54 protein-coding genes, 1 tRNA gene and 1 pseudogene (2 of these 56 only partly in view) are annotated in these 55,748 nt (G+C 69.1%); 30 read left to right on the top strand and 26 right to left on the bottom strand.

Annotated elements, in window-relative coordinates; genetic code table 11:
* On the bottom strand, positions 1-1,086 hold the 5' portion of the coding sequence (locus PSC72_RS19330) for a putative ATP-dependent zinc protease (RefSeq protein WP_274323059.1). Its footprint begins 258 nt before the window's first position; only the first 1,086 of its 1,344 coding nucleotides appear in the window; its start codon is at positions 1,084-1,086; its stop codon lies beyond the left edge, outside the window.
* A 162-nt stretch (positions 1,087-1,248) separates the two neighbouring features.
* Between PSC72_RS19330 and PSC72_RS19325 the strand changes: the two genes are divergently transcribed.
* From PSC72_RS19325 to PSC72_RS19305, 5 genes are all read left to right on the top strand, one after another.
* The gene (locus PSC72_RS19325; RefSeq protein ID WP_274323058.1) at positions 1,249-2,307 is read left to right on the top strand and encodes a succinylglutamate desuccinylase/aspartoacylase family protein; all 1,059 of its coding nucleotides are present in this window, start codon (positions 1,249-1,251) and stop codon (positions 2,305-2,307) included.
* Between the two features lie 259 nt (positions 2,308-2,566).
* The gene (gene sdhC, locus PSC72_RS19320; protein ID WP_274323057.1) at positions 2,567-2,959 is read left to right on the top strand and encodes a succinate dehydrogenase, cytochrome b556 subunit; all 393 of its coding nucleotides are present in this window, start codon (positions 2,567-2,569) and stop codon (positions 2,957-2,959) included.
* A 3-nt stretch (positions 2,960-2,962) separates the two neighbouring features.
* Positions 2,963-3,328 (top strand): succinate dehydrogenase hydrophobic membrane anchor subunit, encoded by a 366-nt coding sequence (locus PSC72_RS19315; RefSeq protein ID WP_274323056.1) that lies wholly within the window; start codon positions 2,963-2,965, stop codon positions 3,326-3,328.
* Positions 3,325-4,215, top strand: a complete 891-nt coding sequence (locus PSC72_RS19310) for a succinate dehydrogenase/fumarate reductase iron-sulfur subunit (RefSeq protein WP_274323055.1) — start codon at positions 3,325-3,327, stop codon at positions 4,213-4,215. Before PSC72_RS19315 ends, PSC72_RS19310 begins: the two co-directional genes overlap by 4 nt.
* 2 nt (positions 4,216-4,217) lie before the next feature.
* Entirely contained in the window at positions 4,218-6,041 is a 1,824-nt protein-coding gene (locus tag PSC72_RS19305) for an FAD-binding protein (protein ID WP_274323054.1), read from the top strand.
* A gap of 273 nt (positions 6,042-6,314) precedes the next feature.
* On the opposite strand, the gene PSC72_RS19300 is transcribed toward PSC72_RS19305, so the two are convergent.
* Positions 6,315-6,905 (bottom strand): hypothetical protein, encoded by a 591-nt coding sequence (locus tag PSC72_RS19300; protein ID WP_274323053.1) that lies wholly within the window; start codon positions 6,903-6,905, stop codon positions 6,315-6,317.
* A 215-nt stretch (positions 6,906-7,120) separates the two neighbouring features.
* Between PSC72_RS19300 and PSC72_RS19295 the strand changes: the two genes are divergently transcribed.
* Both PSC72_RS19295 and PSC72_RS19290 read left to right on the top strand, forming a co-directional pair.
* Positions 7,121-8,227, top strand: coding sequence for a Gfo/Idh/MocA family protein (locus PSC72_RS19295; RefSeq protein ID WP_274323052.1), 1,107 nt, complete (start codon positions 7,121-7,123; stop codon positions 8,225-8,227).
* A gap of 110 nt (positions 8,228-8,337) precedes the next feature.
* Positions 8,338-9,060 carry an alpha/beta fold hydrolase domain-containing protein gene (locus PSC72_RS19290; protein ID WP_274323051.1) on the top strand — a complete coding sequence of 241 codons (723 nt, stop codon included), beginning with the start codon at positions 8,338-8,340 and terminating at the stop codon, positions 9,058-9,060.
* A gap of 9 nt (positions 9,061-9,069) precedes the next feature.
* On the opposite strand, the gene PSC72_RS19285 is transcribed toward PSC72_RS19290, so the two are convergent.
* The 3 genes from PSC72_RS19285 to PSC72_RS19275 all read right to left on the bottom strand — a co-directional run bounded on the left by PSC72_RS19285 (position 9,070) and on the right by PSC72_RS19275 (position 12,265).
* Entirely contained in the window at positions 9,070-9,624 is a 555-nt protein-coding gene (locus PSC72_RS19285; RefSeq protein ID WP_274323050.1) for a DUF420 domain-containing protein, read from the bottom strand.
* 149 nt (positions 9,625-9,773) lie between these two features.
* On the bottom strand, positions 9,774-12,041 hold the full coding sequence (locus PSC72_RS19280) for a CDC48 family AAA ATPase (protein ID WP_274323049.1): 2,268 nt from the start codon (positions 12,039-12,041) through the stop codon (positions 9,774-9,776).
* Positions 12,038-12,265 (bottom strand): DUF7127 family protein, encoded by a 228-nt coding sequence (locus tag PSC72_RS19275; RefSeq protein ID WP_274323048.1) that lies wholly within the window; start codon positions 12,263-12,265, stop codon positions 12,038-12,040. The genes PSC72_RS19280 and PSC72_RS19275 overlap by 4 nt, the downstream gene beginning before the upstream one ends.
* A 187-nt stretch (positions 12,266-12,452) precedes the next feature.
* Here PSC72_RS19275 and PSC72_RS19270 point away from each other — a divergent pair, with 187 nt between their 5' ends.
* Both PSC72_RS19270 and PSC72_RS19265 read left to right on the top strand, forming a co-directional pair.
* Positions 12,453-13,250, top strand: a complete 798-nt coding sequence (locus PSC72_RS19270; RefSeq protein WP_274323047.1) for an alpha/beta fold hydrolase — start codon at positions 12,453-12,455, stop codon at positions 13,248-13,250.
* 75 nt (positions 13,251-13,325) lie between these two features.
* Positions 13,326-13,559, top strand: a complete 234-nt coding sequence (locus PSC72_RS19265) for a DUF5822 domain-containing protein (RefSeq protein ID WP_274323046.1) — start codon at positions 13,326-13,328, stop codon at positions 13,557-13,559.
* Between the two features lie 34 nt (positions 13,560-13,593).
* Here the strand turns inward: PSC72_RS19265 and PSC72_RS19260 are convergent, their stop codons facing one another.
* From PSC72_RS19260 to PSC72_RS19250, 3 genes are all read right to left on the bottom strand, one after another.
* Positions 13,594-14,121, bottom strand: a complete 528-nt coding sequence (locus tag PSC72_RS19260) for an HAD family hydrolase (RefSeq protein ID WP_274323045.1) — start codon at positions 14,119-14,121, stop codon at positions 13,594-13,596.
* Positions 14,122-14,182: 61 nt separating this feature from the next.
* The gene (locus PSC72_RS19255; protein WP_274323044.1) at positions 14,183-15,319 is read right to left on the bottom strand and encodes an acyl-CoA dehydrogenase family protein; all 1,137 of its coding nucleotides are present in this window, start codon (positions 15,317-15,319) and stop codon (positions 14,183-14,185) included.
* Positions 15,320-15,513: 194 nt separating this feature from the next.
* Positions 15,514-16,008 (bottom strand): helix-turn-helix domain-containing protein, encoded by a 495-nt coding sequence (locus tag PSC72_RS19250; protein WP_274323043.1) that lies wholly within the window; start codon positions 16,006-16,008, stop codon positions 15,514-15,516.
* 148 nt (positions 16,009-16,156) lie between these two features.
* Between PSC72_RS19250 and PSC72_RS19245 the strand changes: the two genes are divergently transcribed.
* A tRNA-Leu gene (locus PSC72_RS19245) sits at positions 16,157-16,241 on the top strand.
* Between the two features lie 260 nt (positions 16,242-16,501).
* Here the strand turns inward: PSC72_RS19245 and PSC72_RS19240 are convergent.
* Positions 16,502-17,086 (bottom strand): response regulator transcription factor, encoded by a 585-nt coding sequence (locus PSC72_RS19240; RefSeq protein WP_274323042.1) that lies wholly within the window; start codon positions 17,084-17,086, stop codon positions 16,502-16,504.
* A gap of 403 nt (positions 17,087-17,489) precedes the next feature.
* On the opposite strand from PSC72_RS19240, the gene PSC72_RS19235 reads away from it, so the two are divergent.
* Positions 17,490-17,681 carry a XapX domain-containing protein gene (locus tag PSC72_RS19235; RefSeq protein ID WP_274323041.1) on the top strand — a complete coding sequence of 64 codons (192 nt, stop codon included), beginning with the start codon at positions 17,490-17,492 and terminating at the stop codon, positions 17,679-17,681.
* Between the two features lie 51 nt (positions 17,682-17,732).
* Here PSC72_RS19235 and purF read toward each other — a convergent pair whose 3' ends face one another.
* The 5 genes and pseudogenes from purF to PSC72_RS19210 all read right to left on the bottom strand — a co-directional run bounded on the left by purF (position 17,733) and on the right by PSC72_RS19210 (position 21,891).
* Positions 17,733-19,160: an amidophosphoribosyltransferase gene (gene purF / locus PSC72_RS19230; protein ID WP_274323040.1), complete on the bottom strand. Its 1,428-nt coding sequence runs from the start codon at positions 19,158-19,160 to the stop codon at positions 17,733-17,735.
* Between the two features lie 4 nt (positions 19,161-19,164).
* Complete coding sequence (locus PSC72_RS19225) at positions 19,165-19,338, bottom strand: 50S ribosomal protein L37e (RefSeq protein WP_135363063.1); 174 nt, start codon at positions 19,336-19,338, stop codon at positions 19,165-19,167.
* Positions 19,335-19,520: an LSM domain-containing protein gene (locus PSC72_RS19220; RefSeq protein WP_274323039.1), complete on the bottom strand. Its 186-nt coding sequence runs from the start codon at positions 19,518-19,520 to the stop codon at positions 19,335-19,337. The genes PSC72_RS19225 and PSC72_RS19220 overlap by 4 nt, the downstream gene beginning before the upstream one ends.
* 117 nt (positions 19,521-19,637) lie before the next feature.
* Positions 19,638-20,705: a M20/M25/M40 family metallo-hydrolase gene (locus PSC72_RS19215; RefSeq protein ID WP_274323038.1), complete on the bottom strand. Its 1,068-nt coding sequence runs from the start codon at positions 20,703-20,705 to the stop codon at positions 19,638-19,640.
* A gap of 75 nt (positions 20,706-20,780) precedes the next feature.
* Positions 20,781-21,891 (bottom strand): annotated as a pseudogene (locus PSC72_RS19210) (Gfo/Idh/MocA family protein).
* Positions 21,892-22,241: 350 nt separating this feature from the next.
* Between PSC72_RS19210 and PSC72_RS19205 the strand changes: the two are divergent.
* Positions 22,242-22,640 (top strand): type II toxin-antitoxin system VapC family toxin, encoded by a 399-nt coding sequence (locus PSC72_RS19205; protein ID WP_274323037.1) that lies wholly within the window; start codon positions 22,242-22,244, stop codon positions 22,638-22,640.
* Between the two features lie 52 nt (positions 22,641-22,692).
* Here the strand turns inward: PSC72_RS19205 and PSC72_RS19200 are convergent, their stop codons facing one another.
* The gene (locus PSC72_RS19200) at positions 22,693-23,868 is read right to left on the bottom strand and encodes an enolase C-terminal domain-like protein (protein WP_274323036.1); all 1,176 of its coding nucleotides are present in this window, start codon (positions 23,866-23,868) and stop codon (positions 22,693-22,695) included.
* A 148-nt stretch (positions 23,869-24,016) separates the two neighbouring features.
* On the opposite strand from PSC72_RS19200, the gene PSC72_RS19195 reads away from it, so the two are divergent.
* Together PSC72_RS19195 and PSC72_RS19190 are read left to right on the top strand one after the other, a co-directional pair.
* Entirely contained in the window at positions 24,017-24,262 is a 246-nt protein-coding gene (locus PSC72_RS19195; protein WP_274323035.1) for a hypothetical protein, read from the top strand.
* A 77-nt stretch (positions 24,263-24,339) separates the two neighbouring features.
* Entirely contained in the window at positions 24,340-25,290 is a 951-nt protein-coding gene (locus PSC72_RS19190) for a zinc-dependent metalloprotease (RefSeq protein WP_274323034.1), read from the top strand.
* A 39-nt stretch (positions 25,291-25,329) separates the two neighbouring features.
* Here PSC72_RS19190 and PSC72_RS19185 read toward each other — a convergent pair whose 3' ends face one another.
* From PSC72_RS19185 to PSC72_RS19175, 3 genes are read right to left on the bottom strand one after another with little or no spacing between them, the layout of a single operon-like run.
* On the bottom strand, positions 25,330-25,689 hold the full coding sequence (locus tag PSC72_RS19185; protein ID WP_274323033.1) for a hypothetical protein: 360 nt from the start codon (positions 25,687-25,689) through the stop codon (positions 25,330-25,332).
* Between the two features lie 31 nt (positions 25,690-25,720).
* On the bottom strand, positions 25,721-26,155 hold the full coding sequence (locus tag PSC72_RS19180) for a nuclear transport factor 2 family protein (RefSeq protein WP_274323032.1): 435 nt from the start codon (positions 26,153-26,155) through the stop codon (positions 25,721-25,723).
* Positions 26,155-26,706 (bottom strand): hypothetical protein, encoded by a 552-nt coding sequence (locus PSC72_RS19175; RefSeq protein WP_274323031.1) that lies wholly within the window; start codon positions 26,704-26,706, stop codon positions 26,155-26,157. Before PSC72_RS19175 ends, PSC72_RS19180 begins: the two co-directional genes overlap by 1 nt.
* A 265-nt stretch (positions 26,707-26,971) precedes the next feature.
* On the opposite strand from PSC72_RS19175, the gene PSC72_RS19170 reads away from it, so the two are divergent.
* The 9 genes from PSC72_RS19170 to PSC72_RS19130 all read left to right on the top strand — a co-directional run bounded on the left by PSC72_RS19170 (position 26,972) and on the right by PSC72_RS19130 (position 39,973).
* Positions 26,972-29,248, top strand: a complete 2,277-nt coding sequence (locus tag PSC72_RS19170) for a DUF4129 domain-containing protein (protein ID WP_274323030.1) — start codon at positions 26,972-26,974, stop codon at positions 29,246-29,248.
* Entirely contained in the window at positions 29,245-30,123 is an 879-nt protein-coding gene (locus PSC72_RS19165; protein ID WP_274323029.1) for a DUF7269 family protein, read from the top strand. The genes PSC72_RS19170 and PSC72_RS19165 overlap by 4 nt, the downstream gene beginning before the upstream one ends.
* Positions 30,116-31,423 (top strand): DUF7507 domain-containing protein, encoded by a 1,308-nt coding sequence (locus PSC72_RS19160; RefSeq protein ID WP_274323028.1) that lies wholly within the window; start codon positions 30,116-30,118, stop codon positions 31,421-31,423. Before PSC72_RS19165 ends, PSC72_RS19160 begins: the two co-directional genes overlap by 8 nt.
* Entirely contained in the window at positions 31,423-32,853 is a 1,431-nt protein-coding gene (locus PSC72_RS19155) for a DUF7519 family protein (RefSeq protein ID WP_274323027.1), read from the top strand. The genes PSC72_RS19160 and PSC72_RS19155 overlap by 1 nt, the downstream gene beginning before the upstream one ends.
* Positions 32,854-32,925: 72 nt before the next feature.
* Entirely contained in the window at positions 32,926-34,104 is a 1,179-nt protein-coding gene (locus PSC72_RS19150) for an AAA family ATPase (protein WP_274323026.1), read from the top strand.
* A gap of 39 nt (positions 34,105-34,143) precedes the next feature.
* Entirely contained in the window at positions 34,144-36,900 is a 2,757-nt protein-coding gene (locus tag PSC72_RS19145) for an AAA domain-containing protein (RefSeq protein WP_382261814.1), read from the top strand.
* Between the two features lie 326 nt (positions 36,901-37,226).
* Positions 37,227-38,075, top strand: a complete 849-nt coding sequence (locus PSC72_RS19140; RefSeq protein ID WP_274323025.1) for a phosphatase PAP2 family protein — start codon at positions 37,227-37,229, stop codon at positions 38,073-38,075.
* A gap of 68 nt (positions 38,076-38,143) precedes the next feature.
* Positions 38,144-39,367: a lactate racemase domain-containing protein gene (locus PSC72_RS19135; protein ID WP_274323024.1), complete on the top strand. Its 1,224-nt coding sequence runs from the start codon at positions 38,144-38,146 to the stop codon at positions 39,365-39,367.
* A gap of 165 nt (positions 39,368-39,532) precedes the next feature.
* A complete protein-coding gene (locus tag PSC72_RS19130; RefSeq protein WP_274323023.1) occupies positions 39,533-39,973 on the top strand; it encodes a hypothetical protein in 441 nt (146 codons plus the stop codon).
* A gap of 45 nt (positions 39,974-40,018) precedes the next feature.
* Here PSC72_RS19130 and PSC72_RS19125 read toward each other — a convergent pair whose 3' ends face one another.
* Entirely contained in the window at positions 40,019-42,766 is a 2,748-nt protein-coding gene (locus tag PSC72_RS19125) for an ATP-dependent helicase (protein ID WP_274323022.1), read from the bottom strand.
* Between the two features lie 107 nt (positions 42,767-42,873).
* Positions 42,874-43,080 carry a hypothetical protein gene (locus tag PSC72_RS19120; RefSeq protein ID WP_274323021.1) on the bottom strand — a complete coding sequence of 69 codons (207 nt, stop codon included), beginning with the start codon at positions 43,078-43,080 and terminating at the stop codon, positions 42,874-42,876.
* A 120-nt stretch (positions 43,081-43,200) separates the two neighbouring features.
* On the opposite strand from PSC72_RS19120, the gene PSC72_RS19115 reads away from it, so the two are divergent.
* The 3 genes from PSC72_RS19115 to PSC72_RS19105 all read left to right on the top strand — a co-directional run bounded on the left by PSC72_RS19115 (position 43,201) and on the right by PSC72_RS19105 (position 45,524).
* Entirely contained in the window at positions 43,201-44,100 is a 900-nt protein-coding gene (locus tag PSC72_RS19115) for a dihydrodipicolinate synthase family protein (RefSeq protein ID WP_274323020.1), read from the top strand.
* A gap of 75 nt (positions 44,101-44,175) precedes the next feature.
* A complete protein-coding gene (locus PSC72_RS19110; protein WP_274323019.1) occupies positions 44,176-44,958 on the top strand; it encodes an MBL fold metallo-hydrolase in 783 nt (260 codons plus the stop codon).
* Between the two features lie 131 nt (positions 44,959-45,089).
* Positions 45,090-45,524 carry a hypothetical protein gene (locus tag PSC72_RS19105; protein ID WP_274323018.1) on the top strand — a complete coding sequence of 145 codons (435 nt, stop codon included), beginning with the start codon at positions 45,090-45,092 and terminating at the stop codon, positions 45,522-45,524.
* A gap of 38 nt (positions 45,525-45,562) precedes the next feature.
* Here PSC72_RS19105 and PSC72_RS19100 read toward each other — a convergent pair whose 3' ends face one another.
* The 3 genes from PSC72_RS19100 to PSC72_RS19090 all read right to left on the bottom strand — a co-directional run bounded on the left by PSC72_RS19100 (position 45,563) and on the right by PSC72_RS19090 (position 48,484).
* The gene (locus tag PSC72_RS19100; protein ID WP_274323017.1) at positions 45,563-46,015 is read right to left on the bottom strand and encodes a pyridoxamine 5'-phosphate oxidase family protein; all 453 of its coding nucleotides are present in this window, start codon (positions 46,013-46,015) and stop codon (positions 45,563-45,565) included.
* Positions 46,016-46,095: 80 nt separating this feature from the next.
* Entirely contained in the window at positions 46,096-47,271 is a 1,176-nt protein-coding gene (locus tag PSC72_RS19095) for a sensor histidine kinase (protein WP_274323016.1), read from the bottom strand.
* Between the two features lie 112 nt (positions 47,272-47,383).
* Positions 47,384-48,484: an mRNA surveillance protein pelota gene (locus tag PSC72_RS19090; RefSeq protein WP_274323015.1), complete on the bottom strand. Its 1,101-nt coding sequence runs from the start codon at positions 48,482-48,484 to the stop codon at positions 47,384-47,386.
* 339 nt (positions 48,485-48,823) lie between these two features.
* On the opposite strand from PSC72_RS19090, the gene PSC72_RS19085 reads away from it, so the two are divergent.
* Together PSC72_RS19085 and folD are read left to right on the top strand one after the other, a co-directional pair.
* Positions 48,824-50,716, top strand: a complete 1,893-nt coding sequence (locus PSC72_RS19085; RefSeq protein WP_274323014.1) for a HAMP domain-containing protein — start codon at positions 48,824-48,826, stop codon at positions 50,714-50,716.
* Between the two features lie 152 nt (positions 50,717-50,868).
* The gene (folD, locus tag PSC72_RS19080; RefSeq protein ID WP_274323013.1) at positions 50,869-51,759 is read left to right on the top strand and encodes a bifunctional methylenetetrahydrofolate dehydrogenase/methenyltetrahydrofolate cyclohydrolase FolD; all 891 of its coding nucleotides are present in this window, start codon (positions 50,869-50,871) and stop codon (positions 51,757-51,759) included.
* 48 nt (positions 51,760-51,807) lie between these two features.
* On the opposite strand, the gene PSC72_RS19075 is transcribed toward folD, so the two are convergent.
* Together PSC72_RS19075 and PSC72_RS19070 are read right to left on the bottom strand one after the other, a co-directional pair.
* The gene (locus PSC72_RS19075) at positions 51,808-52,527 is read right to left on the bottom strand and encodes a DUF7117 family protein (protein WP_274323012.1); all 720 of its coding nucleotides are present in this window, start codon (positions 52,525-52,527) and stop codon (positions 51,808-51,810) included.
* Positions 52,528-52,928: 401 nt separating this feature from the next.
* Complete coding sequence (locus PSC72_RS19070; protein ID WP_274323011.1) at positions 52,929-53,201, bottom strand: amphi-Trp domain-containing protein; 273 nt, start codon at positions 53,199-53,201, stop codon at positions 52,929-52,931.
* A gap of 259 nt (positions 53,202-53,460) precedes the next feature.
* On the opposite strand from PSC72_RS19070, the gene PSC72_RS19065 reads away from it, so the two are divergent.
* On the top strand, positions 53,461-53,736 hold the full coding sequence (locus PSC72_RS19065; protein WP_274323010.1) for a PadR family transcriptional regulator: 276 nt from the start codon (positions 53,461-53,463) through the stop codon (positions 53,734-53,736).
* A gap of 123 nt (positions 53,737-53,859) precedes the next feature.
* Here PSC72_RS19065 and PSC72_RS19060 read toward each other — a convergent pair whose 3' ends face one another.
* The gene (locus tag PSC72_RS19060; RefSeq protein ID WP_274323009.1) at positions 53,860-55,155 is read right to left on the bottom strand and encodes an AI-2E family transporter; all 1,296 of its coding nucleotides are present in this window, start codon (positions 55,153-55,155) and stop codon (positions 53,860-53,862) included.
* A 120-nt stretch (positions 55,156-55,275) separates the two neighbouring features.
* Between PSC72_RS19060 and PSC72_RS19055 the strand changes: the two genes are divergently transcribed.
* Positions 55,276-55,748, top strand: the beginning of a protein-coding gene (locus PSC72_RS19055) for an MgtC/SapB family protein (protein WP_274323008.1). The gene runs 799 nt beyond the window's last position; only the first 473 of its 1,272 coding nucleotides appear in the window; its start codon is at positions 55,276-55,278; its stop codon lies off the right edge, out of view.

The following is a 55,748-nucleotide window of genomic DNA, read 5'->3' as shown; positions in this document are numbered from 1 at the left end:
GGCGAGTTGCGTGTCGATGCTCGTCCGGGTGGCGCCGGTGTCGGACTTCGCGACTACCGACTCCGAGCCCTTCGTCCCGCTGATGAGTACCTCCTCGGTGTAGCCGATGACGAGCGGATCGGCCGAGCCCGAGGAGACCGCCGGCGGCTTGCACGCTGGCACCGAATCGTCGAGGAATCCCGCGAGCTCTTCGACGCGCTCGTCGTCCACCTCGCCGCCGACGCGTTCGATCGCGACCTTCGCGATGTAGGGCGCCGGGCTGGTCCCCGTGGCCTCGTAGAGGCCCTTGAACCCGGCCGTCGGGTTCACTTCGAGGACGTACCAGCCGTCGTCGCCCTCCATGAGGTCGACGCCGGCGTAGTCGAGCCCGACAGCCTCGACGGCCGTCTTCGCGGTCGCGACGACCTCGTCTGGCACGTCGCCGGTGGCGTCCTCGACGCGGCCGCCGAGCGCGACGTTGGTCCGCCACTCGTTCTCGGGCGCGTAGCGGAACATCGATCCGACGACCTCGCCGTCGACGACGTAGACGCGCAGGTCGCGGGTCGGCACGTCGCCCCGCTCCAGGAGCTTCTGGAGGAACGCGTAGCGGTTGCCGACGCGGGCGTTGACGCGCTCGGTCGCGTCGACCTTCCACGTGCCGCCGCCGTTGGTCCCGATGGCCGTCTTGTAGACCGCCTCCTCGCCGAAGGACTCGCGCTCGAAGTTGAGCCGCTCCGAGGAGAGCGCCAGCAGCGCGTCCGGCACCCGCACGTCGGCGTCAGAGAGCGCGACGGCCGAGGCCACCTTGTGCATCGACGTGAGCGTCTTCGCGGGCTCGTTGAGCATCGGACAGAGCTGTTCGAGCGTGTTCGCCAGCCCCATCTCCTCGCAGGGCTCGGTCGACTTCGAGAGCAGGAGTCGGTTCGCGATCACGTCCACCGCGGGTTCGAGCGTCGGCTCGGAGTCCTCGATCCTGAGCGTCGTGTTCTCGCGGCGGAGCCACTCGGGATCGTGGCCCAGGTCCTCGACGGCGTTCAGGATCGACTTGGTCTCCTTGCTGTTGTGGAGACTCAACACCCCCACCGAGACGGAGTCAGAAGTCGCCATGCCGAAACCACTCGACCGCGGCCGAAAGAACTGACGGTCGCCCTCCGGGCGTCACGGCCCCGATCTGACGGTCAGCCGACGAGAACGGCGTCGCCCTCACCCCGCTATCAGTTCGGCGAACGGGGTCGCCACACGTTTCAACCCCCGGCCGTAGTGGCAGGTATGGACGAGGCCGAGCCGTTCACCTACGACGGCGGTCGCGTTGACCCGGGTGCGACGGCCAACGTGCGGTACTCCGTCAGCGAGACGTATCTCGGCGATCCCGTCAAGATCCCCGTCACGATCGTCAACGGCGACGCTCCCGGACCGACGGCGTTTCTCAGCGCCGCCTCCCACGGCGACGAACTCAACGGGGTCGAAGTCGTCCGCGAGGTCGCCCACGAGTGGAACCTCGACGACCTCCGCGGGACGCTCATCTGTCTCCCCGTGCTGAACGTCCCCGGATTCATCGCCCAGGAGCGGTACCTCCCGGTCTACGACCGCGACCTCAACCGGTCGTTCCCCGGCAAGAAGGGGTCGACCAGCGCCAAGCGGATGGCCCAGCGGATCTTCGACAACTTCGTCAGGCCCTGCGACCTGGGCATCGACTTCCACACCTCCACCCGCGGGCGGACGAACATGCTCCACGTCCGCGCCGACATGGAGGACCCGGCCGTCGAGCGCGTGGCGCGGGCGTTCGCCTCGAACGTCATCATCGACAACGAGGGGTCCGAGGGGACGCTCCGCCGCGAGGCCAGCGAGCGCGACACCCCGACGATCACCGTCGAGATGGGCGAGGCACACCGCTTCCAGCGGTCGCTCATCGACCGCGCCCTCGTCGGGGCCGAGAGCGTCCTCGCGGAGTTCGGCCTCCTGCCCACCGAGCGCGTCCGCTGGCCCGGCTGGCGAACCGTCATCGAGGGCTCCGGCGAGAAGACCTGGCTCCGGGCCGACGCCGGCGGCCTCGTCGACATGCACGAGGAACGCGGCGGCGTCGTCCGCGAGGGCGAGACCATCTGCACCATCGCCAACCCCTTCAAGACCGACTCGGTGCGCGTCGAGGCGCCGTTCACCGGCCTCCTCGTCGGCGTGCTGGAGAACCCGGTGGTCTACCCGGGTAACCCGCTCTGTCACCTCGTCAAACTCGACGACAAGACCCTCGAAGCCATCGAGCGCAACGGCGGCGTCGGGGCGACCGCCGAACGCCGAGACTCGCACGACGACGTGACCGCCGCGGAGTGACCGACGTGCGTCGCCAGGCCGCCCGTGGCAGCACCGCGGACGTTCCGCGTCTGCCCGCGGTGCGGTTCGCGCCTGCCGCGTGCTCACCACGTTCCGACCGGCTGTGACAACGCGATTTCACGACGGCCGCGATCGATCCCGGAAAATCGGGAAATACCGACCGAAATCGGCCAATCGTGGACGCCTCTGAACGTGTTCGGCGGCCGAAACGGGTCGGTGTAGAAACTACTATACCCCCCGCCGCCTTTGCGCCCGGTGTATGAGCGAGACGTACGACCGCGGGGCGGTCGAGGACTTCGGCCGGTGGCAGGAGTTCCAGCCGGGCATGTGGGCCTGGATCTTCCACAAGTTCACCGGCTGGGTGCTCGTCGGCTATCTCTTTACGCACATTGCCGTGTTGAGCACGGCGACCGCCAACGACCCGACCGTGTACACGAACACGCTCCAGGGACTCGAGGAACTGCTCGTCGTCCGCGTCCTGGAGGTCGGCCTGCTGTCGGTGGCCGTCTTCCACATCCTCAACGGCGTGCGACTGCTGTTCGTCGACCTCGGGTTCGGACTGGAGAACCAGGACAAGAGCTTCTACGCGTCGCTCGTCGTGACGGCCGCCATCGTCGTCGCGAGCGTGCCGACGTTCCTCGCGGGGGTGTGACCGATGGCGGAACACTACTCCTCCTTCGAGCGCGGCGGCACCAAGTGGCTCCTCCAGCGGCTGACAGCCGTCTTCCTGATCGGCGTTCTCGCCTTCCACTTCTTCCTCCTGCACTTCGTCAACCACGCCGCGGAGATCACCTTCGCCGGCACCCAGACGCGGATGAGTCAGGTCGGCTACTTCGCGACGATGTGGCTGTTCCTCGTCACCGCGACCTTCCACGGCGTCAACGGCGTCTACAACGCCCTGATCAACCAGGGCCTGACCGGCGCCCGCAAGAAGGCAGTCGGGGCCGTTTTGGCGCTGGCCAGCCTAGCACTGATCGTTCAGGGAACCCGCGTGGCGCTCGCGATGACTGATCTACTATGAGCACGCAAATCGAACAAGACCAGACCGAAGACGAGTCCGAGGCCGACGCGGCCGCGGAGACCGAACAGCCCCAGCAGGAGCGTCGCCTCTCCGAGAAGCGCGCTCGCGCCGAGGCGCGCGAGCGCGAGGAACAGGCCCGCGAGGAAGTCCGGGACGCGGAGAACACCGTCCAGATCAAAGTGTTCCGCTACGACCCCGAGGTCGAGGGCAAGGAAGAGCCCCGGTTCGACGACTTCGCCGTCCCCTTCTTCAAGGGGATGACCGTCCTCGACGCGCTCATCTACGCGCGGGACCACTACGACTCCTCGCTCACCTTCCGCCACTCCTGCCGACAGGCCGTCTGCGGTTCCGACGCCCTGTTCGTCAACGGCCAGCAGCGGCTCGGGTGCAAGACCCAGATCGCGGACCTCGACGACCCGGTGCGCATCGAGCCGCTCCCCCACCAGGACGTGGTCAAGGACCTCGTCGTGGACATGGAGCACTTCTACGAGCAGATGCACGCCGTCGAGCCGTACTTCCAGCCCGACGAGCTGCCGGAGGGCGAGCGCGAGGAACAGCGCCAGTCCCCCGAGAACCGCGAGAAGGTCAAGATGTCCACGCGCTGTATCTGGTGCGGCGCCTGCATGTCCTCGTGTAACATCGCCGCGGGCGACAACGAGTACCTCGGCCCGGCGGCCATCAACAAGGCCTACCGGTTCGCGATGGACGAGCGCGAGGGCGAGATCCAGAAGGAGGACCGCCTGGAGATCATCGAGCAGGAACACGGCGTCTGGCGCTGTCAGACCCAGTTCTCCTGCACCGAGGTGTGCCCGAAGGACATCCCGCTCACCGAGCACATCCAGGAACTGAAACGCGAAGCAGTCAAGTCGAACCTCAAATTCTGGTAACTATGCACGAACACGACGTACTCGTCGTCGGCGCCGGCGGCGCCGGCCTGCGAGCAGCGATCGAGGCCCACGAGGAGGGAGCCGACGTGGCCATGGTCACGAAGCTCCACCCCGTCCGGTCCCACACGGGGGCCGCGGAGGGCGGCATCAACGCCGCGCTCCACCCCGAGGACTCCTGGGAACTGCACGCCTACGACACGATGAAGGGGTCGGACTACCTCGGGGACGCCCCCGCGGTCGAGACGTTCGCCCAGGACGCCCCCGACGAGGTCATCCAGCTGGAGCACTGGGGGATGCCCTTCTCCCGCGAGGAGGACGGCACCGTCTCCCAGCGGCCGTTCGGCGGCCTCTCACACCCCCGTACCACCTACGCCGGCGCCGAGACCGGCCACCACCTGCTCCACACGATGTACGAGCAGGTCGTCAAGCGGGGCATCACCGTCTACGAGGAACAGCAGGTCCTCGACCTGGCGGTCACCGACCACGACGACGTCGAGGACCGCGAGTGCCACGGCGTCGTCGCCTACGACATCGCCAGCGGCGAGATCAAGGGGTACCGCGCCACCAACGGCGTCATCCTCGCCACCGGCGGCCCCGGCCAGGTGTTCGACCACACCACCAACGCCGTCGCCAACACAGGCGACGGCTACGCGATGGCCTACCGCGCCGGCGTCCCGCTGGAGGACATGGAGTTCGTCCAGTTCCACCCCACCACGCTCCCCTCCACGGGCGTGCTCATCTCCGAGGGGGTCCGCGGCGAGGGCGGCATCCTCTACAACGGCGACGAGGAGCGGTTCATGTTCGAGCACGGCTACGCGAACAACGAGGGCGAACTCGCCTCCCGCGACGTCGTCTCCCGGGCGGAGCTGACGGAGATCAACGCCGGTCGCGGCATCGAGGACGAGTACGTCCACCTCGACATGCGCCACCTCGGCGAGGAGCGCATCCTCGACAGGCTCGAGAACATCCTCCACCTCGCGGAGGACTTCGAGGGCGTCGACGGCCTCGACGAGCCCATGCCGGTCAAGCCCGGCCAGCACTACCAGATGGGCGGCGTCGAGGTCGACGAGAACGGTCACACCTGCATCGACGGCCTCTACGCGGCCGGCGAGACGGCCTGCGTCTCCCTGCACGGCGGCAACCGCCTCGGCGGCAACGCCCTGCCCGAACTGCTCGTGTTCGGCGCCCGCGCCGGCAAGCACGCCGCCGGCGGCGACATGAAGGAAGCCGAGATCCAGACCGGCCCGAGCGCGGAGAGCGAGGCCGGCGAGATCCCCGAGGGCGTCGAGGTCGGCGCCGTCGGGTCGACCGACGAGAGCGTCGCCGCCGACGGCGCGGCTGTGGACGCCCAGAGCGTCGTCGAAGCCGAGGTCGAGCGCCAGCGCGAGCGCATCGAGACCCTCCTCGAGGAGGACGGAATCAACCACGCCCACGTCCGCGACGACATCCAGGAGACGATGACGGCCAACGTCAACGTCTTCCGCCGCGAGGAGAACCTCAAGGACGCCCTCGCGGACATCCGCGAGGCCCGCGAGCGCTACCAGCACGTCGCCGCCTCGGACCCCTCGCGAACCTACAACACCGACCTGATGCACACGATCGAGACCCGCAACATCATCGACGTCGCCGAGGCCATCACCGTCGGCGCCCTCGCCCGCGAGGAGTTCCGCGGCGCCCACTGGCGCGAGCAGTACCAGTTCCGCGACGACGAGAACTGGCTCAAACACACCCTGCTCGCCTGGAACGACGGCAACCCGCGCCTCTACTACAAGCCTGTCCTCCTCGAAGGCGAGAAGGAGTACGAGCCGAAAGAACGCTCCTACTAAACCATCTAGTTTCCATCTTTTTGGTCGGGGAGTTTCCTGGCTCGCTGCGCTCGCTGCGGGAACCCCCGACAAAAAACATGGGTGAAAAAGCGCGAGCGCCGTAGGCGCTCGCATGAACCGCGCTCACTTCGTTCGCGCGGATGCTACGCGGCCGCCGCTGATTCTGAACGCACTCCACAGCGCAACCGATCAGGCTACGGCGCCACGATCACCCACGGAGAACGATCAGTGCCGCGTTCCGGAACCCCACATCCCGGAACCACCCTGTCTCGTCTACGCGTCGTCGTCTTCGCCGTCGTCGCTCTCGTCGACGATCCAGTCCTCGCGGACGCGCTTGGTCCCCGAGTCCGTCTCGATGATGAGGACGTTGTAGTCCTCGGTGCCGGTCTTGACGCCGGTCACCGTTCCGCTGCTGGTGCCGTAGACCGACGAGTCCGGACCCGCGACGTGGAACGTGACCTCCTCGCCGCGCTCGACGGGCACGTCGCCGAACCCGACCGGTGAACGGGGCACAGAACGCCCGCCGCCGCGGTACAGCGGCTGCGTCTGGCCGGTAGCCCCGTCGGACGACGCGTCCGCGGTCGCCTCGCCGGTCCGCTGGCCGAACCCGCAGCGTTTGGTCTCCTCGATGACGATCTGTTCGACCGTCAGCGTCGGGTGGGTCCGCTTCCACTCCTCGAGCGCGGTCTCTATCTGGGTGGCCGTGAGGTCGTCGCGAGCCTTCACGTCGATCTCGAAGGACCTGATGGACCGCTCGCCGGTCCGGGACTCGCAGATGACTCTGGCCTCGAAGACGCTCTCCGATCTGTTCTTCGCCTGTCTCTCGTACTCAAATTCGGATCCGTCGACAGTTATCGTAGGCATGTCGATAGCTCAGCTGTTGTAACGTTGGTGAGAAGTCAGTGATATATCTTATTGAACTCGTCTGGTACGATTGCGTATTTTGGTAACTGACTCCACCAGTTCCCGTGACAGCTCGACCGGCGGCCGCCTCGATTTGCCACTATCGGGCTACACATAGACTCTGCGTGACGAAATCGACCGAAAGAGGCTTTTGCGCGTTCCGACTCTGGTGGGGCATGACCGAAACGGTCGCAGTCATCGGAACGGGACCGGACCCGGAGAACCCTACCGTCGAGGGGTTCGCGATGGGGTATCGCCACGCGGAATCGTTCGGGAACCAGCCCGACTGCGAGGTCGTCGCCTGCGCCGACATCGTTCCCGAGAACGGGCAGGCGTTCGCGCGGACGTTCGATCTCCCCGACGAGCACGTCTTCGAGGACTACGAGGCGATGCTCGACGCGGTCGAGCCCGATATCGTCACTGTCGCGGTGCCGCCGCAGATCCACGAGGACGTCGTCGTCGACTGCGCGCGCAGCGGCGTCGTCTCCGCGATCCACGCCGAGAAGCCGATGGCCCACACCTGGGGGTCGGCCCAGCGGATGGCCCAGGCCTGCTGGCGCCGCGACGTGCAGTTGACGTTCAACCGCCAGCGCCGCTTCGGGAAACCCTTCCGCGAGGCCAGGCGCCTGATCGACGACGGCGAGATCGGGAACCTGCAGCGCGTCGAGACCACGTGGAGCGACCTCTACGACACCGGCGCCCACACCGTCGACCTGACGGGCATGTTCGCCGGCGAGGCCGAACCCGCCTGGGTCATCGCCCAGATCGACTACCGCGAGGAGGACGTCCGCTTCGGGATGCACCAGGAGAACCAGGCGTGGGCGCTCTGGGAGTACGAGACCGGGGTACAGGGCGTCATCTCCGGCGGGACGGGAAGCGGCTTCGCCGACGCCGCGCACGTCATTCGCGGCACCGACGGCGAGATCCGGATCGACAGCGAGACGGGCAACATGCTCGAGATCCGCCGCGCGGGCGACGCCGACTGGCAGGGGCTCGACGTCGACGGCGAGGACCTCCACGGCGCGAACGCCGGGGGCCGCCAGTACGGCAGCGAGTACATCGACCGCGCCGCCGCGGAAGTGGTCGACGCCCTCCGCGAGGGCCGGGAGTCCGAACTCGGCGCGCGGAACGGCCTCAAGACGGCCGAGATCATCTTCGGCGCCTACGAGTCGGCCCGCAAGCGCGGCCGCGTCGACTTCCCGCTGGAGGCCGAGGACAACGCCTTCGAGGCGCTCGTCGCGGGCGGCGACCTCGAAGTCGACCCCGCCGAGAACGACGACTGAGCGAGCGCCGGAAGCCAGCGGGACCGAGCGCCCGGGGACGGCCGGACGCGAACGCCAGGAGCACCGGATCGGCCCCGAACTTTTGTGGCACCGCTCCCCAGTCGTCGCGCATGGAGTTCACGGAGTTCGGCGACGGCGACGAGCGCGTCCTCTTCGTCCTCGGGTGGGGGAACAGACCGCACCACGAGAACGTCCGCTGGCTGATCGACGAACTGGTCGCCGCGGGCTACACGGTCGACGTCGGGACGATCCCCGACCACGGGGACGACTTCGGCGCCCAGTACGTCCGGCCGACCCAGCGCCGCCACGACGCGACCAAGCCCGATAGGATCCTCTCGCACAGCACCGGCGGACTGGTCGCCGCCCACCTCGACTCGGCGGCACCGCGCGTCTACCTGAGCCCCTGGTGGGGGATGGCCGGCGAGTCCGGTCCGCTCCAGCGGCTGCTCGTCTCCCTGCCGACCGCTCGACCGATCATCCCGGTCCCGATGGATCCCGACGCGCTCGGGGACCTCGCGACCGAGGAGCAACTCACCGACGGCCCCGACGGGATCGCGCCGGCGTTCCTGCGGACTGTCGCCGACGCGCAGGAACGGCTCCCGCCCGTCCGTGAGGACAGCGTCGTCTTCTGCTCGCTCACGGACACTGTCGTCGACGTGGAGGCGATCGGAAAACGCATACCGGCCGAGCGGACCGTCGTCTACGACGGCGGCCACGAGTTCTTCACGTCCAGTTCACGCGATCAGACCGTCGAGTGGGTGCTCGCCGCGCTCGCAGACGGACCGGACGCGCTGGTCGGCCCCGTCCGCGTCGATCACTGCCGGCCCGAGTGAGTGGACCGCTCAGAACAGGACGTACAGCATGAGGTAGACGACGACGCCGAGGGAGAAGGAGACCAGCCACAGCGCTGCGGCGACGCGACCGACGGTCGGGTGGCGCGTCTCTCTGAGTTCGGGAACCGAGCGGGTCACCGCGAGGAGGAGCACGTAGATGACCAGCGGGACGGAGACGATGGCGAGGACGATGTGAATGGCCAGCACGGCCGGGTAGATCGCGCCCTCGACCAGCGGCGGCCCGGAGAACTTCGTCGGCCCCAGGAGCGCGACGCGGTAGAGGTACGCGGCGAGGAACAGCGCGAACAGCGCGGTCGTCGCGAGCATCGCCCTGCGGTGTCCGGCCACGTCGCCGCGGCGGATCGCTCGCCAGCCGACGACGATGGCGCCGATGGCCGCCGCGCTCACCGCGGCGTTGAGATGCGGGATCGCGTGCAACACCGCGTCGGGCGCCCGTGGGAGGAGCGCCTGCGGGATGGCCTGGAGCGCCGCGGCGAACACGAGCGCTAGCGCGGCGACCGAGAGGATGCCCGACACCGCCGGGACGTGCTCCCTGACGTTCATCGCCCGACACTGCGGACTCGACGGTCAATGGCGTTGCGCTTCGAAGCCGTCCCGGTCGAGCGGCGCCGACGCTCTCTGGTGCAAAAGCGCGAAAAATACGACCGCGGAGAACCGTCCGCCGCTCGCGACCGCGGAGTCAGCCGACCGCGTCAGTGGAAGGTGCGGCCGACTTCCTTCTCCTCGACCTCGGCCTCGCCGGGGCCGAAGCGCTCTTCGATCTCCTCGTAGCGCTCCTTGGTCTCCTCGTCGACGCTGGGGGTGACCTCGGTGAGCGCGTGCTCGAAGTGGTCCATCGTGACCTTCACGTTGCGGACGGAGTCGTCGATATCCTCGGGGTCGACGCTCGCGATGAACTCGCGGGTCGCGGCCATCGAGGCCTCGCGGGCGACCGCTTCGATGTCGGCGCCGACGTAGCCCTCGGTGCGCTCGGCCAGTTCGTCCAGGTCCACGTCGTCCGCGAGCGGCTTGTCCCGCGTGTGGACTTCGAGGATCTTCCGGCGAGCCTCCTCGTCCGGGACGGGCACGTGAACGTGCCTGTCGAGTCGACCCGGGCGCAGCAGCGCGGAGTCGATGAGGTCCGGCCGGTTGGTGGTCGCGATGACGACCACGTCCTCCAGTTCTTCGAGGCCGTCGAGCTCCGTCAGCAGCTGGGAGACGACACGTTCGCCGACGCCGGAGTCGGTGGTGTTGCCGCCGCGTTCACCGGCGATCGAGTCGATCTCGTCGAAGAACACCACGGTGGGTGCGTTCGCACGGGCCTTCTCGAACACCTCGCGGACGCCCTTCTCGGACTCGCCGACGAACTTGTTCAGCAGTTCGGGACCCTTGATCGAGATGAAGTTCGACTGGGCCTCGTTGGCGATGGCCTTGGCGAGCAGGGTCTTCCCCGTGCCGGGCGGGCCGTACATGAGGACGCCCTTCGCGGCCTCCATGTCCATGGCCTCGAACACCTCGGGGTAGTCCAGCGGCCACTGGATCGTCTCGCGCAGGCGCTCTTTGGTGTCTTCGAGCCCGCCGACCTGGTCCCAGGTCACGTCGGGCACCTCGACGAACACCTCGCGCAGGGCCGACGGTTCGATCCCTTTCAGCGCCTGCTTGAAGTCGTCTTCCGTGACTTCCAGGTGTTCGAGCACTTCGGCGTCGATCTGGTCGGACTCGAGGTCGAGTTCCGGCCTGATGCGACGCAGCGCGTTCATCGCCGACTCCTTGGCCAGCGACTCGAGGTCCGCGCCGACGAAGCCGTGGGTGTTCTCGGCGTACTGGTCGAGGTCGATGCCCTCGACGAGGGGCATCCCGCGGGTGTGGACCTGCAGGATCTCCTTGCGGCCGTTCTTGTCCGGGACGCCGATCTCGATCTCGCGGTCGAAGCGACCGCCGCGGCGCAGCGCCGGGTCGACGGCGTCGACCCGGTTGGTCGCGCCGATGACGATGACCTGGCCGCGCGACTCCAGCCCGTCCATCAGGCTCAGGAGCTGTGCGACGACGCGTCGTTCCACGTCGCCCTGGGTCTCGCCGCGCTTGGGCGCGATGGAGTCGATCTCGTCGATGAAGACGATGGCGGGCGAGTTCTCCTCGGCCTCGTCGAAGATCTCGCGGAGCTGCTCCTCGCTCTCCCCGTAGTACTTCGACATGATCTCCGGCCCGGAGATGTCGGTGAAGTACGCGTCGATCTCGTTGGCGACGGCCTTCGCCATGAGCGTCTTCCCGGTGCCGGGCGGGCCGTGGAGGAGCACGCCCTTCGGCGGCTCGATGCCGAGCGTCTCGAACAGCTCCGGGTGGCGCATCGGCAGCTCGATCATCTCGCGGACCTGTTCGAGCTCGTCGTCCAGGCCGCCGATGTCCTCGTAGGTGATGTCGGGAGTGCCGCCCGCCTCGGCGGGGCCGGCGCCCTCCTGGATCTGCTCGGCGGGCTTCTCGGCCACGTCGACCTCCGTGGAGTCCGTGACGACCACGGTCCCCGACGGGTCGGTCTCGGCGATCTTCAGCGGGATCTTCTGGCCGCTCATCGAGGAGAGCGGACCGAGCCCGAAGCTGACTGGCACGGTCTGACCCTCCGTGACGGCCTGCCCGCTGAGGTTGTTGCGGATCATCGGGCCGACGTTCCCGCGAACGCGGAGGTTCTGCGGCAGGGCGACGCTGACCTTGGTCGCCGGCTTCACGTCGGCCTTCTCGACGTCGACGTTGTCGTCGATCCCCACGTCGGCCTCCTGGCGGAGGCGACCGTCGATGCGGATGACGCCGCGCCCCTCGTCCTCGGGGTAGCCGGGCCAGACCCGCGCGACCGCGCGGGACTCCTTCCCCTCGATGACGATGTAGTCACCGTTCTCCAGGTCGAGTTCGGCCATCGCCGCGCGGTCGATAGCGGCGAGTCCGCGACCCGCGTCCTTCTGTTTCAGGGGCTTGACAGTGAGTCTCATGCGTTCACCTCGATGGTGAGGACGCCGTTGCGGATAAACGCTTTCGCGTCTCCAGCAAGGTCGAGATCGTACTGCTCGTCGTCGACGACGACGATGACCGCGTCGTCGAGTACGTCCACGGACGCGTCCCGGCCCGGACCGAGGTCCGCCGCCAGCACGGTCTCGTCGCCGTAGTCGTACCGACGGAGACCGACGTCGTCAGCCAGCTGCTGTTTTCCAGTCATACTAACTCGTAGTTAGCGCGATAAGTATATAAATCTTTCTCTAAATACCCCCTCCACGTCCGCATCTACGGCCGTACTGGTGGAATTGCGGTTCACACTGACAACGGTCTGGGGAGTCAGCCGGGCCGACAGTTGTGGTGCCGGGCGCGGCCGAGGGATTTTCCCCGACAGCGCCGGACCGTCTTCCATGGAGACGGTTCGCCACGACGGCCGGCAGACGGCGTACAGGGTCGCCGACGGCGGTGCGAGAGCGGAATCCGGGGCCGATACCGTCCGGGCCCTCTACGTCCACGGGAGCGGCGCCACGCACCGCGTGTGGGCCGCCCAGTACGGCGCCGACGGGCCAGTCCATCCGGCCGCCGCTCTCGACCTGAGCGGTCACGGTGACTCCGAGGACGTCGACACCGGTCCGAGTGCCGACGCGCTCGCGGCGTACGGACGGGACGTGGTCGCCGTCGCGCGCGAGACGGGCGCGGACGTGCTCGTGGGTAACTCGCTTGGCGGCGCCGTCGTCCTGCACGTCGCCCTGGATACCGATCTCGACCCCGAAGCGCTCGTGCTGACCGGGACGGGCGCGCGGCTCGCCGTCCACGAGGACCTCCGCGAGTGGCTGGTCACCGACTTCGACCGCGCCGTCGAGTTCCTGCACGGCGAGGATCGGCTCTTCCACGACGCCGACGAGCGCGCGCTCGGCCGGTCGAAGTCGCAACTGCGCGCGACCGGTCGGGAGGTCACTCGCAGGGACTTTCTGACGTGCCACGCGTTCGACGTGCGCGACCGACTCGACGGGATCGACGCGCCCGCCCTCGCCGTCGTCGGCGAACACGACTCGCTCACGCCGCCGGCCTATCACGAGTACCTCGCGGAGAACCTGCCGAACGGCGAGTACGCCGAGATCCCGGACGCCGCCCACCTCGCGATGGCCGAGCGCCCTGACGTGTTCAACCGGACCGTCGGCGAGTTCCTCCGGTCGACGGACGGCTGACGCCGGTTCGTGCCGCGAGCAGGGACGCAGGGGCAAAACAGGAGACTCAAGGGGCCGTCGCCGAAAGTCCCTGTCGTGCCAGCGCGCGTCGAGCGGACCGATCCCGACGGCGTCGACTACGGTCGGGTGATGCAGCTCACCTTCGTGGTCACCATCATCGCGGGAGCGCCGCTCGTCGCCGGTCTCTCGCTCGTCGTCGCGCTGCCGACCTGGACCGACCGCGTCCTCTTCGCCGTCCGGGTCGGCGCCGTCGTCTGGATCGTCACCGCACTGTCGATATTCGCGTACGAGCGCCGCCGAGAAGCGTAGACCTCGGTATCGCGCCGTGACGGTCAGGTATCGCTCAGACCCGGTCTTCGACCCACTGGAAGTCGACGCCGGCCGCTTCTGCCGCCTCTCTGTCCGACGCCGAGTCGCCGACGAACAGCGAGCGTTCGGGCACGGCGCCCAGCGACTCCACGGCGTAGAGCAGCGGTTCCGGGTCCGGCTTGACGAGTTCGTGGGAGTCGCGGCCGACGACGGCGTCGACGTGGCCGTCCAGCCCGTGTAGTTCCAGTGCGATCCGGCAGGCCGACTCGCAGTTGAGCGAACACACCCCCACCGGTACCGAGTGCGGGAGCGCGTCGGCCAGCGCCAGTCGGCGGGCGCTCCGCGCCCCGTCGCGCTCGAACTCCGCGATGGCCTCGTCGACGCGGTCGAGGAGGCCGTGTTCGGCCGCCAGTTCCCGCATCTCCCAGATGTCCGCCCCGTCGGGGTCGTGGCCGCGCGCGCTCAGAATCGCGGCACAGCGGTCGGCGACCGCTCCCCAGTCCACGTCGAGGCGGACGAGCGTGCCGTCCAGGTCGTAGACGATGGCGTTGTACTCCGTCACGCCCGTCGGTAGGCAACGAGCCAGCAAATGCGCTTCGACCCGACAACACCGCACCGGTCGGTCACTCGCCCAGCAGGTCCCGGGCGATGATGTTCTTCTGGATCTGGCTGGTCCCCTCGTAAATTGTCGTCACCTTCGCGTCGCGGTAGAACCGCTCGACCGGGAAGTCCGTCGTGTAGCCGTAGCCGCCGTGGATCTGGACGGCTTCGCTGGTCACGTCGACGGCCGCCTCGCTGGCGAAGTACTTCGCCACGCTCGCCGCCGTCCGGGCGTCCTCGCCCCGGTCCTGAGCCATCGCCGCCTGCCGGGTCAGCGCACGCGCCGCTCGCACGTCCGTCCACATGTCCGCGAGCTTGTGTCGGATCGACTGGAAGTCCGCGATCCGCCGGTCGAACTGCTCGCGCTCGCCCGCGTAGTCGACCGCCTCGTCCAGCGCCGCCTGCGCCAGCCCGACCGACTGGGCGGCGATGCCGATCCGCCCGCCGGTCAGGATGGAGAACGCAGCGGCGAGACCCCGACCCGGTTCGGTGAGGCGATACCGGGCGGGGATCTCCACCCCGTCGAAGATCAGGCTCGTGGTGTCGCTGGCCCGCAGGCCGAGTTTGTCCTCTTTCTTCCCGACTTCGAGCCCCTCCGCGTCCGTCGGCACGAGGAACTGCGTCACGGAACCCGGATCGTCGGCGTCGGTCTTGGCGAAGACGACGGCGACGCCCGCCCGCTCGCCGTTCGTGATCCACTGTTTCTTGCCGTCGATGACGTACCCGTCGCCGTCGTCGGTCTCCCGCGCTGTCGTCGACATCTCGGCCGGGTTCGACCCCGCGTCGGGTTCCGAGAGCGCGAACGCGCCGACCGGTCGGCCGCCGACCATCTCCGGGAGCCACTCCTCGCGGACTGATTCGTCGCCGAACTCGGCGATGCACGAGGTGGCGAGGCAGTGGACGGACAGCGCCGTGGCCACCGCGAGCGAACCGTGGGCGACCCCCTCGTTCACGACGGCGTAGGTCAGCCGGTCGGCGTCGAACCCGCCGTACGCCTCGGGCACGGTCAGTCCCGTCAGGTCGAGGTCGGCGAGGCCGTCCCACACGTCTTCCGGGAACGACCCCTCGCGGTCGGCCTCGGCGGCGACCGGTCGGATCTCCTCCGCGGCGAACTCGCGAACCGCGTCGCGGATCGCCTCCTGGGTGGCCGAAAGCTCCATGGCCGCCCCTTCGACCACCGCCGGCAAAAATTGCCCGCCCGTCGCCGCGGGGCGGACGGATCGATTCGAGAACGAACGAGCGCCAGGAAGGCCCGGTGAACGAAAGGAGTAACGGGGCGAGAACGAAGGGCGGGGTGACCTGGTCGAAAGACCGTCGAGTTCGAAGCTAGATGGAGAGACCGTGGGAGGGCCAGTCAGTTGGAGTCGACGAGCTTGACGTCCAGTTCGGCTTCGAGGGCGGCGATGAGCGACCCGCCGACGTTGGCTTGCGTCGCGCGACCCTGTTCGACGGCGAGCACGTCGGACTCGTCGGCGTCGACCGCGTCGGCGAGTTCGGCGGTCTGGAGGCCGGCGTCCTGGCGGGCCTCGACGAGGACGTCGCCGTAGTCGCTGACGAGGTAAGGGAGCTGGTCGTCGTCGTAGTCGGCGCCGTCTTCCCAGTGTTCGGCGTCGGGCGCGTTCGCGTCCTGCATGCGCGCGGTGTTCTGGGCGGCGCGGCGCTTCCGGTCCCCGTCGTCGTCGGAGCCCGAGGCCTTGGTGGGGGTCTCGTCGTGGTGGGCGCACTCGGAGCAGACGCTGAGTGTCGCCCCCGCGACGCTGGCCGTCTGGAGGTCGACGTTCTCGGCGCCGCAGAGCTCGCAACTGTCGCTGGCGCTGGAGCCTGCGCCACCGGTCGAATACTTAGCCATGCTGGGGGGTAGTGGACAGGACCTATTTGAATGACCCGTTTTCTCTCGTCGGAATGACCTGACAGACCACCGGAGTCGTCGGACGTAAACGAAAGGGCTTTTATCGGGGCCAAATCAACCAATAATCGCAGGCAGACAGACACCCGGTGCGTGGGTAGCCAAGCCAGGCCAACGGCGCAGCGTTGAGGGCGCTGTCCCGTAGGGGTCCGCCGGTTCAAATCCGGTCCCACGCACTACCAGTCCGCTCGCGCGGACGACAGTGCAGGTGCATTCCCTTGGGACTGCACCCACGCAAACTTCCTACCGAAGCCACCTGGTGAGCGACGCAGCCGGCTCTGCGGCCGGACAGTGTGTCTCCCCAGCGACGCGACCGTCTCCGCGAGCGGATTCACTCCCTTCTCGGCGGGCGCCAGTAGATCGTCGCCGTCGCTAACGGTGACCGACCCATGGAGTAACAGCTCGCCCCGGTCGTCGCGCTGTCCGAACCCTCGCGTCAGTTCGTCGGGAGTTCGTCGGTGTCGGCGATGTCCGGGGCGTCGCCGCCGACGACTCGTTCGAGCGTCTCCGTCTCGACGCCGAGCGCGTCGCGCTTCGCCGCGAGGCGCTCCTCGATACGCGCGTAGGCATCGCTCTCCGCGAGTTCCTCCTCGTCGGCGCGGACTTCGAGGGTCGCCTTCTTCGAGGCGAGCGCGAGGAACTGCCGGAGCGCGTCGTCGTAGTCCGCCCGCCGGTGCATCTCGTCCACCGCCGCCGTCAGCTCGTCGCGGCCGACGGGCTTGACCAGGTAGCCGTCGAACGGCAGGTCGACGACGTCGACGTCGGGTTCGACCGCGGTGACCACGACGACCCGGCAGTCGAGCGCGCGGTCGGCGATCCGGGCCAGCACATCGTCGCCGGAGACGCCTGGCATGCGTCGGTCGAGCACGACGACCTCGGTCGACGGGCCGAGGGACTCGAGCGCCTCCGACCCGCTGGTGACCGCCCGGACCTCGTAGTCGTCTGCGAGGAACTGGGCGTAGGTGTCCGCGATCACTCTGTTGTCGTCGACGACGAGCACGGTCGGAGCCCCGTCGGTCACGCCGGGACCCTCCGCGGAAACCGCCTCGTCCCGTTGGCTGGACCGATACCATTCATCGGTTCTCCTTTCTCGACCCGTCGCAAATACGTTGTTCTCCGATTCACAGAGATGATATCAAGGGTCGCCTGACGTTGAAGTCAAAGGGTGCCCCACATTTCCGTTCATGTCCGAAATAGCGGTCTATCGGGCATAATATTATCAAAATAGATAATATCGGCAGTGGTTTTATTACCCCCTCGCGGCTATCCGTAAGTGCGGCACCAGTTCGGTGCCACATCACCCACCCACCCCACACCCACCCACCTTTTGCGGGACCCGAACCGACCAGCGTCGGCTTCGGCGGTTCGACGGGGACTCGAAGCGGGTCGAAAGAAGTGAGTGTCGACCGCCTGTAGAGCGCCGCATGGCTTCGGCTTCGACTGTCGCACTCGCCTTGCTGACCGGCTTCTTGACCGGCGCGGTCTTCCGGTTCCTGAACGTCCCGATCCCCGCGCCGCCGAACGCGGCCGGCGTGCTCGGGATCGTGGGTATCTACCTCGGATACGTCGTCCTCGACCACTTCGACGTCGGGATCGACGTGCTCAGCTTCTTCTGATCGGAACGACGTCGAAAGCGGAAACGGCTGTCTCGCGAACGAGAAGTGGGGTCAGTCGTCGGCCGAGGAGTGGCCGACGGCCGGTCGCTGGACGTCGCGATCGGTCTGTTCGCCGTCGATGTCGTACGGGTACTCGCCCGTCACACAGCCCAGGCAGAGGTCCGAGTCGCTCTTGCCGAGCGACTCGGCGATGGCCTCGATGGAGAGGTACGACAGCGAGTCGGCCTGAATCTCCTCGCGGATCTCCTCGACCGAGCGGTCGGCCGCGATGAGCTCCTCGCGGCTCGCCATGTCGATGCCCATGTAACAGGGCGCGATGATCGGCGGCGCGCCGATGCGGACGTGGACCTCCTCGGCGCCCGCCTCGTAGAGCAGTTCGACGAGCTGCGAGGAGGTGGTCCCGCGGACGATGGAGTCGTCGATGACCGTGACGGTCTTGCCCTCCACCGTGCTCTTGATGGGGTTGAGCTTCAACCGGACCGCGCGCTCGCGCTCGTCCTGCGTCGGCATGATGAACGTCCGCCCGACGTAGCGGTTCTTCATCAGCCCCTCCGCGAACTCGACGCCGTCGGGCGCGGCGTCGGCGTAGCCCGACGCGAACGCCCGCCCGGAGTCGGGGACGGGCATCACGACGTCCGTCTCGATGCCCGACTCCTCCCAGAGGGCGCGACCCAGGTCGCGGCGCACCTCGTAGACGAGTTCGTCGTCGATGACCGAGTCCGGCCGCGCGAAGTAGACGTGTTCGAAGAAGCAGTGGGCCGTGTTGTCGGACTCGACGAGCTGGTAGGTGTCGAAGCCGGTCCCGTCGTCGTGGAGGACGACGAGTTCGCCCGGCCGCACGTCCCGGACGAGTTCGCCGTCGAGGGTGTCGATGGCCGCGCTCTCGGACGCGAGGACGTATCCGTCGTCGAGTTCGCCGATACAGAGCGGTCGGTTGCCCTGCGGGTCCCGCACGCCCAGGACCGTCTCGTCGTGGGTGATCGTCAGCGAGTACGAACCGTGGATGCGACTCATGGTCCGCTTGACCGCGCGGACCAGATCCTCTTCGAGCAGGTTTCGTGCGAGGTCGTGGGCGATGACCTCGGTGTCGCCGTCGGAGGTGAAGGCGTGGCCCAGTCCGGCGAGTTCCTCGCGGATCTCCTCGGTGTTGATCAGGTTGCCGTTGTGGGCCAGCCCGAGCGACCCGCTCTTGAACGAGACGGAGAACGGCTGGGCACAGCAGTTGTTGACGCTCCCGGACGTGGGGTAGCGGACGTGGCCGATGCCGTTCGAACCGTTGAGCGAGTCCAGGTCGTCCTCGTCGAAGACGTCGCCGACGAGGCCCATCTCGACGTGCTCGTACTGCTGGAAGCCGTCGTGGGTGACGATGCCGGCGGACTCCTGGCCGCGGTGCTGGAGGGCGTAAAGCGAGTAATAGAGGGGGCGGGCGACGTCACGGTCGGTAGTAGAGATGCCGACGACGCCGCACTTCTCGTGCATTTCGTTACTCGCCGGCTTTGTCCTGCCAGGCGTAGTCCCGTCGTTTGGCTGACTCGCCGAACCCGCAGGACGCACAGACTTTGTTCTTGACGTGATACGACTTCTCACCGCACCGACGACACTTGACGTGTGTCGTGGTGTTTTTCTTTCCCTGACTCGGGGTTCCTGCGCCAGTCATGGGTTGATCGAGACGACGTTATCGCCGCGTATAATCGTTGTGTCTTCGTCGTCCTCGATGACCAGGTTCATGTGCTGGTCGTAGCCTGAGAGGTCGCCGACGTACTCTTCGCCGCCCTTCAGGCGGACCGTGACCTCCTCGCCGAGCGACGCCTCGAGCACGTCCAGCGGTCGTCCGCTCATACCCGAACTGCCTGGCGTCGCGTGCATAAACGTACCGCTTGCCCAATCTACCCGCGACGCCCCGAATCGGGGCCCGGATCGCCGATAATCGGCGTCGCTCGGCGACGGCCGCGACCGCTACAGTCCGACGTCGAACGGCGCGAACGACTCCGCTCGCGCCCCCACCGCGCCCAGCAGGTCCGCCATCGCGTCGAGGTCGTCGGCCTCGATCACCTCGACGGGCGTGTGCATGTAGCGGTTCGGCAGTCCGAGGCTGAGCGTCGGCGTCCCGCCGCGGGCGACGTAGAAGGCGTCCGCGTCCGTCCCGGTCCGCGACCCCGTCGCCTGCAACTGGACGTCCACGTCCCGCTCGTCGGCCACGTCTCGGACGGCGGCGACCAGCGCCGGGTGGTTGGCGCTGCCGCGAGCGACCACCGGCCCCTCGCCGAGTTCGACCCCGGTCGACTTCTTGCCGGGCACCCCCGGCGAGTCCGTCGCGTGGGTCACGTCGCAGGCGATCACCGCGTCGGGGTTCAGGTCGAAGCCGACCATCCGGGCGCCCTGGAGGCCGACCTCCTCTTGCACCGTGCTGACCGCGTAGACGGTCGCCTCGGCACCCGCTTCGACGGCGCGGCGCAGTCCCTCGGCGGCCGCCCAGATACCGACCCGGTTGTCCATCCCCCGGGCGGTCAGCCGGCCGTCTTCGAGTTCGCGCACGCGCTGCTCGAACGTCACCGGGTCGCCGACCTCGACGAGGTCCGCGGCGTCGTCGCCGTCGGCGACGCCGATGTCGACGTGTTGCTCGGCGATCTCCGGCGCGTCGTCGTCGTCGCCGTCCCGCAGGTGGATCGCCATCTGCCCGATCACGCCCGGCACCGGTCCGTCGTCGGTGTGGACCGTCACGTGCTGTCCCTGCGCGACGGTCTTGTCCGAGCCGCCGACCCGGCCGATCCGTAGGAAGCCGTCGTCGGTGACCTCGCGGACGATGAAGCCGATCTCGTCGCCGTGCCCGGTGAACGCGATCGACGTGTCGCAGTCGTCGCTACCATCGTGGACAGCGACGGCGTTGCCGTACTCGTCGGTCCGGACCTCGTCCGCGAACTCGGCGACGTAGTCGACCCAGACCCGCTGGCCGGGCACCTCGTAGCCCGACGGGCTGGAGGTCGCGAGCAGATCGTCCAGAAACGCGCGGTGAGCGTCGTCCATGCGACCACCTACGACTGAACCGCCTTGAACGTGGCTACCGGCGGTCGACGGCGGAACTGCGGTCCGGCCGTCGACTCACCACGAGGTGATCTCGACGTCCCGTAGCGGGCGGTCCAGCGGGATGGAGACCTGCCCGCCGGTGTAGTGCGAGAGGTAGAAGCCGACGATGATCTCCAGCGAGCGCGTCGCCACGTCGCCGGGCGAGCGGTTCTCCGCCTCCCCCCCGTCGAGGACGTCCCGGATGTGGCGGGCGGCGTTCGGGAAGGCGCGCTCGTAGTCGTCCTCCCACGTCCAGGCGCCCTCGATCCCGTACTCGGCGAGGTCGACCTCGACGTGGTCGCCGTCGTCGAGGCGCCAGTAGCGCCACTCGCCGTCGTCGTTGTTCAGGTAGAGCTTCCCCCTCGCTGCCGACGAACTGCATCGTCATCGAGGAGTCCGCGCGCGGGATCGTGCAGTCGACGGTCGCGAACGAGCCGTCGTCCATGACGACGAACCCGCCGCCCCCCGCGTCGTCGACGCTCTCGCCCGCTTCCAGGCTGTCGACCGCCTCGTTCTCGCCGGTGATGTGGCCGGCTACCCGCTCGGCGCGCGCGTCGAGCAGTTGCACGAGCGTGTCGAGCAGGTGCGTCGAGTTGCGAAGTAGCTCCATCCGGAACTGCATCGAGACCGAGTGGACCTCGCCGAGGAGGTCCTCCTCGCGGACGAGTTCGGCCAGCCGTCGCTGTTTCTCGGTGAACCGGAACGAGTGGTTCACGACGAGTTCGGTGTCGGTCTCGTCGCAGACCTCCACCATCTCGTTGGCGTCGCTGACCGAGGAAGCGATCGGCTTCTCGCACCAGATCGCCGACGGGTCGGCCGCCGAGCGGGCCGCGTCGACCACGGGGTCGTGGTGGAGATACGACGGCGTGCAGACGGAGACGACGTCCAGGTCTTCCGCTTCGAGCATGGCCTCGTGGCCCACGTAGCGCCCCTCCTCGGGGACGTCCCACGCCTCGCCGAACCGGTCGAGTTTCTCCTCGTCGACGTCGGCGACGGCCGCGAGTTCGATGCCGTCGGTCGCGTCGTAGCCGCCGGCGTGACTGGCCGTGAACTTCTTCTCCCCGATGTCCTCCTCGTCGTGCATCCCCAGGATGCCCAGCCCTGCGATCCCACCGGCACCGATGATCCCTGCGCGGTAGTTCGACATGTCTCCGGCATGACGGGGAGGGGTCTTGGCCGTTTCGTGGTCGACTCGCTCGGGCACAGTAAGCCGTGCTGCCAGACGGGGCCGCGATGACGACAGTTGAGGTGTCCCATCGCCGAGACTCACGTCCGGATTTCGAGACACGAAGAAACTGTTTTGACCCTGTAACCACCTGTTTGACATATGGGAAGCTCGATCAATTCCTCGTATCCGTCCGGCTCTCCTGACGATCGATCGCCCGATGAGTCGGATGAAAAGCGACCGGAATCGGAACTGGGTGACTTACTCGCTGGGCGTTTGGCGGACGTTAACGTCGATTCAGTGGCCGCAGTCCGCGAGGAACGAGAACGGGAATGAACGTATTCGTCGATTCGAACGTCTTCGTCGCTAGCGTGACGGATGAACCGTCTCGGGGAGACGTTGCAACGGAACTGCTCAATCGAGACTTCGAATTCAGCACGTCGATCCTGAATCTAATGGAGATCCGGTCGGTGCTGACGAAGAAAAAGCGGACGGAACAGGAGGAGGTCGAAAACGTACTGGAGGACATCTACGAGAGGGTCGACATCTACGCACCGGAGATCAGCGATCAGATCACCGCGTACAGTATGCAGCGCGATTCCCTCCTCTACACGATGGATTGCGTACTCCTCGCACTCGTCGAAGATATCGACGCGACGTTCGTTACTTTCGACGGGGAGTTACTCGACAACGGGGCGGTTAGCCCCGGTGAGCTACTAGATCGAGCCTGATCTACCTCGTCTCCGGTGAAGTCGACGTCTATTCGAGGAGCGAAGGGGCCCGTTACTCGTAGGTATGGACGCTGCCGGTGGCGTTCGCCTCGATGAAGTCCCAGTCGTAGTCGACGCCGAGGCCGGGGCCGTCGGGGACCGGGACCGTCCCCTCGTCGTCGACGGTCTCCAGCTGGTCCTCGTAGTCGCCGGCGTAGACCGGCGGGGTGGTGTTGGGCGCGTCGGGGTGGACCAGCGCCATCTCGTAGTAGTTGCTGTTGCGGACGGCGGCGATGCAGTGGCGCTGGGCGGGGCCGGGCGCGTGAAACTCGACGTCGAGGCCGTGGCCCTCGGCGACGCGGGCGCGCTTGATGGCGCCGGTGATGCCGCCGTCGTACTCGGGGTCGGCGCGGACGAAGTCGGTCGACTCGGCGTCGATGAAGTCCGTGAACGGCTCCAGGCCGCGGACGTGCTCCGTCTGGAGGATCGGGGTGTCGAGCTGCTGGCGGAGCTTGCGGTGGGCGTGCTGGGAGATACCGCCGTCGCGGTAGGGGTCCTCGTACCAGAAGAATCCCTCTTCGTCGAGCGCGCGGCCGAGCTTCAGCGCGTCGGCCAGCGTCTCCAGTTCGCATGCCGGGTCGTGCATCAGGTCCATCTCGTCGCCGACGCGCTCGCCGACGGCGTGGACCGCGGCGACCTCCCGATCGAGGTCGCGGGAACCGTCGCTGCCGCCCCAGCCGTGGATCTTGAACGCGTCGTAGCCGATATCCCGGCACTCCTCGGCGAAGTCGGCGAAGTCCTCGGGCGTCTCCAGGCCGCCGTTCTCGTCGCCGTGGTAGGTCGACGCGTACGCGGGGATGCGCTCGCGGTAGGTGCCCAGAAGCTCGTGGATCGGCGCGTCGTAGTACTTGCCGGCGAAGTCCCACAGCGCGATGTCGATCGGGCCGATCCCCATCCGGTCGTACTTGCGCAGGGCGCGCTTGATCTCGGACCAGTGTTTCTCCCGCTCCAGGGGGTTCTTGCCGACGAGGTAGTCCGCGAACGTGTTGATCTGGGCGGCGCCGGGGGAGTTGCCGCCGACGTACTCGCCGGTGATCCCCTCGTCCGTGTGGACCTCGATCGCGAACAGCTTCCGCTCGACGCTGTTCCCTGGCTCGTAGACGAGGTTGAACCCGTGCTGGTCCGTGCCCATGTCCGGAATCTCGTACGCGAACTCCGTGCTCTCGATTTTCGTTATCTCCGGGGCCATACGCTGGGGTCGACTGGCGCCCTCAAGAATGGTTGGGATATCGCGTGTCGCGGCCGTCGGTCGAGTCCCGTGACCTGCCGTCTCCGCCGCTGTCGGCCGGCGCCGGCGCCGGCGAAACCCCTTTCCGGTCTGTCGTCCAACGGAAACTATGGTCGACATAACCCTTCTGGAGGTCCACCTCGACGGCGCGGAGTTCACCGCGAACGCGCCGGGAAGCGGCGTGCGATCGGGCGATACGGACGAACGCGACGAGAGCGGTCTCGGCGGTGGGTCCGGACCCGACGGCGGGTCGAATCCGCTGCCGACCCTGATCGCGTTCGTCGGCCTCGTCGCCGTCGTCGTGCTCGTCCGCCGGATTCTCCGCGGGTCGGGCGAACCAACGCTCGAAGACTGAAGCGGCCGAGACGGGCGTCGCAGGGCCGTCGTGTCCGCGAGGAGAAGGCATTTCCGGGCGCGTCACCTGATTCGACTATGGGACTGTACCAGAGCGTCCGGGCGGTCACGACGGCGTCGGGCGACGGGCCGGTCGACTGGAACTCAGTCGCCGACGCCGCGAAGGCCTCGACAGACCCGGGGTCGCTGGCGCTCACGCGGGCCGAGGAGGCCGGCTACGCCGACGACGTGCGCGACGCCCGGGACCGCGTCCGGGCGGTCGCCGCCGTGGACTTCGACCTCCCCGAGATGGTCGAGATCCAGAACCGCCACCACTGGATCGACGCGAACGTCGCGACCTTCGAGCGGGTCATGCGCCCGCTGGAGGAGCAGGTCACGATGTTCCCCGGCGCGAGCCGCGTCGTCAACACCGGAACGATGAGCGTCGCGCTCGCCTTCCTCGGCAACAACGTCCTCGGGCAGTACGACCCCCTCCTGCTGGCCGAGAGCGACGACCACGCGCTGTATTTCGTCCACCCGAACATCCGGAAGGTAGCGGACGCCCTGGAGGTCGACTTCCAGCGGTTCCGCCGGTGGATCGCCTTCCACGAGGTCGCCCACGCCGCTGAGTTCGGTGCGGCCCCGTGGCTCTCCGACCACCTCGAAACGACGATGGAAGGCGCCGTGGCGGCCCTCGGCGAGGGGACGCTCGACCGCGAGGCCCTCAAGGAACTCGACACGACGATGACCGCGGTCGAGGGGTACGCCGAACTCGTGATGGACCGCGCGTTCGACGACGAGTACGCGGACCTCCGCGAGAAGGTCGAGGCGCGCCGCCGCGGTCGCGGGCCGATGGCCCGGGTCATTCGCCGACTGCTCGGACTCGGGATGAAGCGCCGCCAGTACGAGCGCGGCAAGGCCTTCTTCGACGCCGTGGCCGACGACCGAGGCATCGCCGGCGCCTCGGTCGTCTGGGACGACCCCGCCAACCTCCCGACCGACGCCGAACTCGACGACCCCGCACTGTGGCTCGCTCGCGTCGGTGAGTAACGTCGGTAGAAACTCCTTCTCGGCACCCGGCTCGACCGATCAGCGCCGGCCGCGGCCGCGCGACCCCGACCCGCCACCGGTCCCGTCGCCGTTCGACCGGTTCCCGCCGTCACTCTCGTCCCCGTCGTCGCCGCCGTCGGCGAACGGGTTGTCCCTGTCTCGGCGCTTGCGCCGACGTCGTCGCTGCCGCGTCGCGGGCGCCGGTCCCGTCGGGACGACGAACCGCGCCAGCGGGTAGCCGACGACCAGTCCGAGGGCGACGGCCCCGACCGCCTGGAGCGGCGTGGGGTCCACCTGGAGGGCGACAAGCCCGGCGGAGAGGCCCACGAGCAGCGTCACGCCGATCGTGACGCGGCGGTTGAACGACGAGCGTTCGTCGTCCGAGATGGGGCCTACCATCGCCGCCACCCCGCCGGCAGTCCGCCGGGAGTCATCCGAGATCCCTCGCGGTGCTGACGTGCATGCCGACGAACTGCCAGCGCTCGTCGGCGGTCCCGTCCGCGCTCGTCGCCGTCTCGCTCGATTCGGCCGGTTCGTCCCCGATACGGCGTTCGAGCGTCCCGCTCCAGCGGGTGTCGAACTCGTAGCGGATCTGCCGGTCGGTGTCGGTCCACGCCATCGCGACGCTGTCGGCGAACCAGGCGTGGCGGTCGCGCTCGGTGACCCGCAGATCGCGGCTCTCGACGTGCCAGCCGGTCGTCGACTCGGTCTGCTCGCGCAGGCCGGCGGCGACCTCCTCGCCGCCGACGAGGCGTTCGGAGATGCCGACCTTGACCACGTCGTCGCCCGGGGCGAAGAAAGGGGCGAGCGGCTCGCCGGCGCGGAGCGCGTCGTAGTACGCCCGCACCCGGTCGGCCGCGCCCATCAGTGAAAGCCCCGGTCGACCGACTCGTCGATCAGGTCGTCGAGTTCGGCGTCGAGTAGCTCTTCGGCCTCTTCGAAGGTGTCCGCGAGCTCGTCGACCGACTCGGGGCGGCCGTACTGGTCGTACTCCATCGGGCCGTAGGCGGGCGAGTCGAGGGCGTCCATCACGTCCTCGAAGAGGGCGTCGGGCGTCGTCGGCGCGTCGGCGTGGGCCTGGACGACCTCTTCCAGCCGGGAGGCGGCGTCCTCGGCCTCGTCCTCGTCTTCCATCCCTTGCCGGACACCGAACATCCCGCCGTCGCCAGGTTCCTCCGGGAACAGCGGGTCGAGTTCGTCGTCGATCTTCCGCGCGACCTCCGCGCCGACCCCCTGTACCTCGTAGGGGTTCTTCGCGTAGGTCTTGACGTGGAACACCCCGACCGAGGGGTGCCCGAAGTACAGGTCCTCTCCGATGCCGTTCGCGCGGTCGCCGCCCGCCGCTCGCCAGCCGTTCGGGTCGGCGTCGCTCTCCACGACGTCTCCCAGGATGTCCTGCCAGTCGCGGACGCGCATGTCGGTCGCGCCTTGGACGCCACCGGGAATGAAGGCATCGGTCTCGGTCGCTCAATGCCCCGGACGCCGTGTTCTCGGGCGGTCCGTCTACCAGAGGGCAGACCCGAAGTCGTCGTCGGACCGCGTCGCTCGGCCGGTCCGCGAGCGGCACTGTCCCCGTGAGCGAACCGGAGGACCGGACGTTTGATTACCCGGGACACCTGACAGGTGTACAACAGCCCGGCGACCGGGCGGGTCCGGCGCCGGACGAGTGGGGAGCAAAACGGTGTCAGAGAGAGACGCGACGGGCGAAGCGGGTGGAGACGCGGGCGCGGGAGCCGCTGGTGTCGACCGCCGACAGGTCGCGCTCGTCGTCCTCTGTCTCCTCGGCCTCGTCGTCGCGGCCTTCGTCGCGCCGATTCTCCCCCAGTCCGGGGGCCTCGGCGACGCGGGCGGAGGCAGCGGGTCGAACGGCGGGAGCGGCGGTTCGAGCGGCCAAAGCGGAGACGGCGGTGGCTCTAGCGACGGGTCGGGCGGCGGATCCGGCGGCGCCGGCCAGACCGTCGGCGAAGGATCCGGGAGCGGCGACGGGAACGGTGCGGGCGGTGATGCGAACGGCGAAGGGAACGGTGCGAACGGCGACGGCGAGGGCGACTCCGGGGGAGAGGGCGACGTGATCCGCGACGAGGGCGACCCCATTCCGATCCCCGGCGGCGACGAGCCGCCGACCGAACGCGGCTGCGGGGTCGTCGTCGAGAACGAACCGATCCCCGGCGGGACCGTCGAAGTGAGCGTCTACGACGACCTGAAACCCGCCGCGGCCGTGCCGGTCTGGTTCGGCGACAGGTTCGTCGGTCGGACCGACGAGACCGGCAGCGTGAGCGGCCGAGCGCCCTACACCCGGGAGATGAACGTGACCGTGGAGATGCCCGGCGCCGACTGCGAGTTCTACCGTCGACAGTACGAGGACGAGGCACAGTCGGACGTCGACCCCTCGGGACGGGCGAGTCCGCTCCGATCGGGGTTCGATCCACTGGACGCGAGTCCGCTCGCGCTCGGCGGGGGCGCCGCCGGTGGCGAGAGCGTCGCGGCGCAGTCGACGCAGGCGACTGACGGGGCGAACGACAGCTCGCCGTACGCCGTCCACGGGTCGGTCAACGTCACCGTCGGCGGCGAACCCTACCCCGGCGAGACGGTGCTCGTTCTCGCGACGGTCGAACACGTGCCCATGCGGCGAGCGAGCGTCAGCGTCGACGGCGAGCGCGTCGGGCGAACGACAGCGAACGGCACCTACGAACTCACGGTCCCCCGTGACCAAGAGCGGGTCACCGTGACAGTCGAGCGCGGCGACTTCGCGGGGTCGACGACCGTCGACGTGTGGCTCCTCGACGCGAGAGTGGTGCCCCAGGAGGGGTTGCCCTTCCCGGGCGAACCGGCGCTGGTCAACGCGACCGTGGGCGGACCGCCGGTGACCGACGCCCGCGTCTCGCTCGACGGGTCCCGGCTCGGCCGGACGGACGAGCACGGGAGTCTCGGGCTCGCGCTCCCGGCCGACCCCCGACAAAGCGTCACGGTCCGGACCGAACGACAGCGCGCGTCGACATCGCTGTGGAGCGCGTACCTGGCGACGATCACGCCGAGCGCGTTTCTCCTCCTCGTCGGCATCGTCGGCGTGCCCGTCACCGCCCGCACTCGCGGCCGTGGTGCGGCCCGTCGTGCGGCCCTCGTGTGGACCGCCGTCGCGACGATGTTCGTCGGTCTCGTGGTCGGCGAGGCCTTCGGACTGCTCGTCTCGACCGGGGTCGTGTTGCTCGGTGCGGCCCTGTCGAACCGCCAGCGGGTCCAGTCGGGGGGTAGCTCGCTGGCCGAGTCCCTGCGCGCGCTCGTCGCGTTCGTCAGACGGAGCGCCCTCGCGGTGGCGGACTGGATCGCGGTCGCGCTGGACAGGGTGCGGGCGGCGCTCGGCCGCCTCGCCGCACGCGTGGCAGCGCTTCCGCTGTCCGTCCGCGGGCTCGCCGCGCGGCTCTGGGGCTGGATCCGGCGGCTTCCCGGGCGCGTCCGGTCGTTCGCCGCGGCCAGGCTCACCGTCCGCCGCGCCGTCGCGGCGGTCGTCGCCGTCGCGGTCGTCGCCGGACTCACCTGGCGGTTCGGGGCGCTCGGGCTCCTCGGGTCGCTCGTCGCGCTGTTCGTCGTCTTCCTCGCGTACCGGCGGTGGGCGCGCGAGGAGTCGGACGGAGAGGCGAGCGGCGACGGCGACGCCGGACCGACCTTCGGGCGGGGGAGCCGTCCGGCGAGCGGGGACGACAGCCGCGCGCGCCGGTCGCTCCGCGCGATCTGGCGGCAGTTCGCGCGGTGGGTGCGTCCCAACTCGTGGCGCCAGTCGACGCCGGGGGAGGTGTCGCGGGCGGCCGTCGAGCGGGGCTTCCCCGAACGGCCCGTGCGCGTCCTCACCGAGGCGTTCCGCGAGGCTGAGTACGGCGACCGCCCGTCGACCGACCGGAGCGAGCGGGCCCGCGAGGCCTTCGAATCGATCGAGCGCGAACGGGAGGGCGAGGACTCGTGAAGCGCGTCCTCGTCGCGCTGGCGGTCCTGATCGGGACGCTCGGCATCGCCGCCGCGCTCGCGCTGGCAGTCGTACTGACGCCCGTGACCGCCACGGAGGCGGGCGCGGGAGCGGCGCTGGTCGCGCTGGCGGGAGGGGTCATCGCCGTCGCGAAGCTCTACCGCTCGGCCGACGACGAGACGGTCGCGCCGGCGCCGTGGACCGACGACGCCGCGCTCGTCGCCGGGATGCCCGAGGAGACGGCTGACCCGGCGGACGTGACCGGCGAGGCGTTCGCGAAGGTCGTCGACGAGGCCTGCGAGCGGGCCGCGGCGGGCGAGACCGTCGAAGACGGGTTCGAGGTGGTTCGCCCGCGGCTCCGCGAGGCGCTGACGCGCGTGCTCGTCGCGGGCGGCACCGACCGCGAGGGGGTGGAGGACCTCCTCGCGTCGGGGGCGTGGACCGACGACCCGGTCGCGGCGGCGGTCCTCGACGAGCGCGTCGAACCGCCGCGACGGTCGCTCCGCGGGCGGATCCGGGCCTGGCTGTTCCCCGAGCGGATCGTCCGCCGGCAGGCCGCCCGGGCGGTCGCGGCGATCGCCGACGCTGCCGACGAGGAACTCCCGCCAGTGGTCGGCCAGCGAGCGCCGCGCACGGTACCGACGCTCGCGCCCGCCCTCGGCAGCCTCCAGCGCTCCGTCGACGGGACGCTCCAGCGCGCCAGCGCGTCGCCGTCGGTCGATTCGGCGGCCGACGCGAGCGGCGAGGCGACAGGCGGTGACGCGATCGATACCGACGCGGACGGTGACGCGACTGACGGCGACGCGCCGCCGGACACGGACGACGGCGACGCCGAGGTGGCCGAACTCGTGGGGGAGGTGTGGGACGATGCGTAGGCGTCGCGTCCGCTGGCGGGGGGCCGTGGCGGCGACGCTCGTCCTCGCGGTCGCGGGCCTGTGGAACCGGAGCGCCGCGCTCGTGCTGGCCGCCGCGATCCCGCTCGTCTACGTGGCCTACGGCACGCTCTCGACCGTCGACTCGCCCGAGGAGGTCGCGGTCGAGCGGACGGTCGACCCGACGCCGGCGCCGCCCGGTCGCCCCGTCACGGTCACGGTGACCGCGACCAACGAGGGCGACCGGACGCTGTCGGACCTGCGGATCGTCGACCGCGTTCCGGACGACCTGCAGGTCGTCGACGGGTCGCCCCGCGCGGGGACGACGCTCGAACCCGGCGAGTCCTGCACGGTCGAGTACACGGTCGTCGCCCGCCGCGGCGAGTACGACTTCGAGCGACCGCGGGCGCGGCTTCGCTCCGGCGGCGCGGGGATGGTCGCGACGACCGCGCTCCCCACCGCGGGCGACGACCGGCTGGTCTGCCGGCTGGACGCCGACGCGCCGCCGCTGGCCGACAGGGGCGACGACTTCGTCGGGCGGCTCACGAGCGACCAGCCCGGCCGCGGCGTCCAGTTCCACTCGACGCGGGAGTACCGCCACGGCGACGCCGCCGACCGCATCGACTGGCGCCAGTACGCCCGCCGCGGCGAACTCGCGACCGTCAACTACGAGCGGTGGGTCTCCACGTCGGTCGTGGTGGTCCTCGACGCCCGCGACGTCTGTCGGGTCGCCGCGGGGCCGGGTCGACCGACCGCCGTCGAGCGCTCGGCGTACGCCGCCGTCCGGGCGGTCACCGCGCTCATGCGGGTCGGCCACGACGTGGGCCTGGCGGTCGTCGGTCGCGACACGTCGGGCCCGGGCGGGCTGGACTGGGTGTCGCCGGGGGCCGGGTCGGACCACCGCTCGCGGCTGCTGACCGGCATCGAGCGGGCGGTCGAGGTGGACGTCCCGAGCGACGTGGACCCGAGCTACCAGTTCCGGAAGGTGGCCGAGCTGGCGGGCCCGCGGTCGCAGCTCGCGCTCGTCTCGCCGCTGCTCGACGAGGAGCCGGCGCAGGCGGTCTCGTCGTGGGGCGCGCTCGGCCGCTCTCGGATCGTCCTCTCGCCGGACGTGGTGTCTTCGACCACCGTCGGCGGCCAGCTCGACGCCGTCCGGCGGCGGACCCGCCTCGCGCAGTGTCAGTCCAGCGGGGCGCGGACCATCGACTGGCGCCGGGGGACGCCGCTGGCGCTCGTCCTGGAGTACGCCCTGGCCGTCGAGGCGCGCCAGCCGGCCGGAACGGCCGCGGGGGGTGGGGCCTGATGCCGTTCGGCCCTCGCCTGGACAGGCCGTCCGCCGTCGGCGACGAGGGGCGGCCCCGCGAGACCAGCCTCGGCGTCGTCGCCGCGACTGTCGTCGCGCTCGCGCTGGCGACGGGCTTCGCCGTCGGGCAGCCAACCTTCCTCACCGGCTTCGCCCTCGTCTCGGGCCTGGCCGCGGCGGGCGTCGCCCTGCTCGACAGGGACACCCTCGGCGAGAAGATCGTCGGGCACCTCTGCTTCCTCCCAGGAGCGATACTGCTCGGCGTGCTCGTGGCCCTCTATCCGGGCGGGTACAACCTGCTTATCGGCGGGTTCGCGCTCGCGCTGCTCGGGACGGCGAGTTGCTGGGCGGACGTCGCCCGGGACGATCCGCTGGAGTCCGCGCTCTCGCAGGGGATCCTCTCGTACGTCTTCGGCCTCTGCTGGCTGTTCGGCAGCGGGATCGTCCTCGCGGGCCTCTTCCTCTGCTGGCAGCTCGCCACCGGGACGACCGCGGCGTCGAACCCGACGGCCGCCGCCATCGGGCTCCTGGCGGTCGTCGGCCTCGTCGCGGCCGCCGTCAGGGTCTCGCTCCGCTCGCTCCCGGTCGTCCAGTTGGCCCCGCGCGACCAGCGCGAGGCCGTCCGGGCGAACCTCGGGCGGACCAAGCGCGCGTTCACGCTGACAGCGCTGGGCGGGGTCGGGACCGCCCTCGTCTCGCTGGTCTTCCTCGCGACGTCCTCGCCGGCGCTGGGGCTCGTCCCCGGCGCGGCACCGGTCGTCGGGGCGCTCGCCTCGGTGTACGTCCTGGGGCCGCTGCTCGCCGTCGGCGCGCTTGCGCTTCTGGCCGCGGGCGTCGCCGTCGGCGCCAGACAGCTCACTCGGCAGTTCGACGAGCGCAAGACACGGACCGTCGCCGGCGCCATCGCCGGGGCCGGATACGTCGTCGTCCTCGTGTTCGGCGTCGTCCCGCAGACGGCCGCGCTCATCTTCCTGAGCCCGATTCTGTTCCTGGTCGCCGTGCTGCTGGCGCCGATGGCCGTGTTCGTCGCCGTCGGCCTGGCGCTGATCGCCGTCCGCCTGAACGTGTTCCCCGACCGGGCCGGCGGACCGGCGCTGGCCGCCGCGGGCCTGGTGATCGCCGCCGTCGGCGCGGACAGCGTCGGGCTCCCCGCGCCGCTCGTGTTCGCCTGCGTCGCCGGCGCGCTGGTCGCGTGGGACGCGGGGTCGTTCGGCCTCGGCCTGACGGCGGAACTCGGTCACCGGCCCGACACGAGGCGACTGGAGCTCTACCACGCCGTCTTCGCGGTCGGGATCGGTGCGGTCGCCGTGCTCGGGGCGACCGGACTATACGCGCTCCGGACGAGCGCGCTGGGACCGGCCGGTAACGCCGCGGCGATGACCGCCGCCGTCGTCGGCACGCTCGTCCTGGCCGCGCTGCTGCGCGGATAGCTCGCGGCCGCGGTCCCGCGGTCGGATCCCGGATCGCACAGATTCATGTCGGTGGAGTCACAGGGAACGGCCATGGCCGATCAGGAGGAGCTGACCGTCGACGAGGCGACGGAGGTGTGCCTCGACGTGGTGGAACGGGTGGAGGAGGCCGTCGTCGTCGAGCGGTCGGTGCTGTTCGAGACGCTCGCGGCCGTCATCGCCCGCGGCCACGTCCTCGTCGAGGACGTGCCGGGGACCGGCAAGACGGTGCTGGCGCGCGTCCTCGCGGAATCGCTGGGGCTGGGGTTCACTCGCGTCCAGTTCACGCCGGACCTGCTGCCCGCGGACGTGACGGGATCGAACGTCTACAACGAGCACGAGCGGGAGTTCGAGTTCTCCCGGGGGCCCGTCTTCACGAACGTCGTCCTGGCCGACGAGATCAACCGCGCGCCGCCGAAGACCCAGGCCGCGCTGCTTGAGTCGATGGAGGAGCGCCAGGTGAGCGTGGACGGGACGACCCACGACCTGCCCGAACCGTTCGTCGTCATCGCGACGCAGAACCCCGTCGAACAGGAGGGGACCTTCCGCCTGCCGGAGGCCCAGCGCGACCGCTTCGCTGTCAAGACGTCGATGGGCTATCCCGACGTGGACGGCGAGATGGACCTGCTGGACAAGCGCGCCGACCGGCGGTCGCTCGCTCCGAGCGTCGACCCCGTGATCGGGCCCGGGACGGTGCTCGCGCTGCAGGACCTCGCCGAGGACGTGCGCGTCGACGACAAGGTGCGCCGCTACATCATCGACATCGCCCGGGAGACGCGCGCCGACGAGCGGACCGAGATCGGCGTCTCGCCGCGCGGCGTCCAGCGGGTGTTCGAGGCCGTGCGCGCCGGCGCGGTGGTCGCCGGTCGCGAGTACACCACGCCGGACGACGTGAAGCGACTCGCCCGCGCCACGATGGCCCATCGGCTCGTCCTCACGACCGAGGCGACCGTCGAGGGGGTCGACCCCGAGGGGATAATCTCGGACGCTCTCGACGCGGTCGACGTCCCCGCCGTCTCGCCGGACGCGCCGGATCCGGGCGACCCGGGAGGCGACTCCGAGCGCGTGAACGGCGACGGAATCGAATCGCACGACAGTAGCGAACCCGCTAACGGGAGCGGCACGAGCGACACGTCCAGCGACGGTCGTGGCGAGCGGCGACCGTCGCGCGACCGCTCGGCGCCCGAGCGGTCGGACGGAGGCAGCGTCGGCCGCGACGACGACCCCGTCTAACCGACAGCGTTTTTCCCGCGGCCGTCCCGAGAACTGAGCGTGACACTCCGCGGCGTCGTCGTCGACGTGAGCGACCCGAAGACGGTCTCGACCCAGTACGGCGAGAGCGAACTCGTCGAGGTGAGCCTGCGACCCGACCGGGGCCGGGGCGAACCGACCACGGTGACGCTCTGGGACAAGTGGACCGAGACGGCGACGTACCTCGAACCCGGGATGGAACTGGCGGTGACGAACCCCGAGGAACGGGAGTACCGCGGCGAACAGCAGTTCTCGACGACCGGCGACTCGATGGTCGTCGTCGAACCGGACTTCCTCGTCGACGTGACGGACGTGCGCTCGTGGGTGCAGTGCCCGCGGATGTACTACCTCAACAAGATCGGCGGGACGCCCAACGCCTACCCCGTCGTCAAGGGGACCATCGTCCACGAGGTGTTCGGCGACCTCCTGCGCGGCCGTGACCTCGACGAGTCCATCGACGAACGGGTCGAGGAGGCCGGCCTCGAACTCGGGATGCTCGGCCGCAGCGCCGACGAGGTCCGCGAGGAAGTGCGGCAGAACGCCTCGGCCATCGAGGGCTGGCTCCAGCAGGGGACCCTCACCGACGAAGACGAGTGGCGCTCGGAGATGACGCTCGTCAGCGAGACGTACGGCCTGAAGGGGCGGGCCGACGCCGTCCGCCGGGGGATGCCCGTCGAACTGAAGACGGGGAAGAACACCAAGCGCGAACCCCGCTTTCACGACAAGGTGCAGGCGACCTGCTACGCGCTCATCCTCGGCGAGCGCCGCGGGGAACCGCCGGACACCGGGACGCTCCTCTACACCAAGAACGCGGCCGTCGAGCGCAACGAGGAGAGCGGCGACCTCTCGCCGGCCAAGGAGTTCTCGATCGGCTCGGGCTTCCTGAAGTTCGTGCTGCGGACGCGGAACGCGCTCGCGGCGATGGAACACGGCGTCGACGTGCCGACGGGATACGAGGCCGACGCCAAGTGCGAGTACTGCTTCGAGCAGGACACCTGCATGGCCGTCTCCGGCCGGCTCGGCCAGGAGTCCAAGGCCGGCCAGGTCGGGTCGCCAGTCCCGGAAGAAGAGCGCGAGTACTTCGACCGAGTGTACCAGTCCATCGAGCGTGAACGCCGCGCCGTCCACCGCGAGTACGCCAAGCTCTGGGAGCAGACGCCGGAGGAACGGGCCGACGACGACCGCGCGCTCGTGGATCTGGAACCCACCGAACGCAGAGAACTCGACGGCGGCAACTGGGAGCTACGCGCCCGCGGGACCGGTGCCGTCTCGAAGATCCGAGAGGGCGACCTCGTGCTCGCGAGTGACGGCGACCCGATCCGCGGGGAGGCCGAACTGGCCCGCGTGGAGCGGCTCGGGGGCGGCGTCGACGACGGAGACGAGCGCAGTGACGACCCCAGACCCGAGATCGTCGTCACCGCAGACGAGCCGGTCGAACTCCGCCGCATCGACGTCTACCCCTCGGAACTCTCGACGGACAGGATGCTCACGGCGCTGCACGACGCCATCCTCACGCAGTCGCCGGCGGAGAAGGACGTGCTCTTCGGCCGACGGGAACCGGAATTCGAGTCCGTCGGCGAGACGTACGTCCCCAACAACGACGCTCAGGACGAGGCCGTCCGCCTCGCGGTCGGCTGCGAGGACTGCGCGCTGATCCACGGCCCGCCGGGGACCGGGAAGACGTATACGCTGGCACACATCGTGCAAGCACTGGTCGAGGACGGCGAGCGCGTCCTGCTCTCGGCCTTTACGAACCGCGCCGTGGACAACGCCCTCGAAGCGCTCGTCGACCAGGGCTTCGAGGACTTCGTCCGCGTCGGCACGGAGAGCGGCGTCCGCGAGGACATGCAGCAGTATCGTCTCGAACGAGCCGGCGACCCCGACGAGCGGGTCGCGGAACTGCGGGACGCGCAGGTCGTCGCCGCGACGACGGCGACCTGCGGCTCGCGGATCATGCGCGAACAGGACTTCGACGTGGCTGTCGTCGACGAGGCGGGGCAACTCACCGAGCCGGGCACGCTCGCGGCGACGAACCTCGCCGAGCGGTTCGTCCTCGTCGGCGACCACCAGCAGCTGCCGCCGGTCGTCCAGGCCGACGAGCCGGACCCCGAGACCGAGTCCGACGGTGGCGCGGGCGAAGACGTGCCCGCGCCCGGCGCGACCCTCTCGCGCTCGCTGTTCCAGCGGCTCATCGAGCGCTACCCGGACGCCTCCGTCATGCTGAACCGACAGTATCGCATGGCCCAGCGCATCCAGGCGTTCGCCTCTCGCGAGTTCTACGACGGCGAACTCAGGCCCGCGACGGGCGAGGTGGCCGCCCAGCACCTCCGCGACCTCTCCGGCGTCGACGTGGGGTCGCTCCCCGACCACCTCGCGGACCAGGTGGCGTTCGTCGACCCAGACGGCCGCGCGGAGGGGAACACGAACCCGACCGAGGCGGCGACAGTCGCCGAGACCGTCCAGGCGTACCGCGACGCCGGCGTCCCCGCCGAGGAGATCGGCGTCATCGCGCCGTTCCGCGCGCAGGTCGCCGAGATCGGCAAGCACGTGTCCGATGGCGTAGCCGTCGATACGGTCGACCGCTTCCAGGGATCGAGCAAGGAGGTCATTATCATCTCCTTCGTCGCCACCGGATCGCTGGTGAGCCCGATCTTCGAGGACTACCGGCGCGTCAACGTCGCGCTGACGCGGGCGAAGAAAGCGCTCGTCCTCGTCGGCGACGCCGAGGCGCTCGGCACCGACGAGACCTACGGCCGCATGGTCGACTGGGCGCGGTGAGGCGGTTTCTATCGATACCCGGTAAACGACCCTCGAACGCTCGATTTCACTTTCGCCCCGTGGCTATCACTTTTGACTAGCGACTCACCGCTTTACTTTCACCGTGTGGCCCAGATTTATGTCTAGGCTCGGACGTTTCACTTTCACTCCGGGGCGGACCTTTATGACTAGCCGGTTACCGTTCCACTTTCACTCCGTGGGCAGGAGTTATCACCGGGTTTCGGCTCCACTTTCACCCCGTGGCGGAGTTTTATCACTAGAGTTTGACCCGTTCCGTAGCGACCGGTGGAGGAAACTATAAGCCGTATCGCCGGTGGGACTACCGTATGTTCAGGCTGGTCGAGGCGAGCCGCGTGATCAGGGAGGCGGTGCCGTCAGAACTCGCGCCGCTGTTCTGGGTGATCACGATCCTCGGGAGCGCGAAGTTCCTGATGGTCGGCCTGTCGCTCGCGTACTGGAACGACCAGCGGCGGCGACGCGAGTTGCTCGCCGTGATCAGCGTCGCGTTCGTCGCCGTTTCGGTCACGCTGGCGCTGAAGTACTGGTTCGGCTTACCGCGGCCGCCGGCCGCGGTCCAGCGCTACCCCATCGAACCCAGCCCCGTCGGGTTCCCGAGCGGGCACGCCATCGCCGCGACGACGGTCTACGGCGGCGGGCTGATCGCGATGGACGAGTACCGCGACCGGACGACCGTCCTCGGCGTCGGCGCGCTGGTGGCGCTCATCGGGCTCTCACGCGTCGTCCTCGGCGTCCACTACCTGGGTGATATCCTCGCGGGGTTCGCCGTCGGACTGGTGATGCTCGGCGTGCTCGCCGTCGCTATCGACGAGGGGGCGGCGGTCGTGTTCGGACTCGCCGTGGTCCTTTCGGTCCCTGCCGTTCTCGTGACCACTGAGACGGGCGACGCCGCGCTCGCCGTCGGCGGGAGCGTCGGCGGTCTCGCTGGCGCGCTCTGGCGGACTCGCGCCGAGCGGTTCCGCTCTCGCGCCGAGCGCGCGCTGGTCAACGTCGCCGGCGTCGGGTTCGTCGGCGGCGCGCTGATCGTCGTCGAAGCCGTCGAGACGCAACTCCTCGTCGCCAGCGTCGCGAACGCCGCGCTGGCGTTCGGCATCGTCGCGCTCCCGTCGGTCGTCGGCCGGTTCGAACGACTCCAGCGCGCGACCGCAGCGGACTGACGGGGTTTTAGACCGTCCGCGTCTACGGGACCGGTAGGCTCTCGGACGGGCGCGTCGTAGGCCCGGCCGTGCCAGTCGAACTCCCACTGGGCGAGGGGACTGTCTCCGTCTCGCTCCCGGACTGCGACGTGACGGTCTGTCGGCCGCCGGGCGGCGATCCGGTCGACGTCCGCGTGGCGGCCGAGGCGACCGTCGCCGACCCGCACGGCCCGCGCCTCCGTCGCCGCGTCGACCCGGACGACACCATCGGGATCGTCGTCACTGACGTCACCCGCGCGACGCCCGACGACGTGCTGCTGGACGTGCTGCTAGACGAAGTCGCGGCCGCCGGCGTCGTCCGCGAGCAGGTGACAGTTATTCTCGGCCTCGGCCTCCACCGACCGATGAGCGACGCGGAGATCGAGGATGCGCTCGGCGACCACGCCGACCTCGCACGAAATCACGACCCCGACGCGACCGTCGAGGCGGGGACCGTGGAAGGGACCCCGATCGAGATCAATGAGACGCTCGCGAAGACAGACGCCGTCCTCGCGACGGGGATGGTCGAGCCCCACCAGTACGCCGGCTTCTCCGGCGGCGCGAAGACCGTCGTCGTCGGCGCCGGCGGCGAGTCGCAGATCGGATACTCCCACGGCCCGGAGCTACTCGGACGCGAGGGCGTCCGCCTCGGCCGCGTCGACGACAACCCGTTCCGGGAGTTCGTCGACGCGGCGGGCGATCTGGTCGGCGTCGAGTTCTCGCTCAACGTCACCCACGGCCCGAGCGGCGTCCTCGGCGCGGCCGCCGGCGACCCGCGGTCGGTCGTCCGCGACCTCGCCGGCGCGGCCCGCGACGCGCTCGCCGTCCCGGTCGACGACGGCTACGACGCGGTCCTCGCCGGCGTCGGCGCGCCGAAGGACGCGAACCTCTACCAGACGACGCGGGCGGCGACGTACGTGACTCTCGGTGCGCACGATCCCCTGCGGGAGGGCGGTCGAGTCGTCGTTCCGGCGGCGCTCCCCGAAGGCGCCGGCGAGGGGACGGGCGAACGGCGATTCTACGACTGGCTCTCCGCCGCCGAGAGCGCAGAGGCACTCTACGAGGAGATGCGCGAGGGGTACGAGCCCGGCGCTCAGCGGGCGTTCGTCGTCGCCCGGGCGCTGCGCGACCACGACGTCTACGTCACGAACAGCGACAGCCCCGAGGTCGTCGAGGCGTGTCTGATGCACGCTCGCGAGTCGGCCGAGGACGCGATCGAACCGGGGAGCGACGTGCTGGTCGTCCCCGACGCGCTCGACACGCTCCTGGTCTGAGCTAACCCCTCGCCCGGCCGAATTTTGAACGGAGTTCGGACGGACTCTGCACGCGGTCCGAACGGAGTTTGCCGGCTCTCCGAGGCGAGTTTGAAAATTCCTTATCCCCGGTGCGGGCGCGGACGCGAACGAATCATGCCATGTGACACGACTCGACGCACGTTCGTGAGAGGCGCAATCGGAGCGGTCGCGGCCGGTGCGGTGGCCGGCTGTTCGACCGGAGGCGACGACGGCGGCGACGGCGCGACGACCGAACCCGGCGAGGATTCGATGGACGACGGCGGCGAGTCCATGGACGGCGGCGACGGATCGATGGACGACGGATCGGCGACCGACTCGATGGACGGCGACGACTCGATGACCGATTCCATGGACGGCGAGTCGATGGACGGTACCGAGACCGGCATGGACGGCGGAATGGACGAGACGACCGAAGGAATGGACGACGGGATGGGCGGGATGACCGAAACTGACGACGGCATGGGCGGAATGGGAGAGACAGCCAACGGAATGAGCGGCATGAACGAGACGGAGGGCGGGATGGACGACGGAATGGGCGGCAACGAGACGATGGGCGAATCGACCGAGACAGACGACGGGATGTAGGCGGCCGTCCCTCGGCGGTTTGGAAGAACCTCGTCTGACGGCGGGTCAGTTCGTCCCGGGTTCGCGCTCGGGCGTTCCCTCGCCGTCTATCTCGGCCATGACCCGCTCGTGGAAGCGCTGGAGAACCTCGCTCTCGTCCTCGGCGAGCACCACGTCGGAGGCCATCAGCGTCGCCAGACCGAACGCCCGCGGCGACGGCGTGTCGACGCGGTGGTGTTCGACCGCGACGGTCCCGTCACGGATCGCGCCGAGCACGTCCTCGATGGCGTCGACGTTCAGTTTGTCTTCGAGTATCTCCCGGTAGGTCTCCTCGATGACCGCGAAGTCCTCCAGGTCCTCGGCGAACCCGAGCAGCATCTCGGAGTTCATCTGCTGCTCGCTCGCGGACTTCTCGTAGCCCTTGTAGCGCTTGAGGATCATCAGCGCCCGGGTCGCGTTGATCCGGAAGTACCGCTGGAGCAGGTCAGTGCCGTCGAGGCTCGCCCGCAGGTCCGGGCGCACGTCGGTCGGTTCGAGGTCGGCGAGGACGCCCGTCACGTCGACCTTCCGGTTGAGCGGCATCGAGAGGGTGAAGCCGTTGTCCGCGACGGCCACCTGCACGTTGGCGTCGGCCTCCTGGGCGACCCGGTAGGCCAGCAGTCGGGAGAAGCCGTCGTTGAACCGCCGGCCGTAGTTCGAGTGGACGTAGTACCGGCGCTCGTACTCCTCGCGGTCGAGTTCCTCCTCGACGACGAGCCGTTCGTCGGTGCTCACGCTCTCGAAGCCTGCGTACTTGACCTGCTCCTCGAACATCCGCGTCACCGCTCGAACGCTGTTCTCGTCGAGCGGGTAGTTCCGCAGCCAGTGGCGCACCGCGCCGGCGCCGCCGCGGTCGAGCCTGTCGAGGAGGTCCCGCTGGAAGGCGAGGATCTCCCTGCCGAGGTCGTACGAGAGGGGCAGGCGTTCGGAGAACCACGACGGCACCGTCGGGCGGGCGTTCGTCCGGTCGGCGTACACCTTCGACCCGCGGCGGTAGCGGTACTCGAAGCGGTCGCCGCCGAGGACGAACACGTCGCCCGAATCGAGCGTGTCGAGGTAGGACTCGTCCAGTTGCCCGACCCAGTCGTCGCCCGAGCGGGTGAACACGTCGCAGGTGAACGAGTCCGGGATCGTCCCGATGTTGGTCATGTAGATGACCCGCGCGAGGCGGCCGCGCTTGCCCATCAGGTGCTCGCCGACGGGGTACTCCTCGTAGTGGTGTTCGCCGTCGGGCGCGTCGTTCGTGTCGCGCCAGACCTTCGCGTAGACGTGTCTGTCCTCCATCCCGTCGTAGTCCGCCGTGAGGTACCGCATGAGCGACTCCCACTCTGCGTCGCCGTAGTTCCGGTAGGGGTAGGCGCGTTCGAGGATCCCGCGGATCTCGGCCTCGGGTCGGATGTCCGCGATGGCCATGCCGTAGACGTGCTGTGCGGCCACGTCCTGGGCGTTCTCGGGGACGAACACCCGGTCGACGAACCCCTCGGTCGCCTTCTTCAGCATCACCGCGCACTCGACGAGTTCGTCGCGGTCGAGCGCGACGACCCGGCCCGTCACCGTCTCGCCGAGCTGGTGGCCGGCGCGGCCGACGCGCTGGAGCAGCGACGCGACGGACTTGGGCGAGCCGACCTGTACCACCAGGTCGATGTGTGGCATGTCGATGCCCAGTTCCAGGCTCGTCGAGGTGGTGACGACGTCGAGGTCGCCCGACTTGAGACGCTCCTCGATCGCCTGACGGCGGTCCTTCGAGAGGCTACCGTGGTGACAGCCGGAGTTCTCCTCGTCGTACTCGTCGTTGCGCTCGCGCAGGTTGTGGAGCACGCGCTCGGCGCCCGACCGCGTGTTGGTGAACACGAGCGTGTTCGTGTGCGCCTGGATCAGCTCGTGCAGGTCGCGGTAGAACCGGTCGTTCACGACGTCCGGCGGCGTGTTCACGAGGTCGTCGGTCGGACAGACGAGTTCCATGTCGAACTCGCGGGCGAAACGGGCGTCGACGATCTCGTAGTCCCGAGGACCGCCGCCGGGGGACTCCTGGCCGACGAGGAACTCGGCCATCGCGTCGAGCGGTTCGACCGTCGCCGAACAGCCGATACGGGTCGGCGAGCCGTGGGCCAGCGATTCCAGCCGTTCGAGCGAGACCGAGAGGTGCGTGCCCCGCTTGTTCTCCGCGAGGCTGTGGATCTCGTCGACGACCACGTACTCGACGGTGCGGAGCTTCTCGCGGAACTTCGGCGAGTTGAGGAGGATTGCGAGCGTCTCCGGCGTCGTGTTGAGGATGTGCGGCGTCTCCGTCAGCATCTTCTGGCGGTCGGCGTCGCTGGTGTCGCCGTGGCGGATCGCGTGGCGGATCTCGACGTCCTCGCCGCGGTCGTCGAGCGTCTCGGTGATCCCGTCGAGCGGCACCTCCAGGTTGCGGTGGATGTCGTTGGCCAGTGACTTGAGCGGGGAGACGTACAGACAGTAGACGGAGTTTTCGAGCCCCTCGGCGCGGTCGCGCCGGAAGAGCTCGTTGATGATACTCGTGAAGGAGGCGAGCGTCTTGCCCGAGCCGGTCGGTGCCGCGATCAGGGCGTTGTCGCCCTCGTGGATGAGCGGGACGGCCTCCTTCTGGGGCGGGGTGAAGAAGCCGCCGTTCTCGGGGACGTACTCGCCGAACTGGTCGACCCACCACTCGCGGACCGGCGGCTCCAGCAGGTCCAGCACGTCGGCGTCGTCTATCTCGACGGCGGCGGGATCGACACCCGTGTCCGCCGCGTCGAGCAACTCTCGTCCTCCCATTCGGGCCTCGTGGCTACCGTTAGGGCCGCGCCGTCAAGTGGGTTTGGACAGCGGAGTGAAAGTGGTCCCGGGTGCGAGAGCCCCGGTTCTGGCGACGATCGGCAGCGTCACCCCTCGAACGCGTTGTCGGTCGTGATCAGGAGGATCGCGAGGATCAAGACCGCGAGGACCGCCAGCGCGGTCCCGACCGGGCCGCCGCCGAACGCGTCGAACCGGAATCCCCAGGCCTCGCGGATCACGACGTATCCGAGCGCCACCGTCGCGAACAGCAACCCGGCCACCTTCGAGAGCGGGGAGTCGATTCGGAATCCCATGGCGTCACGTCGTCGCGCTGTACCCAAATGTCTTGTGCGGCGACAGCTTTTGACGGGGGCGATCTCGCGGCGTCGCGGGGTCGCGGACAGGCCCAAGAGGCTGGCGACCCAACTGATCACGTGCTCTCGAACGCCACGCGGGTGCTCTGTCCGCTCGTAACGCCCTTCGACGACGGCGCCGTCGACCACGACGCGCTCGCCACCGTCGTGAACCACCTCGCCGACCGCGGCGTCGACGGGTTCGTCCCCTGCGGAACCACCGGCGAGTTCGCTAGCCTGACCCAGGAGGAACGCACCGAGGTCGTCGAGACGACGGTCGAAGTCGCGCCGTCGGACGCGCCCGTCGTCGCCGGCGCCGCGGGGACGGCCGTCGAGACGGTCCGTGGGCGGATCGCCGACGTGGCCGCGGCCGGCGCCGACGCCGCGCTGACCGTCTCGCCGTACTACGTCACGGCGTCGGAGCCGTCGAGCAACCAGGCCTTCTTCGAGCGGGTCGTCGCCGACAGTCCCATCCCGATCTACCTCTACAACATCCCCTCGGTCGTCAACGAGGAAATCGCCCCGGAGACGGTCGAGGCGCTGGCCGAGCGCGAGTCGGTCGTCGGTCTCAAGGACACAAGCGGCGACCTGACCCACGTGACAGACGTGCTCGACCGCGTCCCCGACGACTTCGAGGTGCTACAGGGGTTCGACGGCCAGCTCGTCCCGGGGCTGTACATGGGCATGGACGCCGGCGTCAACTCCGTCTCGCACGTCATCCCGGAGGCGGTCACGGAGGCCGTCGAATCCACCCGTGCCGGCGACCACGACCGCGCCCGCGGCCTGCAGCGTCACGCCGTCGACCCGCTCTTTCGCTGCGGCTCCCAATACGGCTTCTCCGGCGCGACGAAGGTCATGCTCGCCCACGAGGGCCTGATCGACGACCCCGAAGTGCGTCCACCGCTCGAACTCCCCGATCCCGACGAGCGCGAGGAGATCCAGTCGACGCTGGACCGGGTCGGCGACCGGGCGACGGGGTGATCGAGACCCGGGGCGGGTATCCCGCTCCGGTGCCCGTCGAGGAAGGTCTATTCCCCCGGGGGACGAACGCCGGGTATGCGCGTCACTTTCCTGGGCACCGGCAGCGCGATGCCGACCGGCGAGCGGTTCCAGACAGGTCTCCTGCTGGAGGCCGACGGCGGGAACCTGCTGGTCGACTGCGGCAGCGGCGCCCTCCACGGCCTCCAGCGGACCGGCGTGGGCTACGACGACATCGACGCCGTCCTCCTGACCCACCATCACCTCGACCACGTCTCGGACCTGCTTCCGCTCCTGAAGGCGCGGTGGCTGGCGGGAGAGACCGACTTCACCGTCGCTGGACCCGACGGGACCGAGGACCTTGTCACCGACCTGCTGGAGGTCCACGACTACATGCAGGACCGAATGGACCTCTCCTTCCGGGAGGTCGGTCCGGGATCGTTCTCGCTCGCCGGGTTCGAGGTATCCGCGATGGAAGTCCGCCACTCGATGTACTGCCTCGCCTACCGGTTCGTGGCGGCCGGAGCGGCTGATTCCGCCGACAGCGACGGCAACGTGCCCGCGTTCGTCTTCAGCGGCGACACCGAGGCGTTCACCGACCTGATCGAGTTCGCCGACGGCGCCGCGGTCCTGGCCCACGACTGTTCGTTCCCGGACAGCGTCGACGTGGACAATCACCCGACGCCGAGCGAACTCGGCGCGGTGCTCGCGGACGCAGACGCGCACGTCGGCCGCGTCTACCTGACGCACCTCTACCCGCACACCGACGGCGAGCACGAGGCGATGCTGGACTCGATCGCCGAGCGCTACGGCGGCGACGTCCGCTTCGCGTCCGACGGGCTCTCGCTCGACATCGAGTGAGCCGATACGCGTCCGACCGACGCCGTCTCACGCCGGAGAACGCCCGACAGCGCCGCGACAGAGTCAGAAGAAGCGCCGTGACGGGTCGGACCCGATCACTTACCCGTGTGGGAGCCCCCCGAAGTAGATAGATGCCGTCGACAGAACTCGAACTCCCGCAGGCGGACGACGGCGGGACGGAGCCCCCCGTCCGCTGTGAGGCGTGTCGGTCGGCGTTCGAATCGGAGAGCCAGCAGACGGTCTCCTTCCTCCTCCTCGATCAGCTCACGATCCCCGTTCTCAGCTGCGACGACCACTTGCAGGAGTTCACCGCGGTCTGCGGACTGACCAGCGAGGACTCCGCCGACCTCCTCGACCACCTGCCGGCCGGCGGGGTCCGCTGTCCCGGCTGTCGCAACGCCCGGTACGACTCCTCTCACCCGCTCGTTCCGGTCCAGGACGGGGGCGTCGTTATCACCGCGTGCCCGACCCACCAGTCGGCGATCGTCGAGCGCTTCCGCGCGGGCCTCCGGACGCACGAGCAGTTGACGGCCACGCTCGGGACGACCCACTCTGCGACTCGCTGAAGTCGGGACTGAGCGCCGCCCTCTGGACGTTCGGTTCGTCAGTCCTCGCGGGCCTGCATCCGGTCTGAGAAGTCCCAGGTGTACGCCCGGTCGACGTCGATTTCGATAGCGACCTCGTCGCGCTCGGGCGAGAGCAGCGACTCCGCCAGTCCGCTGTCGCGGTCGCCGAGGTACCGGTCGACGAGCGCCCGCAGGACCGCCTTGTCCTCGTCGGGCGAAACCGACGCGGTGCCGGCGCCGCGGACGCCGCGATACGGCGGCTCGTTGGTCGAGATCTCGAAGGCGACCGCGGGGTTCTCCCGGAGGTATCGGACCACCTTCGCCTTCGCGCCGGTCGCACACTCCAGGTTGCCATCGCGATAGCGGTACCACAGCGAGAGCATCCAGAGCCCGCCGTCCGGCGTCTGCATCGCGAGCCGGATCGGGATCGCCCGCTCGTCGAGGAACTGTTCGGCCCGCTCGCGCGTCCAGTCGCCGGTTACGTTCTCCATGGTGGGTCCCGATCGAAGCGTCGGCCGCCGCGGGCATAAACGTCGGTTGCGACTGGATCGGCTGCGAAGATCTCTGCGACTCAGGCGCGTTCGAGCGTGATCTGGAACTCCGCGCCGCCGGCGTCGCTCTCGCCGACCGCGACGGCGCCGCCGTAGGACTCCCCCAGCGCGCGGACGAACCCCAACCCGAACCCGGTGCCCTGGCTGTCCGCGCCCTTGACGCCCATCTCGAAGATGTCGTCGCGGATGTCGGGGGGGATGCCCGCGCCGTCGTCGGCCACGCCGACGGTGACGTCGTCCGCGGTCGATTCGACGGCGGACAGCCGGACGCTCACGTCGCGATCGTTGTGGACCGCGGCGTTCGAGAGGACGTTCCCGAACACGGAGTCGATCAGGTCGCCGGCGTAGACGCGGTGGTCGAAGTCGCCGCCGTCGAACTCGACCGAGAGGGACCGGTGCTGGTCGGTCGCGTCGGCGACCGCTCGTTCGAGGAGCGGGCGCAGCTTTCTGGCTTCGGGTTCGCGCTGGGCTTCGAGCGTCGAGACGAGGTCGCCGGCGCGGTCGACGAGGTCGGCGGAGTTGGCGGCGGCGCGCTGGATCTTCCCGACGTACTCGGCGGCCCGGTCGTCCTCCACGCTGTCGGCGACGGCGTCGGCGAAACCGACGATGACCTGCAGATCGTTGCCGATGTCGTGGCGGAGCAGCCGGTCGTACAGCTCGATCATCTCCTTGCGGGTCTCCAGGTCCCGTCTGGCGCGTTCGAGACGCTCGCGCGACCGGATGTTGCTGATCGCCGTCGCGGCGTGGGTCGCCAGGATCTCCATCGGGCGGACGAACCCGTCGCCGAACTCCTCGACGGTCGACGACCGGACGACGATCACGCAGATCGTCTCGTCGACGATCCCCTCGGGGACGGCGAGCGTCGCCGTGGTGTCCGAATCGGTCTCGATCCCGGCTTCGTCGCCGCTGAGGACGACCGTGTCGCCGGTCTCGTACGCCCGACGGGCCACGTCGCTCGGCGGCGAGCCGGCAGAGATATCCGGGTTCGTGCTCCCGGCGACGCGTAGGTCGCTGTCCGCGTCGCCGCACCCGCGGACCTCGATCACGGTCACGTCGGTCAGTTCGAACAGGATGGTGATAGCCTCCAGCGTGAGCGAGACCACCTCGTCGACCGTCTCGCACTGGTTGAGCGCCTGTCCGTACTTGTTGAGGTCGGCCACCTGCCGCGCGAAGTCCTGGCGTTGTTCGAATCCCATCGGCTCCCCTGGACGGTTATTGATGACAGTTCCGACACCGGTCAGAAAGCCGTTTCGGCGGCGTTATCAGCGATGAGATCCCCGCAGTCCGAACCGCCTCTGTCGGCACCGATCAGTCGATGCGGTAACGCAGCAGCGCGGCGATCCCGCCGAGGTTCCGGAGCTGCTGGCCGGGGTCGAACTCGCCGGAGAAGACGGTCACCTCGCCGCCCTTCTGCTCGGTGGTCTCGATGACGTCGTCGACGTCGATCTCCCACTCGCCCTCGTCGCCGCGCTCGGCGCGCAGCCGCTCGTCGAGGATCAGGAGCGTCTCGATGGCACCGAACTCGGCGGCCTCCGCGACTCGCTCCGGCCCGTAGGCGACTTCCGTCCCCTTCGCGATGCGCTCGGTCAGTTCGTCGACGAGGTCGGCCTCCTTCGAGATGCGCGTCTGCGTCTGGACCTCGTCGACGGCGCCGCGCTTGAGCACCTCGTGGACGCCGCGGTCGCCGACGCCCGCCGTGTCGACGGTCGTGATCAGGCTCGCCAGATCGGGGTCGTTGTCCTCGATATAGTCGAGCGCCTGCTGTTTCGTGAATCCAGGCCCCGCCAGGATGACGGCGTCGACGTCCATCCGGGCGAGCACCGCCGTGAGTTCCTCGTAGAGGTCCTCGCGCGAACTCCCGCCGCCGCTCGACCCCATCGAGCCGGTGAGCGTCGACTGGCCCTTCCCGCTCGACCCGGTGAGACTCGCCCGCTCCTCCGTCCCGTACTGGGCGACGGTGTGGACGTACGCCTGCCCCTCCTCGACGGTGGCGATGGCCACGTCGGGGTTCTCGGTCGCCTCGACGGCCTCGGCGAGGCGCTCGTCCTGGTCGGGTTTCCACACCTTCTCGACCTCGATCTCGGTGAGCGGCTCGACGTTGAGCGTGTGGTGGAAATCGAGCTGGTCCTCCCGGGAGCAGTCGACGATGACGCCGCCGACGCGCAGGCGGTTGGCGAACTTCGCGAACTCGACGTCGTCGACCTCGACCTCGATCCACATGGGCTCGCGCTCGCCGCCCGTGTCGCGCATGTCGTCGTCGTTGCGCTGGATCCGCCGCGTCGTGTCGCCGGCCACCAGGTCCCCCGGCTCGACGACGTACGTGAGATGCCACAGATCGTCCAGACTCTCGGGGACGAGCGTCACGCGCTCGCGCCCCTCGGTCGTGTGGTGGCGGTCGTTGATCTGCATAGTCGGATCTCAGCGTCCGGCGGCAAGTGTGCTGTTATTCCACCGCGACCGCGTCGGCCGACTGCGCGGACGGTCGGTCGGCCCGTTCGGAGCGTCCCGGATCGCGACAGGACGCCGCTGGGGCGAATCGCCGTCCTCACCGCTCCGAAGCGGCCAACGCGGCGAAGCCTTGATATAACTGTATAATACATGTACTTTCGTTATGGTACAGGGTGTACGCGGGCAGTTCGGGCGCGGGATCGAAGCGGGCGCAGACGCGGCGAACGAGCGGCGGCCCCGGTGCCGACCGACGGGCGGGGCGACGCGACTGTCGTCTGTCGCCAAATCGGGTGACCGGCGGTGAGCGGAGACGGGAGCTCCGGGCCGGTTCTGGGGCTGGTACGGGCGGTCACCCCGGACTTCGTCCGGCGGCGCTACGCGCTCAAGTTCCTGATCGTGCTGTCGGTGATGGGGCTCGCCATCGGGTCGGTGGGCGTCTACGCGACCGCGCAGATCACCGAGCAGACGCGAGACCGCGTCGAGAGCGAGTACAGCGGCATCGCGAGCCAGGAGGCGACGATAATCGACCAGTGGAACGAACGCAACCGCCAGGGCGTCCGCCTCGCGTCGAACAACGACGTGTGGACGGCCGACGACCCCGCGACCGTGGAACGGGCCGCTCGTAACCTCAAGAGCGACTCGGCGGACATCACGGCGCTCCACGTGGTGAACGGCTCCAGCGAGCACCTGGACATCGTCGCGAGCACCCGGTTCGACGCGAGCGCGACGTTCGAGGGGACGAACCGCGAGTGGCTCGCCGACCTCTCGTTCAGCAGCCTCGGGCAGGTCAAGAGCTCCTCGGTGTACGACACCGAGAGCGGGGCCGTCGTCGGCTTCGTGAGCCCCGTCGGCGGCGGTGACCACTATCTCGTCCTCGAATCGTCGGTGAACGCCCTCGCGAGCCGCTTCCAGGGGGCCCAGCGCGCCGAGGACGGGTTCACGCAGGTCGTCAACGGCGACGGGGAGGTCCTGATCGACGAGCGCGCCGAGGAGTCCTCGGCGGAACCGGCCGCGCTGTTCTCCACCTACGGCGACCAGCGCGCCCGACAGCCGATCAGGGCTGCACTCGACATGCCGGCCGGATCCAGCGGCGTGAGCGCACAGATGCCGGCCCACTCGGGCGTCATCGACGAGGAGTACGCCGTCGGCTACGCGCCGGTCCCGATCACCAACGGGCCCGACGACTGGGTGGTGCTCGTCCACGCGCCGACCGGCGAGGTGTTCGGGTTCGTCCAGACCGTCTCCGACTTCGGCCTGGTGGCGACGGGCGTCGCCGTCCTGCTGATGGGCGCCATCGGCGCCGCGCTCGGGTACAACACGGCGACCACCATCGACCGACTGACGGGCAAGGCCGAGCAGATGGAAGCGGGGAACCTCGACGTGACAATCGAGACCGGCCGGATCGACAACATCGGACGGCTGTACGGGGCATTCGGGTCGATGCGCGACGCGCTCAGCGACCAGATACGCGAGGCCGAACAGGCGCGCAAGGAGGCGGAGGTCTCGCGCGCCGAGGCGATGGAGATGAGCGACTACCTCCAGGAGACGGCCGAGGAGTACTCGGAGATCATGCAGGCAGGCGCGCGGGGCGACCTCACCCAGCGGATGGAGCCCGACGGCGAGAACGAGGCGATGGACCGGATCGCCGAGGACTTCAACGAGATGCTGACCGAACTGGAGATGACGACCGGCCAGCTCAAGAGCTTCGCCGTCCAGGTCGAGGAGGGCGGCCGCGCCGTCCAGCAGAGCGCGGAGACGGTCCGGGACGCCAGCGAACAGGTCGCCGAGTCGATCCAGAAGATCTCCGACGACGCCTACGACCAGAAGGAGCGCCTCCGGCGGATCTCCGAGGACGTAGACGCGGTGGCCAAGGCCATCGAGTCGTCCGGATCCGACGGGGAGGCCGTCGACCTCGACGAGTCGCTCCGCATGATCCGGGAAGTGGCCGACCTGGTCGAGACCGCGGTCGACCTCGGTGAGGAGACGATGGCCGAGAGCGAGAACGTCGCCGGCGCCGCCGAAGAGCAGGCCGCCGAACTCACCGAGGTGTCCGCTCGCGCCGAGGAACTGGTCCGCTACGCCCAGTACCTCGGCGACGGGCTGAACAACTTCGAGACCGAGGAGGAACACGAGTTCGTCTTCCAGACCGGCGCCAGCGACATCGAGGACGGCGCCGGTCCGAGCGGCGACTGACAACGGTCCCTGTGGGGCCCCGGCGAGCGGTCACCCGCTCCCACCGAACTGCCGGTTCGGGGCGGGCCCGTCGTCGCGACTGTGTCGACTGTGTCGACTGTCGCGCCGCTGTTTCCGGGAACTTCATACCGCCGCCGGCCGCCCGTTCGAGTATGACCGAGATCATCGACGGCAACGCGGTGGCCGAGGACGTGCGAGCGGAGGTCGGCGACGCGGTGGACGAACTGGACGAGGAGGGCGTCACGCCGACGCTCGCGACGGTGCTGATGAGCGACGACCCCGCCAGCGAGACGTACGTCTCGATGAAGCAGAACGACTGCGAGGAGGTCGGCATCGACACCGTCGACGTCGAACTCGACTCCGACGCGCCCGCCGAGGAGCTGTACGACACCATCGACGAACTGAACGCCGACGACGACGTGAACGGCATCCTCGTCCAGATGCCAGTCCCGGACCACGTCGACGACCGGCGCGTCCTCCGGAGCATCGACCCCGAGAAGGACGTCGACGGGCTGCACCCGGAGAACATCGGCCGGCTCGTCGCCGGCGACGCGCGCTACAAGCCCTGCACGCCCCACGGCATCCAGCGATTGCTGGCGGCCGCGGACGTCGAGACGGAGGGCAAAGACGCCGTCGTCGTCGGTCGCTCGCGGCTGGTCGGCAAGCCGATGGCGAACCTCTTCATCCAGTACGGCGAGGGCGGCAACGCGACGACGACGGTCTGTCACTCGCGGACCGAGGACCTCGCGGAGAAGACCCGGTCGGCGGACATCCTCGTGGCCGCCGCGGGCGTCCCGGAGATGATCGACGGGTCGATGGTCGGCGAGGGCGCGGTCGTCGTCGACGTCGGCATCAACCAGGTCGACGCCGACAACGAGAAGGGCTACGAGCTGGTCGGCGACGTGGACTTCGAGAGCGCGAAGGAGAAGGCCGCGGCCATCACGCCCGTTCCCGGCGGCGTCGGGCCGATGACGCGCGCCATGCTGCTGTACAACACCGTCAACGCGGCGGCCCTGCAGTCGGGCGTCGAGAGCGCGCTGTAGGCCGCGACCGCCGCCGTCCGATCCGGCCGCTCGCCGCCAGGGACCGCCTCAGAGGTCGATATCGAACTCGTCGAGCCGACGCTGCGCCTCGGCGAGGGCCGTCTCGTCGTCGTCGATCAGTGCGCGGCCGATCGAGCGGGCGACGTAGACGAGTTCCCCGGCAGTCCGCGGGGAGACGTCGCCGTCGAGCGCCTCGACGCGTTTCTGGTGGTCGCGGAGCGTCGTGAGGAGGCCCCGGACGGTCTCGTCCGGGTGTTCGTCGAGGTAGCGGCGCACGTCCGAACGGTACGCGTCGACGGCGCGAGCGTACGCGAGACCGCGAACTGCGTGCAACGACTCTGGGACGTCGTCCGCGGGCGGCCGTTCGCCGCGGTCCGCGCCGCGCAACAGGTCGAGGAAGTAGTACTCCTCCTCGTCGGTGACGCGCATCGCGTGAGTGAGTTCCTCGGCGGCGAGCCGCAGCTCGGCGGCGGCGAGGTAGGTGTCGTCCATGGGCTGGAGCTCGCCCCCGCGGATGAAGCCGCGCTTGCGGACGTACTCACGACAGGTCTCGGCAGTGGTCTCCGCCACGTCCGCCAGCGGCTGTTCGTCCACGAGGTTCCTGATCGCGCTCAGTTCGAGGGCGGCCGGACTGGCCGTGTGTTCGGTCGGGTCGTCGAGGCCGACGCTGCGGAGGCTCCCGCACTCCGGACAGACCACGCTCCCCGTCTCGTAGTACGACCAGCGGGTCCCGCAGGACTGACACTCGCGCTCGCCGCGGATCTTCATACGCGTTCGTTACGCGCGCCCGACTAAAATCCGTCCGGTCGCCCCGCCGGTACCGCCCCCGTGACAGTCGGCGCCGCGGCCGACCCGCGGACGAGATAGCGAACCGATAGGTGGCGATGGCGGCCGGTGCCGGTACCTTTATGTGATTGCCGGCCAGAATATCAGATGACGCTTCGCTTGGAGGGCCGAAGCGTCAGCGGGGACCAATTCAGGGCGGCAAGCGTTCGCGTGGGTTTTTCACCCACGCGTTCGCTTTCCATTCCTTTCCGAACCAACGTTCAGGAGAGCGACTGCTTCGTCGCCGTTCGGCCCCGGGTAACGGGAGATTACTCCGCTCTCGGTGGGTTCGAGCGACCGCCGTTCGAGAGTCACGGCGACGGTCGGATCCGGGACCGAGGCCCCTATCGGATAGAGAGCGAGTCGTCGGTAGCGCCCTCGTCCCACTCGAGTTCGAGTTCGAGCCCCAGTTCGCCGGGGCCGTCGGCCGGTCCCTCGCGCTCGACTTTCACCTCGAACTCGACGTCGTTGGGGACGTCGACAGTGACGGAGTCGGTGCCGGTCTCCAGCGTGAGCGACTCGCCGGCGTCCAGCCGGTCGGCGACGGTCCTGAGATACGACGCCACGTCGGCGCGCGTCATGACCCGCTCGTCTTCGAAAATTACCTCTTCGGGCATAGGGGAGCTACGTGCGCCGAGGGGATAAGTCTCTCCGCCCCGATCCAGCGGCTCCCCTGGCCGCCGAATCCCCGTCGAGAACGTTTCGAAGTCGATACCTGAAACCGAGCGAATACGAGCGTTACTCCGATCTCATCAGCCGATTTAACTATCGGATCCGGATTAACAGCGGACTAATACCGCCGCTCGCAGAGGTACCCGGCTCATCAGTCGACATATTTATGCATATTAGACAGTAACGTTCACACGGACATTACCGATGTACGACTTGACAGGATTCCAGCGAGACCTGCTGTACGTCATCGCTGGGAAGGAGGAGCCACACGGGCTCGCGATCAAAGAGGAACTCGAGGAGTACTACGAGAAGGAGATCCACCACGGCCGTCTCTATCCGAACCTGGACACGCTCGTCGACAAGGGGCTCGTCGAGAAGGGCCAGCGCGACCGGCGGACGAACTTCTACAGTCTCACCCGCCGCGGTCGACGCGAGATCGAAGCCCGACGCGACTGGGAAGAGCAGTACGTCGACCTGTAGTCGGCCGGCCCGCGTCCGCTCCTCGACAGTTCACCGTTCGTCCCGTCGGACGGGTCACCGAACCGTCGCTCGCGCCCGCTGTTTCTCTCGCCGTTCTCGCGATGACCGCCGACTCGCGCCCGCTCAGTCGGTCCGGGAGTCGTCGCCGTCTTCCTCACCGGATCCGTGGTCGGTGGCGTCTCGATCGTCGGTCGTCCCGCCGGCGGTCGAGTCCGTTGGCGGATCGCCGTCGGAGCCCGTATCGCCGTCGGCGTCCGGAGCGCGGTCCGCGGTAACGGACGTAGCGCTCTCGTCGGTCACCGCGTCCGGCGTCTCGGCGGTGCCCTCGTCCGGCGACGACGGTCCCGGTTCGGCGTCGTCACCGCGCACGCCGAGTAGTCTCGGGACGACGACCCGGCCGAAGTGCGTGACGAAGACGAGGATCACGGGGCCGAGGAAGAGGCCGTACCAGCCGAACAGCAGCGGGCCGAGGATGTAGGCGAACATGACGCTGCCGGTGTGGAGCGTCCCGCCGGTGACGTACGGCCGGACGAGCAGGTCGGGGATCACGTCGACGACGACGAACGAGACGGCGAAGAACGCGACCACGAACCCCCAGCCGGTTCCCGCCGCGAAGGCCGTGGCGGCCAGGTAGATCGTGACGGGGACGTAGACGAGTTTCATCCCGACGACGGGGATCAGGCTGGCGATGCCGGTCAGCAGGCCGACCAGCGCGGCGTAGGGGATCGCCACCTCGGGCGGGGCGAAGATGTTCACCACGCTGTAGGTTATCGCGCCGACGGTCGCCGTGACGACTGCGTTGAGGATGTTGCCGGCGAAGACCAGTTCCAGGCTGTCGTCGACCTCGCGGGCGAACTCCTCGAAGACCGTCGGGCCGTCGCCGTCGAACCTGGCCACCCAGTCGGCCAGCCTGTGGTCGTCGCGCAGGAGGTAGAAGGCGATGGCGAAGATGACGAACAGGTGCAACAGCCCCGTCGCGAGGAACCCGAGGTAGCTGGTCCCCTGGCTCAGCGCCGACTGGACGAGGTCCATCCCGCCGGCGCCTTCGAAGACGCCGCGGGGGTTCTCGACCGCCTCGGTGACGTTGACGTAGGGGCCGGCGATCTCGATGTAGCGGTCCAGGTCGGTCGTCCCGGCGAACTCCTGGAGCTCCTGGACGCCGATGGCCGTGGCGTAGAGCAACAGCAGGACGGCCGGAAGGGCGAGGGCGACGAGCGCGAGCGCGGCCGAGACGGACCGCTGTCCCACCCTGTCGCGGATGTGCCCGTGGACGCGCCGCGTCGAGTAGTAGATGAACAGCGCGAACACGAACGTGCCGACGAACGAGTAGAGCACCCAGAGGACGGCGAGGCCGAGGACAGCCCCCAGCACTCCCCAACCGATCCACGCCCAGTCGGGATTGAACTCGAACTCCACCATCGTCACTGCCATCACGCGGGCGACACATAAAGGCCGGTAGCGGCGACGGGAGGTCGAGGCGCCGTGGACCCGTCCGATAGTGGCCCTGTATTTATTACCGCCAGTCCTCTACGTCGGTGGGTGTACGGAGTCGCGCAGTTCGCGTCGATCCCGCTCGACACGGAGGTGCTCCAGATCACGCTTTCGGGCGTACTGGGACTGTTCCTCGGACTGGAGCGCGAGTGGTCACACAAGTCGGCCGGCGTGCGGACGTTCTCGCTCATCAGCATCCTCGGCGCGGCGTTCACCGTGCTCGGATCGGTCCCGCTGGTGGTCGTCGGGGGCGTCCTCGTCATCGTCCAGGGGACGCTCCTGGCCGTCCGCGGGCTCATCGACGACGAAGACGAGGGGCTCTCGCTGACGACGTCGATGTCGATGCTCGTCGCCTACGGCGTCGGCACGCTCGTCGCCTCCGGCTACACGCTCGAAGCGGTGACCGTCACCGTCTTCTCGGCGCTGTTGCTCGTGCTCAAGCGCGAACTCCACTCCTTCGCCTGGGGGATGACCCGGACGGAACTGCGCTCGGCGGCCGAGTTCGCGATCCTCGCGTTCGT

Source organism: Halosimplex aquaticum (assembly GCF_028747785.1).
Lineage (GTDB): Archaea > Halobacteriota > Halobacteria > Halobacteriales > Haloarculaceae > Halosimplex > Halosimplex aquaticum.
The sequence above is the reverse complement of the archived record's forward strand: the minus strand, read 5'-3'. Positions and strand labels throughout refer to the sequence as shown.

Coding starts and splice junctions, on each gene's coding strand:
- PSC72_RS19325 (WP_274323058.1), top strand. CDS start 1,249: ATGGACGAGGCCGAGCCGTTCACCTACGACGGCGGTCGCGTTGACCCG.
- sdhC (WP_274323057.1), top strand. CDS start 2,567: ATGAGCGAGACGTACGACCGCGGGGCGGTCGAGGACTTCGGCCGGTGG.
- PSC72_RS19315 (WP_274323056.1), top strand. CDS start 2,963: ATGGCGGAACACTACTCCTCCTTCGAGCGCGGCGGCACCAAGTGGCTC.
- PSC72_RS19310 (WP_274323055.1), top strand. CDS start 3,325: ATGAGCACGCAAATCGAACAAGACCAGACCGAAGACGAGTCCGAGGCC.
- PSC72_RS19305 (WP_274323054.1), top strand. CDS start 4,218: ATGCACGAACACGACGTACTCGTCGTCGGCGCCGGCGGCGCCGGCCTG.
- PSC72_RS19300 (WP_274323053.1), bottom strand. CDS start 6,905: ATGCCTACGATAACTGTCGACGGATCCGAATTTGAGTACGAGAGACAG.
- PSC72_RS19295 (WP_274323052.1), top strand. CDS start 7,121: ATGACCGAAACGGTCGCAGTCATCGGAACGGGACCGGACCCGGAGAAC.
- PSC72_RS19290 (WP_274323051.1), top strand. CDS start 8,338: ATGGAGTTCACGGAGTTCGGCGACGGCGACGAGCGCGTCCTCTTCGTC.
- PSC72_RS19285 (WP_274323050.1), bottom strand. CDS start 9,624: ATGAACGTCAGGGAGCACGTCCCGGCGGTGTCGGGCATCCTCTCGGTC.
- PSC72_RS19280 (WP_274323049.1), bottom strand. CDS start 12,041: ATGAGACTCACTGTCAAGCCCCTGAAACAGAAGGACGCGGGTCGCGGA.
- PSC72_RS19275 (WP_274323048.1), bottom strand. CDS start 12,265: ATGACTGGAAAACAGCAGCTGGCTGACGACGTCGGTCTCCGTCGGTAC.
- PSC72_RS19270 (WP_274323047.1), top strand. CDS start 12,453: ATGGAGACGGTTCGCCACGACGGCCGGCAGACGGCGTACAGGGTCGCC.
- PSC72_RS19255 (WP_274323044.1), bottom strand. CDS start 15,319: ATGGAGCTTTCGGCCACCCAGGAGGCGATCCGCGACGCGGTTCGCGAG.
- PSC72_RS19250 (WP_274323043.1), bottom strand. CDS start 16,008: ATGGCTAAGTATTCGACCGGTGGCGCAGGCTCCAGCGCCAGCGACAGT.
- PSC72_RS19235 (WP_274323041.1), top strand. CDS start 17,490: ATGGCTTCGGCTTCGACTGTCGCACTCGCCTTGCTGACCGGCTTCTTG.
- purF (WP_274323040.1), bottom strand. CDS start 19,160: ATGCACGAGAAGTGCGGCGTCGTCGGCATCTCTACTACCGACCGTGAC.
- PSC72_RS19225 (WP_135363063.1), bottom strand. CDS start 19,338: ATGACTGGCGCAGGAACCCCGAGTCAGGGAAAGAAAAACACCACGACA.
- PSC72_RS19220 (WP_274323039.1), bottom strand. CDS start 19,520: ATGAGCGGACGACCGCTGGACGTGCTCGAGGCGTCGCTCGGCGAGGAG.
- PSC72_RS19215 (WP_274323038.1), bottom strand. CDS start 20,705: ATGGACGACGCTCACCGCGCGTTTCTGGACGATCTGCTCGCGACCTCC.
- PSC72_RS19205 (WP_274323037.1), top strand. CDS start 22,242: ATGAACGTATTCGTCGATTCGAACGTCTTCGTCGCTAGCGTGACGGAT.
- PSC72_RS19200 (WP_274323036.1), bottom strand. CDS start 23,868: ATGGCCCCGGAGATAACGAAAATCGAGAGCACGGAGTTCGCGTACGAG.
- PSC72_RS19195 (WP_274323035.1), top strand. CDS start 24,017: ATGGTCGACATAACCCTTCTGGAGGTCCACCTCGACGGCGCGGAGTTC.
- PSC72_RS19190 (WP_274323034.1), top strand. CDS start 24,340: ATGGGACTGTACCAGAGCGTCCGGGCGGTCACGACGGCGTCGGGCGAC.
- PSC72_RS19185 (WP_274323033.1), bottom strand. CDS start 25,689: ATGGTAGGCCCCATCTCGGACGACGAACGCTCGTCGTTCAACCGCCGC.
- PSC72_RS19180 (WP_274323032.1), bottom strand. CDS start 26,155: ATGGGCGCGGCCGACCGGGTGCGGGCGTACTACGACGCGCTCCGCGCC.
- PSC72_RS19175 (WP_274323031.1), bottom strand. CDS start 26,706: ATGCGCGTCCGCGACTGGCAGGACATCCTGGGAGACGTCGTGGAGAGC.
- PSC72_RS19160 (WP_274323028.1), top strand. CDS start 30,116: ATGCGTAGGCGTCGCGTCCGCTGGCGGGGGGCCGTGGCGGCGACGCTC.
- PSC72_RS19155 (WP_274323027.1), top strand. CDS start 31,423: ATGCCGTTCGGCCCTCGCCTGGACAGGCCGTCCGCCGTCGGCGACGAG.
- PSC72_RS19150 (WP_274323026.1), top strand. CDS start 32,926: ATGGCCGATCAGGAGGAGCTGACCGTCGACGAGGCGACGGAGGTGTGC.
- PSC72_RS19140 (WP_274323025.1), top strand. CDS start 37,227: ATGTTCAGGCTGGTCGAGGCGAGCCGCGTGATCAGGGAGGCGGTGCCG.
- PSC72_RS19125 (WP_274323022.1), bottom strand. CDS start 42,766: ATGGGAGGACGAGAGTTGCTCGACGCGGCGGACACGGGTGTCGATCCC.
- PSC72_RS19120 (WP_274323021.1), bottom strand. CDS start 43,080: ATGGGATTCCGAATCGACTCCCCGCTCTCGAAGGTGGCCGGGTTGCTG.
- PSC72_RS19110 (WP_274323019.1), top strand. CDS start 44,176: ATGCGCGTCACTTTCCTGGGCACCGGCAGCGCGATGCCGACCGGCGAG.
- PSC72_RS19105 (WP_274323018.1), top strand. CDS start 45,090: ATGCCGTCGACAGAACTCGAACTCCCGCAGGCGGACGACGGCGGGACG.
- PSC72_RS19100 (WP_274323017.1), bottom strand. CDS start 46,015: ATGGAGAACGTAACCGGCGACTGGACGCGCGAGCGGGCCGAACAGTTC.
- PSC72_RS19095 (WP_274323016.1), bottom strand. CDS start 47,271: ATGGGATTCGAACAACGCCAGGACTTCGCGCGGCAGGTGGCCGACCTC.
- PSC72_RS19090 (WP_274323015.1), bottom strand. CDS start 48,484: ATGCAGATCAACGACCGCCACCACACGACCGAGGGGCGCGAGCGCGTG.
- folD (WP_274323013.1), top strand. CDS start 50,869: ATGACCGAGATCATCGACGGCAACGCGGTGGCCGAGGACGTGCGAGCG.
- PSC72_RS19075 (WP_274323012.1), bottom strand. CDS start 52,527: ATGAAGATCCGCGGCGAGCGCGAGTGTCAGTCCTGCGGGACCCGCTGG.
- PSC72_RS19070 (WP_274323011.1), bottom strand. CDS start 53,201: ATGCCCGAAGAGGTAATTTTCGAAGACGAGCGGGTCATGACGCGCGCC.
- PSC72_RS19065 (WP_274323010.1), top strand. CDS start 53,461: ATGTACGACTTGACAGGATTCCAGCGAGACCTGCTGTACGTCATCGCT.
- PSC72_RS19060 (WP_274323009.1), bottom strand. CDS start 55,155: ATGGTGGAGTTCGAGTTCAATCCCGACTGGGCGTGGATCGGTTGGGGA.